Source organism: Thalassolituus sp. (genome assembly GCF_984348125.1).
The window spans coordinates 1-57,671 of record NZ_CFHJLR010000017.1; the positions used below are offsets into that span (position 1 = coordinate 1).

General features: G+C 51.3%; 57 protein-coding genes (1 of these 57 running past the window's edge). 48 read left to right on the forward strand and 9 right to left on the reverse strand.

Annotated elements, in window-relative coordinates; genetic code table 11:
• Positions 1 to 20: 20 nt before the first annotated feature.
• The gene (locus tag AC5E51_RS12190; protein WP_491778652.1) at positions 21 to 2,072 is read right to left on the reverse strand and encodes a methyltransferase domain-containing protein; all 2,052 of its coding nucleotides are present in this window, start codon (positions 2,070 to 2,072) and stop codon (positions 21 to 23) included.
• A 272-nt stretch (positions 2,073 to 2,344) separates the two neighbouring features.
• Between AC5E51_RS12190 and fliS the strand changes: the two genes are divergently transcribed.
• The 44 genes from fliS to AC5E51_RS12410 all read left to right on the forward strand — a co-directional run bounded on the left by fliS (position 2,345) and on the right by AC5E51_RS12410 (position 45,481).
• The gene (fliS, locus tag AC5E51_RS12195; protein WP_068436736.1) at positions 2,345 to 2,803 is read left to right on the forward strand and encodes a flagellar export chaperone FliS; all 459 of its coding nucleotides are present in this window, start codon (positions 2,345 to 2,347) and stop codon (positions 2,801 to 2,803) included.
• Between the two features lie 245 nt (positions 2,804 to 3,048).
• Positions 3,049 to 4,506: a sigma-54 dependent transcriptional regulator gene (locus AC5E51_RS12200; protein ID WP_297532831.1), complete on the forward strand. Its 1,458-nt coding sequence runs from the start codon at positions 3,049 to 3,051 to the stop codon at positions 4,504 to 4,506.
• A gap of 179 nt (positions 4,507 to 4,685) precedes the next feature.
• Complete coding sequence (locus AC5E51_RS12205; RefSeq protein ID WP_301378878.1) at positions 4,686 to 5,885, forward strand: sensor histidine kinase; 1,200 nt, start codon at positions 4,686 to 4,688, stop codon at positions 5,883 to 5,885.
• Between the two features lie 28 nt (positions 5,886 to 5,913).
• On the forward strand, positions 5,914 to 7,284 hold the full coding sequence (locus AC5E51_RS12210) for a sigma-54-dependent transcriptional regulator (RefSeq protein WP_297532835.1): 1,371 nt from the start codon (positions 5,914 to 5,916) through the stop codon (positions 7,282 to 7,284).
• 105 nt (positions 7,285 to 7,389) lie between these two features.
• Positions 7,390 to 7,800 carry a flagellar hook-basal body complex protein FliE gene (fliE, locus tag AC5E51_RS12215; RefSeq protein ID WP_297532837.1) on the forward strand — a complete coding sequence of 137 codons (411 nt, stop codon included), beginning with the start codon at positions 7,390 to 7,392 and terminating at the stop codon, positions 7,798 to 7,800.
• A gap of 11 nt (positions 7,801 to 7,811) precedes the next feature.
• A complete protein-coding gene (fliF, locus tag AC5E51_RS12220; RefSeq protein ID WP_301378880.1) occupies positions 7,812 to 9,548 on the forward strand; it encodes a flagellar basal-body MS-ring/collar protein FliF in 1,737 nt (578 codons plus the stop codon).
• Between the two features lie 7 nt (positions 9,549 to 9,555).
• A complete protein-coding gene (gene fliG, locus AC5E51_RS12225) occupies positions 9,556 to 10,572 on the forward strand; it encodes a flagellar motor switch protein FliG (protein WP_068436148.1) in 1,017 nt (338 codons plus the stop codon).
• A gap of 3 nt (positions 10,573 to 10,575) precedes the next feature.
• Positions 10,576 to 11,802, forward strand: coding sequence for a FliH/SctL family protein (locus tag AC5E51_RS12230; RefSeq protein ID WP_491778653.1), 1,227 nt, complete (start codon positions 10,576 to 10,578; stop codon positions 11,800 to 11,802).
• Complete coding sequence (gene fliI, locus AC5E51_RS12235; protein ID WP_301387332.1) at positions 11,777 to 13,102, forward strand: flagellar protein export ATPase FliI; 1,326 nt, start codon at positions 11,777 to 11,779, stop codon at positions 13,100 to 13,102. Before AC5E51_RS12230 ends, fliI begins: the two co-directional genes overlap by 26 nt.
• Positions 13,099 to 13,539, forward strand: coding sequence for a flagellar export protein FliJ (gene fliJ, locus AC5E51_RS12240; protein WP_068436132.1), 441 nt, complete (start codon positions 13,099 to 13,101; stop codon positions 13,537 to 13,539). The genes fliI and fliJ overlap by 4 nt, the downstream gene beginning before the upstream one ends.
• A 129-nt stretch (positions 13,540 to 13,668) precedes the next feature.
• Positions 13,669 to 13,950, forward strand: a complete 282-nt coding sequence (locus AC5E51_RS12245; protein ID WP_068436130.1) for an STAS domain-containing protein — start codon at positions 13,669 to 13,671, stop codon at positions 13,948 to 13,950.
• Between the two features lie 29 nt (positions 13,951 to 13,979).
• Positions 13,980 to 14,342: a response regulator gene (locus AC5E51_RS12250; RefSeq protein ID WP_068436128.1), complete on the forward strand. Its 363-nt coding sequence runs from the start codon at positions 13,980 to 13,982 to the stop codon at positions 14,340 to 14,342.
• A gap of 4 nt (positions 14,343 to 14,346) precedes the next feature.
• Positions 14,347 to 16,428, forward strand: a complete 2,082-nt coding sequence (locus AC5E51_RS12255; RefSeq protein WP_301378885.1) for a chemotaxis protein CheA — start codon at positions 14,347 to 14,349, stop codon at positions 16,426 to 16,428.
• An 8-nt stretch (positions 16,429 to 16,436) separates the two neighbouring features.
• Positions 16,437 to 16,958 (forward strand): chemotaxis protein CheW, encoded by a 522-nt coding sequence (locus tag AC5E51_RS12260; protein WP_301387331.1) that lies wholly within the window; start codon positions 16,437 to 16,439, stop codon positions 16,956 to 16,958.
• Positions 16,959 to 17,001: 43 nt separating this feature from the next.
• Positions 17,002 to 19,749 carry a methyl-accepting chemotaxis protein gene (locus AC5E51_RS12265; RefSeq protein WP_301378887.1) on the forward strand — a complete coding sequence of 916 codons (2,748 nt, stop codon included), beginning with the start codon at positions 17,002 to 17,004 and terminating at the stop codon, positions 19,747 to 19,749.
• Between the two features lie 6 nt (positions 19,750 to 19,755).
• Positions 19,756 to 20,604, forward strand: a complete 849-nt coding sequence (locus tag AC5E51_RS12270; RefSeq protein WP_297532856.1) for a CheR family methyltransferase — start codon at positions 19,756 to 19,758, stop codon at positions 20,602 to 20,604.
• An 11-nt stretch (positions 20,605 to 20,615) separates the two neighbouring features.
• Positions 20,616 to 21,260, forward strand: coding sequence for a chemoreceptor glutamine deamidase CheD (gene cheD, locus AC5E51_RS12275; RefSeq protein WP_491778654.1), 645 nt, complete (start codon positions 20,616 to 20,618; stop codon positions 21,258 to 21,260).
• Positions 21,261 to 21,271: 11 nt separating this feature from the next.
• Positions 21,272 to 22,318 (forward strand): protein-glutamate methylesterase/protein-glutamine glutaminase, encoded by a 1,047-nt coding sequence (locus AC5E51_RS12280; protein WP_491222762.1) that lies wholly within the window; start codon positions 21,272 to 21,274, stop codon positions 22,316 to 22,318.
• A gap of 59 nt (positions 22,319 to 22,377) precedes the next feature.
• Positions 22,378 to 22,680, forward strand: coding sequence for an STAS domain-containing protein (locus tag AC5E51_RS12285; RefSeq protein WP_068438777.1), 303 nt, complete (start codon positions 22,378 to 22,380; stop codon positions 22,678 to 22,680).
• Positions 22,681 to 22,689: 9 nt separating this feature from the next.
• Positions 22,690 to 24,396 carry an ATP-binding SpoIIE family protein phosphatase gene (locus tag AC5E51_RS12290; protein ID WP_301387330.1) on the forward strand — a complete coding sequence of 569 codons (1,707 nt, stop codon included), beginning with the start codon at positions 22,690 to 22,692 and terminating at the stop codon, positions 24,394 to 24,396.
• Complete coding sequence (locus AC5E51_RS12295) at positions 24,393 to 24,719, forward strand: Hpt domain-containing protein (RefSeq protein ID WP_068442304.1); 327 nt, start codon at positions 24,393 to 24,395, stop codon at positions 24,717 to 24,719. The genes AC5E51_RS12290 and AC5E51_RS12295 overlap by 4 nt, the downstream gene beginning before the upstream one ends.
• Positions 24,720 to 24,797: 78 nt before the next feature.
• Entirely contained in the window at positions 24,798 to 26,174 is a 1,377-nt protein-coding gene (locus AC5E51_RS12300; protein ID WP_068442308.1) for a flagellar hook-length control protein FliK, read from the forward strand.
• A gap of 242 nt (positions 26,175 to 26,416) precedes the next feature.
• A complete protein-coding gene (locus AC5E51_RS12305; RefSeq protein ID WP_297532868.1) occupies positions 26,417 to 26,947 on the forward strand; it encodes a flagellar basal body-associated FliL family protein in 531 nt (176 codons plus the stop codon).
• A 9-nt stretch (positions 26,948 to 26,956) separates the two neighbouring features.
• Positions 26,957 to 27,925, forward strand: coding sequence for a flagellar motor switch protein FliM (gene fliM, locus AC5E51_RS12310; protein WP_068442311.1), 969 nt, complete (start codon positions 26,957 to 26,959; stop codon positions 27,923 to 27,925).
• 12 nt (positions 27,926 to 27,937) lie between these two features.
• Positions 27,938 to 28,474: a flagellar motor switch protein FliN gene (gene fliN / locus AC5E51_RS12315; protein ID WP_068442312.1), complete on the forward strand. Its 537-nt coding sequence runs from the start codon at positions 27,938 to 27,940 to the stop codon at positions 28,472 to 28,474.
• Positions 28,449 to 28,856, forward strand: coding sequence for a flagellar biosynthetic protein FliO (fliO, locus tag AC5E51_RS12320; RefSeq protein ID WP_084188740.1), 408 nt, complete (start codon positions 28,449 to 28,451; stop codon positions 28,854 to 28,856). Before fliN ends, fliO begins: the two co-directional genes overlap by 26 nt.
• Complete coding sequence (gene fliP / locus AC5E51_RS12325) at positions 28,853 to 29,620, forward strand: flagellar type III secretion system pore protein FliP (RefSeq protein WP_348655064.1); 768 nt, start codon at positions 28,853 to 28,855, stop codon at positions 29,618 to 29,620. The genes fliO and fliP overlap by 4 nt, the downstream gene beginning before the upstream one ends.
• A 41-nt stretch (positions 29,621 to 29,661) precedes the next feature.
• Positions 29,662 to 29,931: a flagellar biosynthetic protein FliQ gene (locus tag AC5E51_RS12330; RefSeq protein WP_297532873.1), complete on the forward strand. Its 270-nt coding sequence runs from the start codon at positions 29,662 to 29,664 to the stop codon at positions 29,929 to 29,931.
• A gap of 3 nt (positions 29,932 to 29,934) precedes the next feature.
• Entirely contained in the window at positions 29,935 to 30,711 is a 777-nt protein-coding gene (gene fliR, locus AC5E51_RS12335) for a flagellar biosynthetic protein FliR (protein WP_068442316.1), read from the forward strand.
• Positions 30,712 to 30,719: 8 nt separating this feature from the next.
• Complete coding sequence (flhB, locus tag AC5E51_RS12340; RefSeq protein ID WP_297532876.1) at positions 30,720 to 31,865, forward strand: flagellar biosynthesis protein FlhB; 1,146 nt, start codon at positions 30,720 to 30,722, stop codon at positions 31,863 to 31,865.
• A 94-nt stretch (positions 31,866 to 31,959) separates the two neighbouring features.
• Positions 31,960 to 34,170: a flagellar biosynthesis protein FlhA gene (gene flhA / locus AC5E51_RS12345; RefSeq protein ID WP_414716539.1), complete on the forward strand. Its 2,211-nt coding sequence runs from the start codon at positions 31,960 to 31,962 to the stop codon at positions 34,168 to 34,170.
• A 12-nt stretch (positions 34,171 to 34,182) separates the two neighbouring features.
• A complete protein-coding gene (flhF, locus tag AC5E51_RS12350; RefSeq protein WP_491221874.1) occupies positions 34,183 to 35,526 on the forward strand; it encodes a flagellar biosynthesis GTPase FlhF in 1,344 nt (447 codons plus the stop codon).
• 6 nt (positions 35,527 to 35,532) lie between these two features.
• The gene (locus tag AC5E51_RS12355; RefSeq protein WP_076514917.1) at positions 35,533 to 36,351 is read left to right on the forward strand and encodes a MinD/ParA family protein; all 819 of its coding nucleotides are present in this window, start codon (positions 35,533 to 35,535) and stop codon (positions 36,349 to 36,351) included.
• A 21-nt stretch (positions 36,352 to 36,372) separates the two neighbouring features.
• On the forward strand, positions 36,373 to 37,080 hold the full coding sequence (locus tag AC5E51_RS12360) for an RNA polymerase sigma factor FliA (protein WP_491778659.1): 708 nt from the start codon (positions 36,373 to 36,375) through the stop codon (positions 37,078 to 37,080).
• Positions 37,081 to 37,249: 169 nt separating this feature from the next.
• Positions 37,250 to 37,624 (forward strand): chemotaxis response regulator CheY, encoded by a 375-nt coding sequence (gene cheY, locus AC5E51_RS12365; RefSeq protein ID WP_436286953.1) that lies wholly within the window; start codon positions 37,250 to 37,252, stop codon positions 37,622 to 37,624.
• Between the two features lie 14 nt (positions 37,625 to 37,638).
• On the forward strand, positions 37,639 to 38,415 hold the full coding sequence (locus AC5E51_RS12370) for a protein phosphatase CheZ (RefSeq protein WP_068440228.1): 777 nt from the start codon (positions 37,639 to 37,641) through the stop codon (positions 38,413 to 38,415).
• Between the two features lie 12 nt (positions 38,416 to 38,427).
• Entirely contained in the window at positions 38,428 to 40,755 is a 2,328-nt protein-coding gene (locus AC5E51_RS12375) for a chemotaxis protein CheA (protein ID WP_301378906.1), read from the forward strand.
• Positions 40,756 to 40,768: 13 nt separating this feature from the next.
• Entirely contained in the window at positions 40,769 to 41,821 is a 1,053-nt protein-coding gene (locus AC5E51_RS12380; RefSeq protein WP_491778655.1) for a protein-glutamate methylesterase/protein-glutamine glutaminase, read from the forward strand.
• A gap of 233 nt (positions 41,822 to 42,054) precedes the next feature.
• Complete coding sequence (locus tag AC5E51_RS12385; RefSeq protein ID WP_068440236.1) at positions 42,055 to 42,828, forward strand: ParA family protein; 774 nt, start codon at positions 42,055 to 42,057, stop codon at positions 42,826 to 42,828.
• 1 nt (position 42,829) lies between these two features.
• Complete coding sequence (locus tag AC5E51_RS12390) at positions 42,830 to 43,150, forward strand: hypothetical protein (protein ID WP_068440239.1); 321 nt, start codon at positions 42,830 to 42,832, stop codon at positions 43,148 to 43,150.
• A complete protein-coding gene (locus AC5E51_RS12395; protein WP_491778656.1) occupies positions 43,143 to 44,024 on the forward strand; it encodes a chemotaxis protein CheW in 882 nt (293 codons plus the stop codon). Before AC5E51_RS12390 ends, AC5E51_RS12395 begins: the two co-directional genes overlap by 8 nt.
• Before the next feature lie 175 nt (positions 44,025 to 44,199).
• Positions 44,200 to 44,679: a chemotaxis protein CheW gene (locus tag AC5E51_RS12400; RefSeq protein WP_068440243.1), complete on the forward strand. Its 480-nt coding sequence runs from the start codon at positions 44,200 to 44,202 to the stop codon at positions 44,677 to 44,679.
• Positions 44,680 to 44,688: 9 nt separating this feature from the next.
• Positions 44,689 to 45,066: a DUF2802 domain-containing protein gene (locus tag AC5E51_RS12405; protein WP_068440245.1), complete on the forward strand. Its 378-nt coding sequence runs from the start codon at positions 44,689 to 44,691 to the stop codon at positions 45,064 to 45,066.
• A gap of 166 nt (positions 45,067 to 45,232) precedes the next feature.
• Positions 45,233 to 45,481 (forward strand): hypothetical protein, encoded by a 249-nt coding sequence (locus AC5E51_RS12410; RefSeq protein WP_068438491.1) that lies wholly within the window; start codon positions 45,233 to 45,235, stop codon positions 45,479 to 45,481.
• A gap of 54 nt (positions 45,482 to 45,535) precedes the next feature.
• Here AC5E51_RS12410 and AC5E51_RS12415 read toward each other — a convergent pair whose 3' ends face one another.
• The 3 genes from AC5E51_RS12415 to AC5E51_RS12425 all read right to left on the reverse strand — a co-directional run bounded on the left by AC5E51_RS12415 (position 45,536) and on the right by AC5E51_RS12425 (position 46,918).
• Positions 45,536 to 45,910, reverse strand: coding sequence for an MAPEG family protein (locus tag AC5E51_RS12415; protein WP_068438495.1), 375 nt, complete (start codon positions 45,908 to 45,910; stop codon positions 45,536 to 45,538).
• Positions 45,911 to 45,974: 64 nt separating this feature from the next.
• A complete protein-coding gene (locus AC5E51_RS12420; RefSeq protein WP_068438334.1) occupies positions 45,975 to 46,325 on the reverse strand; it encodes a hypothetical protein in 351 nt (116 codons plus the stop codon).
• A 116-nt stretch (positions 46,326 to 46,441) separates the two neighbouring features.
• Positions 46,442 to 46,918: an Mpo1 family 2-hydroxy fatty acid dioxygenase gene (locus tag AC5E51_RS12425; protein ID WP_068438338.1), complete on the reverse strand. Its 477-nt coding sequence runs from the start codon at positions 46,916 to 46,918 to the stop codon at positions 46,442 to 46,444.
• A gap of 95 nt (positions 46,919 to 47,013) precedes the next feature.
• On the opposite strand from AC5E51_RS12425, the gene AC5E51_RS12430 reads away from it, so the two are divergent.
• A complete protein-coding gene (locus AC5E51_RS12430) occupies positions 47,014 to 48,024 on the forward strand; it encodes an AraC family transcriptional regulator (RefSeq protein ID WP_068440247.1) in 1,011 nt (336 codons plus the stop codon).
• Between the two features lie 14 nt (positions 48,025 to 48,038).
• Here the strand turns inward: AC5E51_RS12430 and bcp are convergent, their stop codons facing one another.
• The 4 genes from bcp to nrdA all read right to left on the reverse strand — a co-directional run bounded on the left by bcp (position 48,039) and on the right by nrdA (position 52,579).
• Positions 48,039 to 48,512, reverse strand: coding sequence for a thioredoxin-dependent thiol peroxidase (gene bcp / locus AC5E51_RS12435; protein WP_068440249.1), 474 nt, complete (start codon positions 48,510 to 48,512; stop codon positions 48,039 to 48,041).
• A gap of 76 nt (positions 48,513 to 48,588) precedes the next feature.
• Positions 48,589 to 49,101 carry a class I ribonucleotide reductase maintenance protein YfaE gene (yfaE, locus tag AC5E51_RS12440; RefSeq protein ID WP_297532895.1) on the reverse strand — a complete coding sequence of 171 codons (513 nt, stop codon included), beginning with the start codon at positions 49,099 to 49,101 and terminating at the stop codon, positions 48,589 to 48,591.
• Between the two features lie 11 nt (positions 49,102 to 49,112).
• Positions 49,113 to 50,243 (reverse strand): class Ia ribonucleoside-diphosphate reductase subunit beta, encoded by a 1,131-nt coding sequence (gene nrdB / locus AC5E51_RS12445; protein WP_068440251.1) that lies wholly within the window; start codon positions 50,241 to 50,243, stop codon positions 49,113 to 49,115.
• Positions 50,244 to 50,299: 56 nt separating this feature from the next.
• Positions 50,300 to 52,579: a class 1a ribonucleoside-diphosphate reductase subunit alpha gene (nrdA, locus tag AC5E51_RS12450; RefSeq protein WP_491778657.1), complete on the reverse strand. Its 2,280-nt coding sequence runs from the start codon at positions 52,577 to 52,579 to the stop codon at positions 50,300 to 50,302.
• A gap of 461 nt (positions 52,580 to 53,040) precedes the next feature.
• On the opposite strand from nrdA, the gene AC5E51_RS12455 reads away from it, so the two are divergent.
• Positions 53,041 to 53,781, forward strand: a complete 741-nt coding sequence (locus tag AC5E51_RS12455; RefSeq protein ID WP_068440255.1) for a response regulator — start codon at positions 53,041 to 53,043, stop codon at positions 53,779 to 53,781.
• 67 nt (positions 53,782 to 53,848) lie between these two features.
• Entirely contained in the window at positions 53,849 to 55,366 is a 1,518-nt protein-coding gene (locus AC5E51_RS12460; RefSeq protein WP_297532898.1) for an ATP-binding protein, read from the forward strand.
• Between the two features lie 240 nt (positions 55,367 to 55,606).
• Here the strand turns inward: AC5E51_RS12460 and AC5E51_RS12465 are convergent, their stop codons facing one another.
• The gene (locus AC5E51_RS12465; RefSeq protein WP_301378918.1) at positions 55,607 to 56,527 is read right to left on the reverse strand and encodes a LysR family transcriptional regulator; all 921 of its coding nucleotides are present in this window, start codon (positions 56,525 to 56,527) and stop codon (positions 55,607 to 55,609) included.
• Positions 56,528 to 56,669: 142 nt separating this feature from the next.
• Here AC5E51_RS12465 and glpK point away from each other — a divergent pair, with 142 nt between their 5' ends.
• Positions 56,670 to 57,671 carry the 5' portion of a glycerol kinase GlpK gene (gene glpK / locus AC5E51_RS12470; RefSeq protein ID WP_297532902.1) on the forward strand. 477 nt of this gene lie beyond the right edge of the window, so 1,002 of the gene's 1,479 nt are visible here — the first part of the coding sequence; the start codon lies at positions 56,670 to 56,672; its stop codon lies beyond the right edge, outside the window.

Here is a 57,671-nt window from a genome sequence, read left to right on the forward strand (position 1 = left end):
TGCATGTATCACTGTCGCTATTAGTCAGGCAAGCTGACTGAATAGCTCCCACAGGCAGGCTTCCTCACATAAAACTGATACATGCCGGCGAACAGCGCAGGTTCTATCTGTTCCAATGTATGCCAATCATTTAACGTCAGGTTAGCCGGTGGCAAACGCAGTATTTTTTCTGCGAGCTGCTGAGCGCCCGGTGGCGGCACAATGCCAACCCATTCGAGGTCGGCACTTTCAATCATGCGGCGTATTTCCTGCAGATCAAATGTGTGTTCCTGGGTGTGGAATAACAGGTCGCGTACGCTGCTCATGCTGTAAAAATCGGGTGATTGCAGAATCGCGCGCCAGCGTCCTTCTCCTTGATGAAGCAGAGCTTCGCGGACTGTGCGTATATCCTGCTCGCTTTTGGGAAGTTCGCCATTCAATTCAGAACGAAGCTCCGAGATGAGCGTTCTTGCCTGACGGCTGTAGAGGGCGAGCTTCATGATGCCACCGGGTTTTAGTACATCAACCAGCGCCTTCAGGCCCGCCTCAGGCGATTCCATATGATGCAGGACACCTGAGCTCTCAATGACATCAAACTGCTGTCCCAGGCGTTCTGAGACAAGAATATCGCCCAGGATGAAGTCTACCGGCAGGTGGTGATGCTCCGCCTGTACTTGTGCGTAGCCCAGGGCAGAAGCACTGAGATCCATCGCTGTCACCTGCATACGGTGAAAGTACTTAACCAGTCGTAAAGCGTGGCGGCCGGTGCCGCAGCCCGCGACGAGGACATTGATCGGCCCGGATTCTGGTTGTAGATCGTCCAGGCGACTCGGAAACAGTGCCTGAAGCGATGCGTAGTAGTCGGTCTTCTGGTTATATCCCAAACTCGTCCAGCGAGGATATGGATGTTCCTCGTATTGAGTTTTTACTTTGCGTGATGTGGCGTTGCTACTGAGCCCAAGAGAAGGAATTGCCTTAGCTGCCGCGGCAACGTGCTGAGGTTGATCGAGGCACAGACTCATCAGCTCATTCAGATGGCCAGACCATTGCAACGCTTTCGCGTTAAGAGCCGTGTAAAAAGGTGCTTTGCGCAATGGCTGGTACATCATGGTCAGTAGCATGATAGCGCTGATATCTTCGGCTTTTAATTCGGTAATCTGCAGAATTTTTGTTGCCAGTTGATTGAGCTGATTGACGAGCACTTGCTCTTGTTGGCTGATAAACCAGACTGCCTCATTAAGTTCGATTTGTCCTGACAGGGCGACTACGAAAGACATGTAGCCTGAATCAATGGCAAGATCGCGACTGCTATTCAGCAGAATGCTCTGGCGTAGGGTAATTAACAGACGCTCTATTAACGGATCACTGAAATGAAAGCGCATCATGGCTTTCAGCAGCAGCGGGTCTGATGCAATGGTTTCAGGCTCAATGGGGCAGCCAGCCTCACTCAAGTGAAGTTTGTGTTTGAGCAGAGAGGTGGTGAGGCTTCTCAGCTGGTTGTAGTCGACGTCTTTAAACTCGAACCAGCGCAGTAGCTCGCTTTCCAGTTCCTGAGAATAGAAATCTGCAACGATGTAGCTTGCAGCTTCGAATAATTTGCTGCGGATCTGAACATCATCAGAGCGGGTTTTTATCAGCTCTCGGTATAACTGAAAGGCTTCGAGGTATTCACCTTGCAGTAAGCGGATGTGGGCGAGATAAATCGGAGCTTTCGTGCTCGTTTTCGAAATGCGGGTCGCATCCGCAAAGTAATCGGCCGCGAGTGTCTGCTTTCCTTCGATCAGAGCCAGGTGACCTGCGCTGTATAAGAGGCCGGTGCTTTCAGGCTTCAGGCTTAAACCCGTTTGCAGCCAGTGATGGGCTTCTCCATTAGCACCACGGCGCATAGCGATACGGGCAAGCAGGTTAATGCCGGGGATGTAATTGTTGTCAGCCTGCCATGCCTGATAAGCAAGGTCGGCAGCCTGAGACAATAACACTGGGTTGTTTTCCCGGCTGGCCTCATTGTAACAACGGCTGGCGGCAGCGAGCAGACTTCGGTGGTCTGTCTGCCGTGCTGTATTTAATTGTGCTGTCGTTTGTACGCTGGCCATGGGAATAACCTCTTAGCATTTACAGCCCTACGATCAAATTCTGTGCCATTTTTTATATCGTTGATTTTATTGGGGTTTTTAATTTATCTGAATGAGGAGGGCGGCCGCTTGCCGCTGATTGCCGGGCAAGAGCTTGCCGCTTGTGCCGTCTGAAAATTCGCTGAAACTACAAAAAGTTACTAAAGAATTCTGCTCGCAGGCCGTCAAAGAGAGTATCACTTGATTATGCTCATCAGGTTTTTCGGTGGGCTATTTCGGCAGGAGAGTTGTGTATGTATCAATCCGGCGCGTCGCAATACCAAAAGGTAAACGTTACGTCCGAGGTCCTCGATGCGGACCCACATCGTCTGATTCAGCTTCTGATGGAAGCGGCTCTGACTCGTATGGCGCAGGCGAAAGGAGCTATTCAGCGTAAGGATATGCAGGAGAAGGCAAGTTTGCTTGGCAGGGTGAATGAAATCATCCAGACGTTGAAGTCGAGCCTGGATCACACTCAGGGAGGTGAACTGGCCGGAAATCTCGACCGTCTTTATGACTACATGATACGTCGAATTCTGGAAGCGAGCGGACAGAATAGTACAGACATGATTGATGAAGTTATGGGGCTGATGCTGGAGGTCAAGACGGGCTGGGACGGTATTCGTCAGGAATATCTTGAGTCTGTGCATGGTACTCGCCCTGAAACCGACGAATCAGCACCAGGGCGCCTGTCGAGTTCAGTATCTGCCTGAATTTTCACGACTTTTTTCACTTGTGTGAACTTCCTTGCCCTCTTTCTAGAGGGCTTTTTATTGTCCTGAGGCGCCATATTCTTAAGTATTTCAACAAATTAAGTATAGATTTGGGCTAACTGGATAAGTTTTAACGTCAGAAGTTTGACTTCGTCGCATTTTGATACTTAACTGAAAAGAGGGAAGTCAATCAGTTGGCGTTGATTACGCTGTTCCGTGTTTTATTGAGGTAAAGGGCATTTGCCATGTGGAGAGAAATCAAAATTTTACTTGTCGATGACGACGAACAACGTCGCCATGATCTAAAGGTGATTCTCGATTTCCTGGGCGAAGAAGTTATCGTGGCGGGCTCGTCAGACTGGCGCAAAGTTGCGGATGCCAGCATTGAAGAGAGCACTGAGATCAGTGCAGTAATGCTGGGCGACTGCGATGGTCAGCCATTGGAGAAGACGGTCGAGGCTATGCTCGCTTGGGACAAAGGTCTCCCGTTCCTTTTTGTTGGCAGTCAGGTTCAGGTCGATGAATTATCAGAAAATGTTCGTCGCTGTGTACTAGCCAGTCTCGCAATGCCCCCAAGTTACAACAAGATGCTGGATAGCCTTCATCGCTGTCAGGTGTTCCGCGAGCAATATACGCACAATCGTAGCCGCGGTGAGCGACGTGAAGTTCAACTTTTCCGAAGCCTTGTGGGTACCAGCCGTCAGATTCAGCACGTACGCGAGTTGATCATGCAGGTGGCTGACAAAGACGTCAGCGTTATGATCCAGGGTGAAAGCGGCACGGGTAAAGAAGTGGTTGCCCGTAATCTGCATTACCACTCCCATCGCCGTAATAAGCCCTTTGTGCCTGTGAACTGTGGTGCTATCCCAGCTGAGTTACTTGAGAGTGAGTTATTCGGTCACGAGAAAGGTGCGTTTACTGGTGCAATCAATAGTCGTCCGGGACGTTTTGAGCTGGCCGAAGGTGGTACGCTCTTCCTTGATGAGATCGGCGACATGCCCCTCAACATGCAGGTGAAAATTCTTCGTGTGTTGCAGGAGCACACGTTTGAGCGTGTTGGCAGTAATAAAACGCTTAAGGCGAATGTTCGGGTGATTGCAGCGACTCACAAGAATCTTGAGAAGATGATTGAGGACGGCTCGTTCAGGGAAGACCTGTATTACCGTCTGAACGTGTTCCCTATCGATATGCCATCGCTACGCGAGCGCGTTGAAGATTTACCCCTGCTTCTTAATGAACTTATTTCGCGTCTTGAGAATGAGAAGCGCGGCTCGATCCGCTTTAACTCGGCTGCCATTATGTCGCTCTGTCGTCACGAGTGGCATGGCAATGTTCGTGAACTTGCGAATCTCGTGGAGCGTCTGGCCATTCTGCATCCTTACGGTGTGATCGGTGTAAATGAACTACCGAAGAAATTCCGTCATGTCGATGAAGACGATGAGCAGTACACGCCACCGGTTGTGGCAGATGTTACCCAGAACGAAGGCCTGGCGGGTGTTGATAGTCCAGCGTTGCTGCCGGTGAACGGTCTGGATCTGCGGGAATATCTCTCTGACCTTGAGTGCTCGTTGATTCAGCAGGCGCTTGATGATGCCAATGGTGTTGTCGCACGCGCTGCCGAGAAACTGAGTATTCGTCGCACCACGCTGGTGGAGAAAATGCGTAAGTACAACATCAACCGCAAAGAAAAAGACATGGCCTGATCAGGCACAAAAGCGGCCTGCATTAGCGGGCCGTTGATTTCAATCCTACCTGACTTTTGTAACCTCTCTTTTTAAAATTATCCCCCCTCTAAGTTTATTCCGCTTGCTGGCACGCTAATTGCACAATACCTACTAGTGACATTTTTCCGCCGCAAATGTGGTGTTCTGGTGAGGTATTTATGGCGAGTGTGGCATTAAGTTCAGTTCCTGACGATCAGCAGCCGCTGGATCCGAGTGAGCTCAAGCGTGCATTTAACATGTTCAATGAAATGTCGCAGCAGCTGACAGACTCCTACGCCTTTCTTGAAAATAAGGTCGAGCAACTCAGTGGTGAGCTGGCGACAGTATCTGCTCAACGGATGCAGGAGCTGGGCGAAAAAGAACGCCTGGCCGATCGTCTGGAAAGCCTGCTGCAGATGTTACCTGCAGGTGTTCTGCTGCTGGATGAAAATGGCGTCATTATTCAGAGTAACCCAGCCGCCGAAGACCTTTTATTAGCGGCTTCGGGGGCTGGCACCTTGCTTGGCCAGCGCTGGCGTAATGTGATTAAGCGTTGTTTCAAACCGCGCCGTGATGATGGTCATGAAATTTCGCTGGTTGATGGTCGCCGTGTCAGTCTGCGCACCGCAGCTATGACCAATGAGCGTGGGCAGCTGATTCTGCTTACTGATCTGACAGAAACCCGTGCATTACAGTCTCAGTTGGCTCAACACGAACGCTTGTCCGCCATGGGGAAAATGGTTGCGTCTCTGGCGCATCAGATCCGGACACCGCTGGCCGCGGCGACACTCTACGCGGGCCATCTTAATTCCGAAGATCTTGCTGAAGAACATCGTATTCGCTTTGCCGGTAAGTTGCAGGAGCGACTTCATCACCTGGAAAGCCAGGTGCGCGATATGTTGATTTTTGCCCGTGGCGAGGCGCCATTAAACGATGATGTGAAAGTGACGTCCCTGCTGGATGGTATTGCCTCGGCGATGGAGGTTGCCGTCGCCCAGAGCGGTGCTGTCTGCACGCTTGAGAATGAAGTGGGGGAAGCTTCCCTTATGTGTAATCGGGACTCTTTAATCAGTGCAGTAATGAACCTGATTAATAACGCACTTGAGTCCTGTGAGCATCCTATCGAGATCAAGTTGGTCGCCCGTCGTGACGATCAGGGCAGATTATGTCTCGCCGTGATGGACAACGGCCCCGGCCTCCCGGACGAGAAGAAAAATCGCATGATGGAGCCTTTCTTTACAACGAAGAGCAACGGCACCGGACTGGGTCTGGCCGTTGTTCAGGCGGTTGTTCGTGCTCATCACGGTGATTTCAGATTAACCGACAGCCCACTGGGTGGGGTGTCTGCAGAAATGTACCTACCGCTCGCACGCGGTTAATTCAAACAGGTATCTAAGAGGAATTATTATGCGCTTACTCGTTGTTGAAGATGATCCGACTCTACGTGAAGCAGTTGTAGATACCCTGAAAATGAAAGGGTATGACGTTAAGGAAGCTCCGAACGGTATCGAAGCCGTGGCTTTGCTGAACCACCATAATTTCGACGTTGTTCTGTCGGATATTAATATGCCAGGCATGGACGGTCTTGAGTTACTTAACCATGTGAAACAGCAGCATCCATGGCTACCCGTTCTTTTGATGACTGCCTATGGTGATGTTTCTCAGGCGGTTCAGGCGATGCAGAAAGGCGCTGATGATTACCTGATGAAGCCCTTCGAGCTGCGTGAGCTTGAGGCTCTGTTGAAGCCTTATACGCAGGGTGAAGCTCAGGTATCAGATAAAGATCAACCAGTGTGTGAATCTTTTGCATCGCAGCAGTTATTTCAGATGGCCATGCGTGTCGCGGCAACAGATTCTACGGTTCTTATCAGTGGTGAGAGCGGAACAGGTAAAGAAGTTCTTGCCCGCTATATTCACCAGAATTCCCCCAGAAAAAGTGGCCCGTTCATTGCGCTGAACTGTGCTGCGATTCCGGAAAATATGCTGGAAGCCATGCTGTTCGGCTATGAAAAGGGCGCGTTTACTGGCGCCTACAGTGCGATGCCGGGCAAGTTTGAACAAGCGGATGGTGGCACCATTCTGCTTGATGAAATTACTGAAATGGACATGGGCCTTCAGGCGAAACTGCTGCGTGTATTGCAGGAGCGTCAGGTGGAGCGTCTCGGCGGCAAGAAAACCATTGATCTTGATGTGCGTATCATTGCCACAACAAACCGTGAACTGGCGGACTATGTGGCCGAGGGTAATTTTAGAGAAGATCTTTACTACCGCCTCACCGTATTTCCACTTCAGTGGCTGCCACTGCGGGAACGCCGTGATGACATTTTGCCGTTAGCACGCCGACTGTTGGCTCATCATGCTGACAAGATGAAACGTCCAGCACCATCGTTGCATGCCGATGCAGAGCGTAAGTTGGTAACGCACAGCTGGCCCGGCAACGTTCGTGAGCTGGATAACACAGTCCAGCGTGCACTGATTATGCAGACTGGAAATCAACTGAACGCTAATGACTTTATTCTGACTCCGGTGCCAAAGCATCGTCAGGTTTCAGCACCGGTTTCCGTGGATGCGGCTGATGTCGTGCAGGATGAAGGCGAGTTAGGTTCTGATTTGCGTACCCGTGAGGTTGAATTAATCGTTCGGGCATTGAAAGAAGAACCCAGTAGAAAAGAAGCCGCTGAACGGCTGGGTATCAGCCCTCGAACACTACGCTACAAGGTGGCGCGCTTAAGAGATGAGGGTGTTGATGTTGAATCTATGGTGCTGGCTGCGTCTTAAACGCGAAGCTGGCAAGGGGTTTGCAACGTCAAAGAATACATCGGAAAAATACAGAAAAAGTGTCAAAAATAAGTTGCCGATGCGTTGCAGAAGAGGGTGTAGAAAATGGTTGATCGTGTTGATGTAAGTTCAGTTCTGATGCAGATGCGACAGGTAAAAGATCAGTTGCGTTCGCAGAATGAAATGGCCAGCCAGGGAGTGCGACCAAATGCTGAAATGGACGCCGTTGCACGGATCTCTAAGCAAGCCGAGCAAGCAACCAGCATTAACGAAGTCAGTGGTGATAATACGGTCCCTGATTTCCAGTCCATGTTTAAAAATGCCATCGATAATGTGAATGAAAATCAGCAGACGGCTGCACAGCTGGCAACACGGTTTGAACAGGGCGATCCTTCCATTGATCTGCCAGAGGTCATGATTGCTCTGCAGAAATCCAGCGTTTCTTTTCAGGCGATGACACAGGTTCGTAACAAACTTGTCGAGGCCTATAAAGACATCATGAACATGCCTGTATAACGAGCTGAGCTATGGAAAACGTACCCGCACAAGCAGGCGCCGGCGCTGATGGCGCTAATGCAAACGCTCAGGAACCACAGGCAAGTAGCACGAATACTGGTGCCGAAGGCCTAAGCGAGAATAGTGCTCCGACATCCGGACATCCTCTGCTCGCTGGTTTCAGCAGCCTGCCTATGACGCGTCAGGTGATGGCGATTGGTGGTATCGCACTGGTCGTCGCCATTGGTATTGCGGTCATGATCTGGTCAGGCGAACCCACCTACAAGCCTCTGATTCACCGCATGCAGGATCACAACGCTCAGGACATTGTCGAGATCCTGAATCGTGAGGGTATTCCCTTTCAGATCGACCCGACGACCCAGGTGCTAATGGTCGAAGCAGGCGATGTGCATCAGGCAAGAATGAAACTCGCTGCGGCCAGCCTGATCGATGATAAAACCGTCGGGCTGGAAGTGCTTGAGCAGGACAGCGCGCTCGGTACCAGTCAGTTTATTGAAAATGCACGCTATCGCCGCGGTCTGGAAGGTGAACTTGCACGTACGGTTGCCAGTGTTAAATCGGTGCGCAATGCCCGTGTTCATCTGGCGATTCCCCGTCAGTCGGTGTTTGTACGTGATCAACGTAAGCCCCGTGCATCGGTATTTGTAGAGTTATATCCCGGCAGTAACCTGAGTAAAGATCAGGTAGAGGCCGTTGTGAATCTGGTCGCAACCAGTGTCAGTGAAATGGATCGGTCTGATGTGTCAGTGGTTGATCAGCACGGCAATCTGCTGTCGAAAATTGAAGATGACACGGAAGAAATGCTGGCAGCCCGCCAGCTGGAATATCGCGAGAAAGTTGAGTCGTCTATTTCTGACGCGGTGAATAATATTCTTCAGCCGGTGCTGGGCTCTGCGAACTACAAAGCGGAAGTGTCGGCAGACATCGACTTTACGATCAGAGAAGAAAGCTCTGAACTCTTTAATCCTGATTTGATTGCACTGCGCAGTGAGCAGGTCATCGACGAAGAAAACATGTCAGAGGCTGGTGGCGGCATTCCTGGTGCGCTTTCTAACCAGCCTCCGCCAGAAGCAGCTGCTCCGGAAGAAGCTATTGGCACGGGTGCCGGCGGTGCGGGTGCGGCAGGTAAGCGTCGCTCAGAAGCAACTCGCAATTACGAGGTCGATCGTACACTGAGCTATCGCCAGCATTCGGTCGGTGATATCCGTCGCCTGACCGTTGCGGTAGTAATTAACGACAAAGCGGTGCTTGATGCGGATGGGAACACCACGACGCAGCCATGGACTGTGGATGACCTGCAACGCCTGGAAACGCTGGTAAAAGATGCCGTGGGCTTTAATGCAGCCCGCGGAGACAGTGTAAACGTTATTAACTCTCCATTTATGGGCGACGACGCACTGACGCTGGGTGAACCTGATATCTGGACTCAGCCGTGGTTCTGGGAGCTGGTAAAACAGGTGCTGGCGGGATTGTTTGTTCTGATCCTTATCTTCGGTGTTATCCGTCCTACTATTAAGAGCATTACAAATAAAGGTCGGGAAGAAAGTGACTTACTGCTCGATGAGCTTGAAGATGCTGAAGCCGGTCTGGATGATGATAAGGTGACACTGGCGGGTATGGATGAATATCTCCTGCCCGGTGCGTCAGAAAGTTATGAGCGTCAGCTGGATGCCTTGAAGGGCCTGATCGCAGAAGATCCGGCCCGGGTCGCTCAGGTAGTTATTCAGTGGGTAAATGACGATGCCTGAAAATACGATGCCCGAAGCGGGTAATGCACTAGCCAACCTGAATCGCACTGAACGTGCTGCGATTCTGTTGATGTCTCTTGGTGAAAAAGACGCCGCAGAAATCCTGAAACACATGGGCCCGAAAGAAGTGCAGCGTGTGGGTTCGGCCATGGCCACTCTGACCAGTGTGAATCAGACACAGGTTGAAGGTGTGGTATCAGAGTTCCTTGATGCTGTCAGTGGTCAGACCGGTATGGGGCTCGGCGCTGATGATTACATTCGTAATATGCTGACTCAGGCTCTGGGTCAGGATAAAGCGGGCGCGCTTATTGACCGGATTCTCCTTGGCGGTAACACCACAGGTCTGGATTCATTGAAGTGGATGGAACCGCGTCAGGTAGCCGACCTGATCCGCCACGAGCACCCTCAGATTCAGGCCATTGTTGTGTCGTATCTGGACGCTGACCAGTCGGCGGAAGTGTTGTCTCTGTTTGATGAGAAAGTTGTCCTCGACATCATCATGCGTGTTGCTTCGCTTGAGGCTGTTCAGCCAGCCGCATTGCAGGAACTCAACGATATTCTCGAACGCCAGTTTTCTGGCAAAGCAGGCACGCAGACCACGACTATGGGTGGTATCAAATGTGCTGCCAGCATTGTTAACTTCGTGGACAGCACGATTGCTTCTGAGCTGCTTGAGCAGATCAAAGAAGTCGACGAAGACCTGGGTACTCAGATCGAAGATCTTATGTTTGTCTTCGATAACCTCGTTGACGTTGATGACCGGGGTATTCAGACCCTGCTGCGTGAAGTATCGACCGACCTGCTGGTACTGGCACTGAAAGGGGCAGATCCGGGCGTTCAGGAAAAGATTTTCAAGAACATGTCGAAGCGTGCTGCCGAGCTGTTGCGTGATGACCTGGATGCGAAAGGGCCGGTTAAACTCAGTGACGTTGAAGGCGCTCAGAAAGAGATTCTTACCATTGCCCGTCGTCTGGCTGATGCCGGTGAGATTATGCTGGGCGGTGGTGGTGAGGCCATGGTGTAACCCATGACCGACCTGAAGAAACGCGACGCGCCAATTCCCGCTGAAAGTGCGGAAGAGGCGCGCCCGTGGCGACTCCCTTTCTGGACTGAACCACCGGTTCACACTGTTGAGCGAGAGCCCGATCCGGACGCAGAGAAGGTGGATGCAGAATCCGCCGACGACAACTCCCCACCTGATTTCCCGACCGCCGAAGAACTGGAAGCGATTCGCCGGGAAGCCTACAACGCGGGTTTAGAGCAGGGCCTGGTTGAAGGGCGTCAGCAGGGCCATAAAGACGGCTACGATGCTGGTTTCGCCGAAGGACAGGCGGATGGTCAGGCTAAAGGCTTTGATGCTGGTAAAAAAGAAGGTTCGACTGCGGGCTTTCAGGAAGGCAAAGCACTGGGCAGTCAGGAAGTCACTGACGAGGCGCAGCGTCTGCGTCAGATTAATGCAACGCTGACCGCAGCATTAAAAGAGCGCGACGCCGAACTGCCGGACGTCATGCTGATGCTTCTTACCCGGCTCGCCGAACAGGTGCTTGAGCACGAATTGAATTCTGGGGCCGACAGTATCGCGCAGTTTGTCGACAAGGCCATTGCGGCGTTGCCATCGGGTGAGACTCTGGCAAAGGTTTACGTTTCCGAAGCCGACTCTGAATTACTGGCATCGCATTCTGTAGCGAATAAACTGCTCGTCGATAAGACGCTGAATGCGGGTGAGTGCCGTGTTGAAAGTGAAAATACTCTGGTTGAGTATTCAGTCAGTGAAAGTCTTCAGCAAACAATCGTCGCACTGGCGAGTAAGTTACTGACGGCGTCTGACGGCTATCCGGATGACGCTTCCGGTGAGTCTGCGCTGATTGATGTGACAGAGGGTACCAGCTCAGAAGATGTACCGGATGACTACGATGACACTGAAGAGCCCATTCAGGACGACGTTCAGCAGCCGGAGGCATCAACATCAGAAGTTCTGAAGTCTGAAACTCAGCAGCCCGAAACTCAGCAGTCCGAAACTCAGCAGTCCGAAACTCAGCAGCCCGAAACTCAGCAGCCCGAAACTCAGCAGCCCGAAACTCAGCAGCCCGAAACTCAGCAGTCCGAAGCTGAGCAGCCTGTCGAAGCTGAGCCCCCTGAAACTGAAAACGGCTCAGGCTCAGAACAGAGCACAGAGCAAAACACACAAACAGACACAACTCCGGATTCAACGACGGAGGAATCAGACGATGACTCTGAGCAGCCGTTGGCGTGATATAGCACCCGAGGCGGTATATCAACCGCGCACATCCGGTCGTCTTGTGCGCATGGTCGGCCTTACGCTTGAGGCTATCGGTATCGATGTTCGCACAGGCGATCGCTGCCGTGTAGAACGTCCGGGCGGCGGTGATGTTGAAGCTGAGGTTGTCGGTTTTGATGGCCAGCGTATTTTCCTGATGCCGATTGAGCAGGTCGATGGTCTGCGTCCAGGCGCGCGCGTCTGGCCGTTGCAAGGCAGTGCGGATGTGCCGGTTGGGTTCTCTCTTCTGGGGCGGGTGGTTGACGGTGCTGGTCGGCCACTGGATCTCGACGGCCCTTTGTTAAATACCGAATCAGGCAATTTACAGGGGCGCTATATCAACCCACTGCACCGCGCGCCCATTCGTGAAACGCTCGATGTTGGTATTCGCGCCATTAATTCCATGCTGACAGTAGGACGCGGACAGCGTATCGGTTTGTTTGCGGGTTCGGGTGTCGGTAAGAGTGTGCTTCTCGGTATGATGACGCGCTTCACCAACGCTGATGTCGTCGTGGTTGGTCTGATTGGTGAGCGTGGCCGTGAAGTTAAAGAATTTATCGACGAGATTCTCGGGCCAGAAGGCCTTAAGCGTGCCGTTGTGATTGCGTCACCTGCCGATGACTCGCCGTTAATGCGTCTGAGAGCCGCCATGTACACGACCTCGGTCGCTGAATTCTTTCGCGATCAGGGACTGAACGTTCTTATGTTGATGGATTCATTGACGCGCTATGCACAGGCGCAGCGTGAGATCGCTCTGGCTGTAGGTGAACCGCCAGCCACGAAAGGCTACCCGCCGTCGGTATTTAATAAGCTTCCGAAGTTGGTCGAGCGTACGGGTAATGGACAGCAGGGCGGTGGTTCTATTACGGCCTTTTATACCGTACTGAGTGAAGGTGACGACATGCAGGACCCGATTGCGGACGCCAGTCGGGCGATTCTGGATGGCCATATTGTTCTCTCAAGAAAGCTGGCAGAAGAAGGTCATTATCCGGCCATTGATGTCGAGGCGTCGGTCAGCCGTGTGATGCCACAGGTTGTTGATGAGGCCTGGCTACAGCAGGCGCAACTGTGTCGGCGTCTGATGGCACATTACCGTCAGAATCAGGATCTTGTGGCTGTGGGAGCGTATCAGGCCGGTACGGATCAGGTATTGGATGTTGCTATTGATCGTATGCCGCAGATCAAAGCAATGCTCAGACAGGGGCTGACGGAAGGCGCCGATATCGCGAACAGCCGTAAGGCGCTCAACGACCTCTTCCCCGGTACCGATAAGTGACCTATCAGCACCCTCGCTCCAAACGATTAGCCGTAGTTCTTAACCTTAAGCGAAGAGAAGAAAAAGAGGCGCTTCAGCGTTGGGGCGATATTGAGCAGCGTCTGACCGCCGAAAAAGACAAACGAACGCAGCTGGACACGTACGCTCAGGAGTACCGCCGTCAGATCACCAGCCCAGCGGACCAGAGTGTCGCTGCCGGACAAATACATAACTCTCTCGAATTTATCGGTCAGATAGAAACTGCCCTGGCGCAACAGGATACGCAACTCAAGGAACTTGAGGCTCTCAGTCAGCGTGCGCGGGATGCCTATCTTGAGGTTCATCATAAAGCCGATGCATTGGAGAGTATGATCGATAAGCTTGAAGAAGAGCATAAGCTGACTATCAGCCGCGCTGAACAGCGTGAAGCGGACGAGTGGGCCAACCGTCGTCGCTGATTATCCAAATCGCATATTTCCTGACTTTCATACCTTCATTTAGCGATCTATAAAAAAAACACCACATTGTGTGGCAGCTCACAGATTGCCTACTAATCTTAAGGTCATGTCCATGACCGGAATAAAACCATGACCGACACCAGCCCAGTTAACTGTGGTAACCGCCTTAGTATTGATCAGGCTGAAGCTCTCTTAGAGAAGCTTGAGGCTGCTGTGCAAGCAGGCGGAGATGTTGTTCTTGATGGCAGTGAAGTGCAGTACTCGGATACAGCGGGTTACCAGCTTCTGATCAGCCTCCGGAAAACGCTGGAAACCACAGGTAACAGCATTCAATGGCATGCGGTCTCTGAAAATATCCGGGAGATTACGGGCTATCTTGGCCTCAAGCAGGCGATAAACCTGCCAGATTAATTATTCGTTTACTAAGAGGGAGTACTCCTATGACGAGTATTTTAGCGGTCGATGATTCGGCATCCATGCGTCAGATGGTGAGTTTCACACTGAAAGGTGCGGGCTTTGACGTACGCGAAGCGACTGACGGTGTGGAGGCGTTAGAAATCGCTAAAACTGAGAGCTTTGACCTGGTGCTGACTGACGTAAATATGCCAAATATGAATGGCATTGAGTTGGTTAAGAACCTTCGTCAACTCGATAACTACAAGTTTACTCCAATGTTAATGCTCACCACCGAATCCGCAGGTGACATGAAAATGCAGGGTAAACAGGCTGGTGCTACCGGCTGGATTGTGAAGCCGTTTAATCCGGATCAATTGCTGAGTACGATCAAGCGCGTTCTGGGGTAAGCACATGAGTGTCGATCTGTCGCAATTCCATCAGGTGTTTTTCGAAGAAAGTTTCGAAGGCCTCGACATAATGGAAAGTGAGCTGCTGGATATGGACCCGGCAGATGTTGATGACGAAACCGTTAACAATATCTTCCGTGCCGCTCACTCCATTAAGGGTGGCGCAGGCACCTTCGGCTTTATGCCGGTGTCTGAATTTACTCACGTCCTTGAAACCTTACTGGATGAAATACGCTCCGGAAAGCGCTCTATGGAGCCTCGCTATGTCGACCTGTTTTTACAGTCGGTCGATTGCCTGCGCGGCATGTTATCCGATATGCAGGAAGGTAACGATCCAGAGACAGAGCGACCGGCAGAACTCCGTAAAGAATTTGAAGTTATTCTCGGCATGGAGCAGGAAAGCGCTCCAGAAGAGGCTGCTTCAGAGCCTGATGAAAAAGATGGCGGCTGGTTGATTGACGTTCAACCGCATACCGACCTTCTGATGACGGGTAACGAACCCTTCCGTATGTTCCGTGAATTACGCGAACTGGTCGGGGAAGACAATTTTGAGGTCACTGCCGATATAGACAGCGTCCCTGAACTGAGCAGTCTGGCACCGGAAGAGTGTGTCATGAACTGGCAGATTAAAGTCACTACTTCAGTTCCACTCGATGATATTAAAGCGATTTTTGAATGGGTAGAAGACGAGTGTGATCTGACGTACTCGCCGTTGGTGGGTACTTCCGAAGTAGAAGCAGAGAGTAGTGCTGTAGATGCTACCGGAACACCTGCTGCTGGACAATTACCTGAGGCAGCTGCAGTTGCGTCACCTGAAAAAACTGCGGTTGTGGCTGAGGCTCAGAAATCCGCGAAGCCGGCAAAAGCTCCGAAGAAGGCCGCCGAAAGCTCATCGATCCGTGTGTCTATCGATAAAGTAGACAGCCTGATCAATATGGTCGGTGAGTTGGTGATTACCCAGTCGATGCTGGGTCAGCTGGGACAGGACTTTGATCTGAGCCGCCTTGCAAAACTGCAGGAAGGCTTGTCTCAGCTGGAACAGAATACGCGCGAACTGCAGGAAAGCGTCATGAAAATACGCATGATGCCGATCAGTTTTGCCTTCAGTCGCTTCCCGCGCCTGGTGCGGGATCTGGGTGGTCAGCTCGGTAAGAAAGTGATTCTCGAAACCATCGGCGAGCAGACTGAACTAGACAAAACGGTGATGGAAAAAATCAACGATCCTCTCGTACACCTCGTTCGTAACTCAATGGATCACGGACTTGAGACAACAGAAAAGCGTATCGCTGCCGGTAAATCTGAAGAGGGTACCATCACCCTGAATGCGTACCACCAGGGCGGAAATATCGTTATTGAAGTCGCGGATGACGGCGCTGGCCTGAACGAAGACCGGATTCTGAAAAAAGCGATCGAAAAAGGTCTGGTACCAGAGAATAACAGCCTTACTCCAGAGGAAATACACAACCTTATTTTCCTGCCAGGGTTCTCAACAGCAGAAGCGGTGAGCGATATTTCTGGCCGTGGTGTTGGTATGGATGTGGTACGTAGGAATATCCAGGCGCTGAATGGCAGTATTGAAGTCAAGTCTCAGCGTAACGTGGGTTCTACCTTCATTATTCGCTTACCACTGACACTCGCCATTCTCGATGGACAACTCGTTAAGGTCTGCGAAGAAACGTATATCTTCCCGCTGGTATCGATTGTTGAATCCATCCAGATTCACAGGTCTTCACTGAATCATGTCACTGGCAGCCAGTACGTCATGCAGTTGCGTGATGAATATATTCCGATTGTAAGACTCGACCAGATCTTTGGTCTGCGTGATGACAAAGATGTTGTCGATGAAATGATGCTGGTGGTTGTTGAAGGCGATAACGAAAAAATCGGCATCGTGGTCGATGATCTTCTGGGCCAGCAGCAGGTTGTTATTAAGAGTCTTGAACAGAATTATCAGAAAGTGTCCGGTATTTCGGGCGCCACAATTCTGGGTGATGGAACCGTTGCTTTAATTATCGACATTTCCAGTATCGGTAAAAATATTGTTCCTGTTAAACGAAACCAGAACCGCTCTGAACGAGCTGCATGAGGTCCGGGATGGAAGAGCTTAAGAAAGAGATAGTTTTGCCTGAAGGTGACATCGGTGACGAGCAGCAATACCTGACGTTCATCATGTCAGGTGAAGAGTACGGTGTAGATATTCTGGCAGTACAGGAAATTCGTGGCTGGGAAGAGCCAACACTCATACCTAATGCGCCATCGTATATTCGGGGTGTGATCAATCTACGTGGAACCATCGTCCCTATCATGGATTTGCGCCTGAGATTCGGGCTGGACGAGGCAGATTATACCGCAACGACTGTGGTCATTATTCTGAAATTTGAAAGCGACAACGGTGAGCGCGTGATGGGTATTGTTGTCGATGCTGTATCCGATGTTTATACCATTGCCGACGAAGACACCCGTCGACCTCCAGAACTGACGGAGGACGACAACTCAGATTTTATTAAAGGTCTGGTGAACGTGAACGAGAAGATGGTCATTCTGCTCGATGTAGAAGAGCTACTGATGCTACGCATGGGTATGGCTGCAACTCCTTATTCTATTGATGAAGATTAACTGCCGTAAGGTATTTGCCTGAAGAAGGTACAGGAAGGTAACTATGAGCTTTTTCCGCAATATCATTTCCGGTGGCGCAGCCATCGACCCTAATAAAATCCGTGAAATGGAAGGGAAGCTGGCTGCGATTGAGAAAAGTCAGGCTTCTATCGAATTTAAGCCGGACGGAACGATTGTCACAGCAAATCAGAATTTTCTGGATGCGATGGGCTACCGTCTGGAAGAAATACAAGGCCAGCACCACAGTATTTTTGTGTCGGCTAAGTACGCTAAAACGCCAGAATACGCGGCCTTCTGGAATTCTCTGGCACGCGGAGATTTTCAGACGGCGGAGTTTGAGCGCTTTAACAAAGCAGGCGAGAGTATCTGGATTCAGGCGACGTATAACCCAATCTTTGATGAAACCGGCAAAGTGGTGAAGGTTATTAAGTACGCAACCGACATTACAGAGCAGAAACGTCGGAATATTGATTACGCGGGCAAAGTAGAAGCCATCAGTCGTGCCCAGGCCATGATTGAGTTTACGCCAGAGGGTGAGATCCTGACCGCGAACGATAATTTCCTGAATACCTTGGGTTATCAGCTTAGTGAGATTCAGGGGAAGCATCATCGCATGTTCGTAAAACCAGAGTATGCAAACAGCCCTGAATACGCAGAATTCTGGAAGAAGCTTGGCCAAGGTGAGTTCAGTGCCGATGAATTTGAGCGTGTTGCGAAAGATGGCACCTCTGTCTGGATTCAGGCGACTTATAACCCCATCCTTAATGATGATGGGGATGTTGTTAAAGTCGTGAAATTTGCCTCAGACATCACCGAGCAGAAAGCCAGGGCTGCGCTGAACGAGAAAAATGCACAGATTGCCAGCGCACTGAAGTTGTGCCAGGCAACCGTGATGATGGCAGATAATGATCTCAATATCGTTTATATGAACGATGAGATGGTTAAAATGCTTCAGAATCGCGAAGCAGATATCCAGAAGCATCTCAGTAACTTCAAAGTGTCGGAGTTAATCGGCACTAACGTCGATAGCTTTCATAAAAAGCCGTCGCATCAGCGTGGCATTCTTAAGGCTCTTGATAAGCCCATTGAAACCCAGCTTTCATTCGATGATGTTAAGTTCGATCTGACCGCATCGCCATGGTACGACGCAGATGGTAATCGCATCGGCACCGTGGTTGAGTGGGTTGATATGACCGATATTCTCAAGGCTCGGGAAGAAGAAAAGCGTATTTCAGACGAGAACCTTCGGGTACGCCAGGCTCTCGACTCTGTCAGCACGAATGCCATGATTGCGGACACTGACGGCAACATCATCTATATGAACGAAGCCGTTGAAAATATGATGAAGAATTCTGAAGCGGATCTGCGTAAAGATCTGCCTTCATTTAATGCCTCGGCCTTAATGGGCGCGAATATCGATACATTCCATAAGAACCCTGCGCATCAGCGCTCTATGCTGGCCGCCTTAACACAGACCTATAAAACTCAGATTGAAGTCGGCGGCCGTCACTATGCGTTGATCGCTAACCCAATTATTAACGACAGTAATGAGCGTTTGGGGACGGTGGTTGAGTGGACTGACCGAACTATCGAAGTCCGCGCTGAGCGTGAAATCGATGCCATTGTTGAGGCAGCCGCAGGCGGTGATCTGTCCCGTCGTATCGATACGATCGGTAAACAAGGTTTCTTCCTTGGTCTGGCAGAAGGGCTTAACCGCCTTCTTGGTATTGCCGATGACGTGGTTAATGACACCGTGCGTATCTTTGATGCACTGGCGCATGGCAATCTGACCCGCAAAATCGAAACTGATTACATGGGGTCATTTGGCAAGCTCAAGCAGGACGCCAACTCAACGGTTGAGCGCCTGACTGAAATAATGACCCGTATCCGTGAGTCTGCATCGACCGTTGCTACCGGTGCCAGTGAAATCGCTCAGGGCAATGCGGATCTGAGTAAGCGTACTGAGTCGCAGGCATCCAGCCTGGAAGAAACGGCTTCCAGTATGGAAGAAATGACTAGTGCAGTGAAGCAGACCAGTGAAAACTCGGTACATGCCAATGAGCTGGCAAGTTCTGCGAAGAACAAAGCCGAAGAAGGTGGTGAGGTTGTCGAGAAAGCCGTCACTGCGATGGATGAAATTAATCAGGCCAGTAAGAAGATCTCAGACATTATCGGTGTGATTGATGAAATCGCCTTCCAGACGAATCTGCTGGCATTGAATGCTGCTGTAGAGGCGGCGCGTGCAGGTGAGCAGGGCCGTGGATTTGCGGTTGTGGCAGGTGAAGTCCGGAATCTGGCTCAGCGCTCAGCTGGTGCTGCGAAAGAGATCAAGGATCTGATCCGCGACAGTGTGGATAAGGTTGAAGCAGGGACGTCTCTGGTGAATGCATCGGGTAAAACCCTGAATGAAATTATCGGCGCAGTTGATCGTGTATCAGCTATGATCCAGGAAATCAGTACTGCGGCTGCTGAGCAGTCTGCGGGTATTGATCAGGTGAACAGCGCGGTTGCCCAGATGGATGAAATGACGCAGCAGAACGCTGCTCTGGTTGAGCAGGCAACGGCGGCGGGTGAGGCCATGGCCGGTCAGGCTCAGGGAATGACCCAGTTAATGGAATTCTTCACAGTTGATGCATCTTTCGCCTCCGGGTCTATGTCGATGGATGCACCCGTTGCGGCAGCACCTGCTCCAGCTGCTGCTCCAAAGGTGGCACCTGCTCCATCTGCGTCAGCTGCCGACCAGGGGGGATTGTCGGTGAGTAACTTTGACGACGACTGGGAAGAGTTTTGATCAGGTATGAACGCACATGTGTCTGATAAGCCACTGTTAGCCGACAAAGAGTTTTTAATGACAGAGCGCGATTTTGACGAAATCGCCGCTCTTGCTCTTAAGCATACAGGGATTGTTCTGGGCCGTCATAAAGCAAATATGGTGTATGGACGTATCGCTCGCAGGCTGCGTCAGACGGGGTACCGGAACTTTGCTGATTATCTGGAGTACCTGAAAGACAACTTTCGGGATGAATCGACTAATTTCATCAACTTAATTACAACCAATCTGACGTCTTTTTACCGGGAGTCGCATCACTTTGATTTCTTAAGAGATACGGTCATTCCGGAATTGAAGAAAAAATCAGATAAGAAGGTGAGAATCTGGTCTTCTGGTTGTTCCATCGGACAAGAGGCGTACACCATCGCCTTCACTCTGGCTGAAGCGCATATGGCTTCAGCGTTTGACGTGAAAATCCTGGCGACTGATCTGGATTCTAACGTCGTCAGTACGGGCGCTGAGGGAGTCTACTCTGCAGACAGTCTGATGTCTGTGCCAGATGATGCTGTCGAAAAATTCTTTGAAAAGAACCGGACTGGTAACCAGGTCCGCGTGAGAAAGAGCATACGTGATCTCGTGCATTTTAAACGTCTGAACCTCCTGGAAGGTTGGCCAATGAAAGGCAAATTCGACGTTATTTTTTGCCGTAATGTCGTGATTTATTTCAATCGAGAAACTCAGAAAACCCTGTTCAATCGCTATGCTGATTATCTACCGGTAGGGGGCTATCTGATCATAGGTCACTCAGAATCACTGAACGGTCTTACAGACCGCTTCAAGTCGCTGGGTAATACCATATACCAGAAAATTTACTAAGGGATCTGCCTATGCATCAGCGCCCACCCGAACCGAAACCTCTCAGTGGTTTTGAGCATGTCGCGCGATACTGGGACGGGGTTCACAACACCTGGGCCGCCAAAATTCTTCCCGGTGAACTATACGTTTCGACACAAGGAGAGATGATTGCGACCGTTTTAGGGTCTTGTGTCTCAGCGTGTATTCGTGATCGTAAGCTGGGAATCGGCGGAATGAACCACTTTATGCTTCCGGAGCAGAGTGAGCACTCCAGTGATGTCTGGGGGTCCAACCCGGTGACTCAGAACTCACGTTACGGTACCTGGGCGATGGAATTTTTGATCAACGAAATACTCAAGCGCGGTGGGCGACGACAGAACCTTGAAGTGAAGCTATTCGGTGGCGGCCAGATGATTGCGTCTATGAGTGATATTGGTCAGCGCAATATTTTATTTGTGTATAACTATCTGCACAACGAAGGGCTCGAGATTGCCAGAGCAGATGTTGGCGATGTGTACGCCCGCAAGGTTTTGTATTTCCCCGATACAGGCTCGGTCAAGATGCGTCGTATTTCTAACGTTAAGAACGATACATTGATGAAACGTGAAACCGAATACAGCCGCAAAGTTAAGATGGAAGACATGGAGCAGGGAGACAGCGGTATTGATCTTTTTTGAGGGGAACGTGTATGAGTAAAATTAAAGTCCTGATCATTGATGATTCCGCTCTTATTCGAAAAATGCTGCGTGAAGTGTTTGATAGTACCGATGATATAGATGTCGTCGGTGTGGCCAGTGATCCATTAATAGCCCGGGATAAAATTAAGCAGTTGAATCCGGATGTCATCACGCTTGACGTAGAAATGCCGAGAATGGATGGGTTGCAGTTTCTCAGCAACCTGATGCGCCTTCGACCCATGCCGGTAGTGATGGTATCGACTCTTACCGAAAAAGGGGCGCCAGAGACGCTTGAAGCCCTGGAAATGGGCGCGGTTGATTACATCTGTAAGCCCAAAGCACAAAGCCCAGACGAGTTTTACGAATTTGCAGAAGCACTATGTGATAAAGTCCGGATTGCTTCGCAGGCGCGTGTCGTTGCCGTTGAAACGACAAGAAGCCAGAAAACGACACGAGTCGTGACACGTGAAACGAACGATAACTATCGGCGAATCGTCGCCGTTGGGTCCTCTACAGGTGGGACTGAGGCGATTTCAGAGGTTCTTTCGTCGCTACCGGTGAACTGTCCTCCTATTGTTGTCAGTCAGCATATTCCTGAGGTGTTCAGTGCCTCGCTGGCGAAACGTCTGGATAACCTCTATCCGATGGAAGTGCTTGAAGCGAGAAATGATCTTGAAGTGATTCCTGGCCGGGTGATTATTGCTCAGGGTGGGCGTCATCTGCGCTTCAGGCGGAAGGGCGATCAGCTGTTTACCATCGTGGACGATGGCCCGAAACAGAATCTCCATAAACCTTCGGTTGAGGCAATGTTTGATTCATTGCTACAGGTTGCGGGTGGTAAGCGCCTGGTGGCTGTGATGCTGACGGGTATGGGGGCTGATGGCGCAGTTGCCATGAAGCGGCTTCATGACGCTGGTGCCCTGACCATGGCGCAGGATGAGGCATCTTCTGTTGTCTGGGGAATGCCCAGAGCTGCTCACGAGCTGGGCGCCGTGGATGAACTGATTCCTTTGACAGGAATTGCGTCAGAAATGATTAAAAAAGCGCGTTTGTTATGACCACTTTCTGTGGCTTGTGCTAAACCTAATGTACGGGATTTTTTTCAGGAGATAGTCGCATGTCAGTACGTGCATCATTGGCAGGTAACGGCCAGGAACTGGTTATTCAGGTAGACGGACGGTTTGATTTCAGTGCTCATCAGGAATTCCGTGATGCGTATGAAAGTGCTTCGCAGGTGCGGAAATATATTGTCGACCTGGGCGGTGCTACTTACCTCGACAGCTCAGCTTTGGGTATGCTGCTTCTGCTGCGCGATCATGCGGGAGGCGATCACTCTGAAATTTCAATTACGAACTGCAACGACGATGTTCGTAAGATATTAGCGATTTCTAACTTCGAGCAACTTTTCACTATTCAGTAACAGGTAATCATGACCGCTTATAAGGTCCTGATCGCGGACGATAACAGCGTTGACCGCAAGGTGTTATCGCGAGTAGTCCGCAACCAGGGAAACGAAGTAATAGAAGCAACAAATGGATTTGAAGCGGTAGATATCTTCACGGAGCATCGCCCTGATATTGTTTTGATGGACGTAATGATGCCCGGCCTCAACGGAAAAGAGGCCACCCGCCAGATCAAATCCATAGCCGAAGAAGATTTCGTTCCGGTGATTTTCCTGACGTCGCTGTCGGATGCCCAGAGTCTTGCCGACTGTCTCGAATCAGGTGGCGATGACTTTCTCACTAAACCATACAACCATGTTGTGCTTCAGGCGAAAATCGATTCGTATCACCGCATGTCCGAAATGCATAGAACATTGCTTAATCAGCGTGATGAAATCGCGCGGGTTAACCGGCACATGCTGCAGGAACAGCGGGTCGCTAAAGCGGTATACGATAACGTAGCGCACGCAGGTTGCCTGACATCCCCGAATATCCGTTATGAGCTTTCTCCGTTAGCTGTGTTTAATGGTGACGTACTACTTGCAGCGCGTAAGCCGGGTGGCGGCATGCATGTGTTACTCGGAGATTTCACCGGGCACGGACTTCCTGCTGCGATTGGCGCTATGCCCATGGCTGATATTTTTTACGGTATGACCGCAAAAGGTTTTGGTCTGCGTGAGGTACTCCGAGAGATTAATCAGAAGCTTAAAAGCATTCTTCCGGTGGGGTTCTTCTGCTGTGCCGCTGCCGTTGATCTGGCACCTGATCGGCAGGCAGCCAGCGTCTGGATGGGAGGCGTTCCGGACTGCTACCTGCTGCGCAACGATGGTGAGATGATCGAGACACTGTCTTCGCGTCATCTGCCTCTTGGTGTGATGTCTGCTGACAAGTTCAATGATCAGATGACTGAATTCCCAATGGCGAACGGTGATCGTTTGTTTCTCTGGTCGGACGGAATTATTGAAGCGCGTAATTCCGAGGGCGAAATGTTTGGGCAGGAAAGGCTGATAAATGTTGTACGCGATTCGGCTCATGCCAGCGATGTCTATGATGATATTCAGCGCGCAGTAGATGAGTTTGTTGACGGTTCGGAGCAGGATGATGACACTACACTGATCGAAGTGGTCATGGATGATGCACTTCGCGAAGATAAGGAAAGCGCGGTCACAAAAGCCGGGATATCCCAGGGGCCGCGTGACTGGAGTATGGAATACCGCCTTGAAGCTTCGACCCTGAAGTCGTTTAATCCAGTACCGTTGATGAATCACATTATGATGGAGGTTCCGGGGTTACGGGCGATTGGCGGGCAGTTGTACACTGTTGTTGCTGAGCTATTCTCTAACGCCTTTGAGCACGGCGTATTAGGGCTACACTCTTCAATGAAGCAATCTCCAGATGGGTTTATGGAATATTACCGTCAGAGAGAGAAGCGTGTGGCTGAGCTTGAGGAAGGTTTCGTCCGTATTAATATGCATCATACCGGAGTGGGTGATAGCGGTACTCTGACACTGACCCTGGAAGATAGCGGTGATGGTTTTGATTACAAGGGCCATAACAGAGTGGAAGGTAGCGGGAATAATTACTCGGGAAGGGGTATCCCGCTTATTGAAAGCATCTGCGATTCGATTGAGTATCGCGGAAAAGGTAACGAAGTATCTGTAGTCATTCATTGGCCACTGGAGCAGGCGACATGATTGATCTTGAGTCGCTGAACATGCTTAAGGACATCATGGAGGAGGAGTTTCAGCCTCTTATTGAACTGTATATCCGTGATAGTGACAGACGCTTCCCTGCGATGCGTAAGGCACTGAGTGAGGGGGATTGTGAAAGCCTCCGCATGACTGTGCATAGTCTTAAAGGCGCTAGCAGCAATGTTTGCGCGGTTGATTTCGCAGAGCAGGCATATACTGTAGAAAAAATGGCGATTGATGGTGCTCTGGACCAACTCCCTGGTGCGATAGATGCGCTGGAGCAGTCTTACCAGCAGGTGCGTCAACAATTGAGCGCTCTTGTTTGATTTCCTGAAGTCTATTCAATCATAAAACTGGCCCATCTTTTGCGATATCCCCGGTAACCCAGATAACAGGAGACCGGGATGAACCCTTCTCTTCCAAACAGCCCGATGGCGTCACTACTGATGTCGCTTGGCGGAAATATCGACTTTCAGGACCTGAAACTCAGTGGTGACGGGGCCTCTGGCCTGAGTGACTTTTCAAGTTTGCTTGATGAGATGCAGCTTCAACCGCTGGATACAGAAAAAACTGGCGGCATACCTTCGGCCCTGGCGGCAATCTCAGAGGGGCAAAATCTGCCGCTGGACTTGCCGCTCGGTTTATCAGGCGACAAGGACACCGCATTGTCGGGGGAAAGCCTCTCGCTTCTCTCTACTGGTGAGCCTGTTGATACATCAGGCCAGGAGCTGATGGGCGACACCCTGATGGCTCAGATTCAGAAAGGAAAAGACATTTCAGTGCGTTACGCCGATACAGAAGTGGCGTCAGGCGGTCATATAGCTGAAGACTTTGACGGTGCTGATCTTGATGCATCGGCTAATGTTACACTAGCCACGCCTTCGGATCGTGTGACAGATACTGCTTCACCGCTTGCGGCCGCGACTGTCTCGCCGATGGCGAATGCGATACGCAGCCAGAACTCTGGCGAGATGCGCCAGCAGAGTGATCAGAGAATCTCAGGTAAGCCGCAACTTGCCGCCGCGACTGCTAATGGCGCTGAACCCGTTCCAGAAGAAGCCGAGAGTGAACTGGTCAGTGACGTATTTAAACCAGTCACTGCCGATGATACGCGCCTGGAAACGTCCGGTTTTAGAGAGAGTATGCTGAACAGTCAGGGAGGGTCATCGACGGCACAAGCCTCTGTAACGCCTGCAACGGTTCAGTCTCAGCCAGCCGCAGCGACGACCGCTGCCGCCGCTAATGCAGACATGATTAATGCAGAGAGCCCAACCGAAGAACTCGTCTCAGAAGACTACAGTTTTGAGGAAGGTTTTGAGCAGAAGCTCCAGCGCCAGTTCCGGGAGAAACTGGAATTTGGGCAGGACCGTAGGGAGTGGACGCCAGCGTTAGGTGCTCGCTTGGTGACTATGGTCGCGAACGATGTTCAGCAGGCGCGTATTCAGCTTGACCCTCCTGAGTTGGGCAGCCTCGAAATCCGTATGCAGGTACAGAATGATCAAGCCAGTGTCCAGGTGTCTGCACAGAGTCACCAGGTGAAAGATGTACTCGACAACAGCGCCCAGCGGCTGCGGGATGCACTTGCTGCTGAGGGTATTGAGTTGAGTGAGTTCAGTGTTTCTGCCGACAGTGGTGGTCAAGGAAGGGACGGTGCTTCTGATAACTCTGACGGCTCAAATGCGGGTTTTGCTGGCGGATCTGGCGCTGAAGGGGAGGAGGTAGTCGGTATAAATCAGGCGCATACACCGGCCCCTGATTCTTTACTGGATACATTCGCTTAACCAGATTGGTCAGGCCTGCAGTGTTTGCGTCAGGCCTGACATTCCCATTCTCTCTATAGCTAACTGAGACTCCGGCCCATCGGCCTCTTCGCGTCCTCTGTTTGATTGGCCAATTCCATCGGCCGCCACAGCAATTTACTTCTACACTGAAGTCAGACTTATCGTGGGGTTTGATGTCATTTTTTTGGCGAAAAAACGTGGCACAAGCTTTGCAGATTTGACTTCATACAGGAGATTTCCGAATGGCAAAAGAACAGGACCTTAAGCTGGAAGGTCAGGAAGGCGAAGAAGAGCAGTCGGGTGGTGGTAAGAAAAAGCTCATTATCATCATCGCCATCGTCCTGATCGTTTTACTGGCGGGGGGCGGTGCAGCAGCCTTCTTCTTACTCGGTGGCGAAGAGGAAGAGGTCACTGACGAAGAAGTGGTCGAAGAGGTCGTTGAAGAGCCTGAACTTGCTGCGGTGTACGTCAAGCTGAAACCAGAATTCGTCATCAGCTTTCAGGTCGGTACGCGTCAGAGATACGTACAGGCAAGCATCGAAATTATGACGCGTCAGCAGTCCATCGTAGATGCTCTTGAGTTGCACGAGCCCATGGTGAGAAACGAGGTGATCAATATTGTCAGCCGCCAGGAGTTTGCGAAATTACGAACAGCCGAAGGACGGGTTGCTCTGCAAAATGCGTTGAAAAGCGCGATCACGGAAATGATGGAACGGGAAGCAGGCTCTGACGGTGTCGAAGCTGTGCTGTTTACCAACTTTGTAATGCAGTAGGAATTAAGTGTGCAGGATTTACTGTCGCAAGATGAAATTGATGCCTTATTGCATGGTGTAGACGACGGCGACATTGGCCCCGAAGAAGAGGTCGATGCGGCCGGAATCAAATCCTACGATCTTACCAGCAACGACCGTATCGTCCGCGGACGTATGCCAACGCTGGAAATGATCAATGAGCGATTTGCACGTTACACCCGCATCAGCATGTTTAATTTTCTGCGTCGCAGCGCTGATGTCGCTTCTGGCGGTGTACAGATTATGAAATTTGGTGAGTACATACACACCTTGTATGTACCAACCAGTCTGAATCTTGTGAAAATGCGCCCATTGCGCGGCACCGCATTATTTATTTTGGACGCCAAACTCGTTTTTAAACTGGTGGATAACTTTTTTGGCGGCGATGGGCGTCATGCAAAGATTGAAGGGCGTGAATTTACGCCGACAGAGGTTCGGGTTGTTCAGTTGATTCTGACGCAGGTATTCAACGACATGATGGAAGCCTGGTCGCCGGTGATTCCTGTGGAATTTGAATACGTGGGTTCGGAAGTAAATCCAGCCATGGCCAATATCGTCAGTCCAAGCGAAGTCGTAGTTGTCAGTACCTTCCATATTGAGCTTGATGGCGGTGGTGGTGACCTCCACCTGACTATCCCTTATTCGATGATTGAACCGATGCGCGAGGTTCTGGACGCTGGTTTCCAGAGTGACGTGGACGACGTTGATGAACGTTGGCAGCAGTCGCTGCGTGAGGACATCCTCGAGGCTCCCGTCGAAATACACGGAACACTGGCGCAGCGCGACATTACACTACGAGAAGTTGCCGCATTAAAAACCGGCGATGTCATACCGATTGAAATCCCCGAAGACTTTGTGTTGGAAGCGAATGGCATTCCAATCTTTACCGGGAAAATGGGCATATCCAATGAGAATCTGGCTGTCAAAATTAAAGAACAGATTTCTCACAGAAAACGCTGACAGGAGCAGGTTATGAGTGACGAAAAAGATCAGGATCAGTCACCCGAAGAAGAATTAGATCCTCAGAAACTTGCTGATGAAGTAGCGGGTGGTATTGAAGAGGCCAGCGGCGAGGAAAGTGCAGCGGAAGGTGAAGAAGATGATCAGGCGCTGGCCGATGAGTGGGCCGCTGCCATGGAAGAAGCGGGAGAAACAGATGAAGAAGAACCTGAACCAGAGCCTGACCCTGTAAAGCAGATTGAGCTTGATGAACTGCAGGATGAAGGTCGCCCTGGTGGCAATGGTGATAATCCGGAGCTGGAGGTCATCCTCGACATCCCGGTTCGTATTTCAATGGAAGTAGGTGCGACCAAAATACCTATCCGGAATCTGCTGCAGTTAAATCAGGGCTCTGTTGTAGAGCTTGATCGCCTTGCTGGTGAGCCATTGGATGTACTGGTGAACGGAACCCTGATTGCGCACGGTGAAGTTGTCATGGTTAACGATAAATTTGGTATCCGCCTGACGGATGTGGTGAGTCAGAGTGAACGTATACACCGCCTGCGCTAAATTTTTACTCTTGCTGCCCGGCATGGCGTTCGCTGAAGAACAGGTGACGCCTATGCTGCAAGCGACACCGATGGCCAGTGCTGGAAAGGTCGTGCTTTTCCTGATCCTCATACTTGGCCTTATTGTGGGTCTGGCCTGGCTGGTGAATAAAACCCGCGTTGGTCAGTGGACAGGCGGTGCTCAACACCTGAAAACACTTGCGGTACTACCCTTAGGGCAGCGCGAAAAAGTGGCCATTATTCAGGCCGGTGAACAACAGCTTGTGATTGGTATTACACCGCACGGCATTAACACGCTGGCAACGCTGGACCAACCGATTGATGTTGCAGAAAATAAGCCCGCTGATTTTGCCGATATTCTGAAGAAGGCTGTACGCAAATGAAGACTCTGATGCGTTGGCTGCCTCTGTTTCTTATGATGCCGGCGTTCGCCTTCGGCGCGGACCCTGCGGCCCCGGTAACTGGCCCTGGCGGTATTCCTGCCGTTGTTTATACCGCTAATGACAACGGTGGTCAGTACTCAGTTACTATCCAGATCCTTGTATTAATGACGCTACTGACGGTATTACCGTCGCTGCTCATTATGATGACGTCATTTACCCGAATTATTGTTGTATTAGCGATTCTCCGACAGGCCATTGGCCTGCAGCAGACACCGTCGAATCAGGTACTTCTTGGCCTCTCGTTATTTCTGACGCTGTTTATCATGATGCCGGTGTTCCGCATCGTAAATGCGGACGCGATTCAGCCATATCTTGCCGAGGAAATTGCACCGCTTGAAGCGTTAGAGCGAGCCGCAGTCCCGATGCATGAGTTTATGCTGGCGCAAACACGTGAGACAGATCTTGATTTGTTCGTACGTATCAGTGGTCGTACTGATATTGCAGGTCCGGCAGAAACACCAATTCATATCCTGATTCCGGCGTTTATTACCAGTGAGCTGAAAACGGCGTTTCAGATTGGCTTTCTGATATTTATTCCGTTTCTGATCATCGACCTTGTCGTCGCCAGTATTCTGATGGCCATGGGTATGATGATGCTGTCGCCCATCATTATTTCGTTGCCATTTAAAATTATGTTATTCGTGTTGATTGATGGCTGGGCATTGATCATGGGTACTTTGGCGAATAGTTTCGGAACGATATAGGCAGGGTCTTATGAAAACGTCACCAGCGACAGGAGGCGAGAATGTCTGAAGCGATTATCGGCGATATTTTTACCAATGCACTCTACATCGTGCTGGCCATTGTTGTTGTCATTATTGTTCCCAGTCTGATCATTGGTCTGATGGTAAGTACTTTTCAGGCGGCCACCCAGATTAACGAGCAGACTTTGAGTTTCCTGCCGCGTTTAGTGGTTACCTTGCTGGCGATGATTATGTTTGGCCCCTGGGCTGTCAGCGCGGTGCTCGACTTTACGCGTGAAATTTATCTCAATATTCCCTTCCTGATCGGCTGACCCGTGATAGAGTTTGAGGCACTCGATATCAGCCATTGGATTACCCGATACGTGTATCCCTTTGCGCGGATATCCGGTCTCTTGATGGTGATGCCCCTGATCGGTACCCGCATGGTATCAATGCGGGTACGTCTGCTTCTTGCCGTTGCTGTCACTTTGGTTGTCGTGCCTCTGTTACCGCCGATTCCTAAGGTCGAAGCTATCTCCCTTGCGTCTGTCATTATTATTTTGCAGCAACTGCTTATTGGCGTTTTGCTCGGATTTGTAACCGAGCTGCTGATGCAGGTGTTTGTGATTGCAGGGCAATTGATCGCGATGCAGACCGGCCTGGGTATCGCCACCACGGTAGACCCCAGTCAGGGCGCATCGGTGGTCGTTATCTCGCAGTGGTTTCTGTTTATGGTCAGTCTGGTATTTCTGTCATTGAACGGGCACCTGGTGCTTATTGAAATACTGGTCGACAGTTTTCGCTCAATCCCGATTGGTATGGCCAGTTTTTCTGCTGAGCAGTTCGGACTACTGGTCAATTGGAGTGGCTGGATGATTGCTGCCGCAGTGGTGATTTCTCTACCTGCCATGACTGCTTTGCTGATTGTGAACCTCGCGTTTGGTGTCATGACGCGGGCGGCCCCACAGCTGAATATTTTTGCACTCGGTTTTCCTGTAACCATGATTGTCGGGCTGTTAATTATGTGGCTGAACATTGATGAGATGGCATCCAGCTTTCATGGCTACATGGATGTTCTCTTCGAGTTCCTGAAGAAGCTGATCACTCTCTAGAGGTTGTTATGGCAGAGCAGGATAGTAGTCAGGAAAAAACAGAAGAACCCACCCCCCGGCGCCTTCAAAAAGCGCGGGATGAAGGTCAGGTTCCCCGATCTAAAGAACTCGGCACCACCATGGTACTGGTCATGGGGGCTGCTGGCTTACTGATGTTTGGCCCATTCATGTCAGAGCGTATCGCTGCGATGGCCAAACATTCTTTTTCTTTCGATCGTGATACCGCGTTTGATACCGGTATGATGACGTCGTATCTCGATGCATCAGCACTAGAAGCGGCGATTGCTCTCGCACCTTGGCTGGTAGTGGTATTGATCGCCGCGTTCGCGGGCCCGCTTCTAGTCGGAGGGTGGTTATTTTCGGGCAAAGCCATCACGCCCAAACTCGACCGCTTAAATCCGCTCAGTGGCCTGAAGCGGATGTTCTCTGCCAACTCTCTGGTTGAACTGTTTAAGGCATGGGCGAAAGTGCTGGTCGTCGGTACCGTCGCCTGGTTGACGCTTCTGTTCTTTTTTCAGGATGCGATGCGCATTCAATACGAGAGTACCGAATCAGCGATTGATCACGCTATTACGATTATCATCTGGAGTGTACTGGCACTGTGTGCCTCGACGGCACTGATCGCGATTGTTGATGTGCCCTGGCAGATATACAGCTTCACGAAAAAGATGCGTATGTCGATGCAGGAAATTAAAGACGAATATAAAGAAACCGAGGGTAAGCCCGAGGTTAAGAGCAAAGTTCGTCAGTTACAGCGTGAAGTTGCGCAGCGCCGGATGATGGCCGATGTGCCAGAGGCAGACGTTGTAATTACTAACCCAACTCACTACTCGGTTGCGCTACGCTACGACGCGGGCGCCAGTGCTGCGCCTGTGTTGCTGGCGAAAGGTTCAGATCGGGTTGCTTTAAAAATCCGTGAAATCGCCAAAGAAAATAACGTACCTCAGATGCAGGCACCGCCATTGGCTCGTGCCCTGTACACCCACACCAAAGTCGGCGATGAAATACCAGAGGGGCTGTATGTCGCCGTGGCGCAGGTACTGGCGTATATCTATCAGATGGATCAGTTCGCTAAGGGGAAAGGGCCGAAGCCTGAACGTAAGCCTGACATGCCAATTCCTCGTGATCTGAGAGTCGACCCAGATCCTTCATAACTTAAAAAGTTCGATAAAAATGACTGTCTGAATTAAAACGGGAACACTTCTTGCGATACCCAGTTGGTAGAACATTTTTTTGACGGGTATCTAAATGGCAGCGGCCTCCGGAAGCAATGTAGTCGGACAACTGAAGAGCGGAGCCTCAATCCTTATGCAGGGCAACCTCGGCATTCCAGTCATGCTGCTGGTGTTGCTGGGCATGATGACGTTGCCTCTGCCGCCGTTTCTGCTGGATACCTTTTTCACCTTTAATATTGCTTTATCTATAGTCGTATTACTGGTCAGTGTTTATTCAAAACGCCCATTAGATTTCGCCATTTTCCCGACCATTCTCCTGATCGCGACATTGTTGCGTCTGGCACTCAACGTCGCCTCAACCCGTGTTGTGCTCCTGTATGGCCATGAAGGTGGTGATGCCGCGGGTAAGGTGATTGAGGCGTTTGGTGAAGTGCTGATCGGCGGTAACTATGCCGTGGGTCTGGTGGTCTTTATGATTCTGATGATCATCAATTTTGTGGTGGTGACCAAAGGTGCTGGCCGTGTTTCAGAAGTGAGCGCGCGCTTCACATTGGATGCTATGCCCGGTAAGCAGATGGCCATTGACGCTGACTTGAATGCTGGCCTGATTGAGGCCGAAGAGGCGAAAAAACGTCGTTCAGATATTGCCGCAGAAGCGGACTTCTACGGTGCTATGGACGGTGCCAGTAAATTCGTAAAAGGTGATGCGATCGCTGGCATTCTGATTCTGATCATTAACGTGGTGGGTGGCTTTGCCATCGGTATGGCTCAGCACAACCTGACGTTTGGTGATGCAGTATCTGCGTATACGCTGCTGGCGATTGGTGATGGTCTGGTTGCCCAGATTCCATCACTGCTGCTGTCGACTGCAACCGCCATTATGGTCACTCGTAATGGTGGCGATGAAGACATGGGACAGCAGGTCTTTGGCCAGATGTTTGGTTCTTCCCGCGCGCTGGCTGTGTCTGCCGGTCTACTTCTGTTAATGGGGGTTGTTCCGGGAATGCCACACACGGTATTTATCAGCGCCGCTCTGGTGGCTGGCCTGGCTGCCTATGTTATTCGCTGGAATAAAGAAGGCGGTGAGCTGGGCGATGCAGTCGTGCGACGATTGGGTGGAAAGCCGAAAGATACACCGGCGCTTGAAGGAGCTGGCGCTGGCGCAGGTAATGCCTTAGCAGCGCCGCAGGAAAAAGCTGCCGAGGCAATGAAGCAGCTGGAAGTTAAAGAATTGGGCTGGGACGACGTGGAGCCCGTAGATCGCGTTGGGCTTGAAGTGGGTTATCGCCTGATTCCGCTGGTGGATAAAAACCAGGGCGGGCAACTACTCAGCCGCATTAAAGGCGTTCGTCGCAAACTGTCGCAGGAACTTGGCTTTCTCATTCCGTCGGTACATATTCGCGACAACCTTGATCTGTTGCCCAATCAGTACCGAATCACCCTGATGGGTGTCACGCTGGCGGAAGCAGAAATTCATCCTGAGCGTGAGCTGGCGATTAACCCAGGCCAGGTATACGGCAAAATCGAAGGTATGGCGACGACCGACCCAGCCTTCGGTATGGAAGCTTACTGGATCACGCCAGATCTGAAAGACCGGGCACAAACGCTTGGCTATACCGTCGTCGATGCCAGTACCGTGGTCGCAACGCATATGAATCAGAAGTTGCAGACTCATGCTCATGAATTGATTGGTCATGAGGATGCTCAGCACCTGGTAGATATGCTGGCGAAGACATCTCCGAAACTGGCCGAAGAATTGGTGCCCAACAAAGTCAGCATCAGTCAGCTTCTCGCGGTCCTGCAAAACCTGCTGCGTGAGCAGGTGCCTATCCGAGATCTGCGTTCTATCGCCGAGTCTTTGGCGAACTCTCCAGCTCAGAGTCAAGATATTGCCGCTCTCGTTTCTGCCGCTCGTTTGGCTCTGGCCCGCATGATTACTCAGAATATCTTTGGAAACACCGATGAACTGCCTGTGATGACGCTGGATCCGGGGCTGGAACAATTATTGCTGAAAAGCTTACAGCAGAGTGCTCAGCAGGGCAGCCAACAGGGGCTGGTTCTTGAACCAGGTATGGCAGACACCTTGCAACGCTCACTGAATGAATCGGTGCAGACACAAGAAGCGGCAGGCCGCCCAGCGGTGCTTCTGGTGACTTCGCAATTACGTCCGGCGATGTCGCAGTTCGTCAGGAACAGTATTCCGCAATTGCACGTACTGGCTTACCAGGAAGTGCCGGACAACAAGAGCATTACGATCGTTGCTGCCGTTGGTGGCAAGTCGTAACGAGGCTGAATTATGAAGGTAAAACGTTTCGTCGCAGACAACATGCAGCTGGCATTGAAAATGGTGTCGGCTGAGCTGGGCCCGGATGCGGTCATCGTATCCAGCCGACGCCTGGATAACGGCATGGAAGTTGTGGCCAGCAGCGAGATGCTGGGAGAGATCGATACGGCAAAGCAGAGCGAACTGGATCGTCAGCTGCGCCTTCAGCGTGAGCTGGAAGCGGCGAAGCAGGCAGCACGCGCGAGTGCCGCCCAGCGTCAGGAATATGCAGCTGACACTGCAGCGCATTATGCACCACAGCAAAGAGACTCTCAGCAAGCGTCAGCTCAGGTGAGTCGTACCGAAGCGGATGTGGCAGCCGCTACCCGACTGGCGGAGCAGGCTGTTGAAGAGCGTAAAAAATCAGAAGAAACCTACCAGACCCGCCTGCAGGAAATGCAGGGTGAATTGCGTGAGCTGAAAGACTGGCTGGTCAGCCATCAGGGCAGCGCATGGGATACCCGCCGTCCATTAACCTGGCAGCAGTCTCAGCTGTGGCAGCGTTGCCAGGACATTGGTCTCGAGCCCGCGTGGGCTGACAGGGTCGTTAGTATGAGCGATCAGAGTGGAGACCTTGAGCAGGCCTGGAAGTCCGCCTTGGGCGTTATCCAGAGCGATCTGCCGTTACTGCCTCAGGGCGTACTCGAAAAGGGCGGAACCATCGCCCTTGTCGGTCCGACCGGTGCAGGCAAGACAACTACTTTGGGCAAAATTGCTGCGCGATTTGTTCAGCGCCATGGGCCAGACTCGGTCGCCTTCGTGACGCTTGATAATTATCGCATGGCAGCGCATGACCAGTTGCAGGCGTTCGCCCGGATTCTGGGTGTCGAGATGAAAGTGGTGTTGCAGAATGGTGATCTGGTGAAAACGCTCAGCACGCTGCGCAAGAAGAAACTGGTATTGATCGATAGTGCCGGACTTGCCAGTCAGGACCCACATTTTTCGTCACAGTTGTCTATGCTTAAACAGACTGGTCGTGATGTTCGTAAGTTTCTGGTGCTGCCTCTGACAAGTCAGGCGCGTTGCCTTCAGGAGAACTACGAGCACTTCAAGCCAGCGGGGCTGGATGGTTGTATTTTCACCAAACTGGATGAGTGTTTCAGCCTGGGGGCTGGCCTCAGTGTTGCCGCTCTGACCCGCTTGCCACTGACCCTGATTACCGACGGCCCTCACATCCCGGATGATCTGCATTACCCGGATGCATCGAGATTGGTCAATCTGGCTGAGCAGATGGCTCGAATGGCGCGTACGCGCTGGCAGGCGGCAGAAGCAATGAATATGGCAACACAACAGCAAAGCTTTCAACACGGAGTTTAATTGAAGATGGCGAGTCATCCTGTACAGGTCATAGCAGTCACCGGCGGTAAAGGCGGTGTTGGCAAAAGCAATGTCTCCGTAAATCTTGGTATTGCCCTGTCTGAAATGGGCCGGCGTGTCGTTATTCTTGACGCCGACCTCGGTCTGGCAAATATCGATATTCTTCTCGGTATCAGCTCGAACAAGACAATTGAAAATGTGCTGCAGGGCGAGTGTGACCTGAGAGAAGTTCTGGTCAAAGGCCCCGGTGGTATCAGAATTGTGCCTGCCTCTTCGGGGACCCAGAAACTGTCGCAGTTGAATCCAATGGAACATGCCGGGCTGATTCAGGCGTTCAGTGATATCGGCGACGATATTGATGTACTGATCATCGATACGGCAGCGGGGATTTCAGATACTGTCCTGAGTTTTGTCCGCGCGTCACAGGAAGTTCTTGTGGTTGTGACTGATGAGCCGACTTCAATTACGGATGCGTACGCGCAGATTAAACTACTGAATCGCGATTACGGTCTGTTCCGTTTCCGTGTTGTTGCCAACATGGTGAAGTCACCACAGGACGGTATGGCTTTGTTTGCCAAGCTGACCAAAGTGACTGACCGTTTTCTTGATGTTGCTATGCAATACGTTGGCGCAGTCCCTTCGGACGATGCCGTTAAGCGTGCGGTACAGCGCCAGAAGGCGGTAATTGAAGCCTATCCACGGTCAAAAGCAGCGACGTCTTTCAGGGCGTTAGCTAAGAAGGTAGACAGCTGGCCGCTGCCATCAACGCCACGCGGGCATCTTGAGTTCTTCGTGGACCGGCTGGTTGATCAGGTAGGAGCATGACGGGTGTCGACGGGAAGTTGTCTGGTGTACTCCGACGTTCAGAATACTAATTTCGACGATCTGGTCCGGGAACACGCGGGTCTGGTGAAGCGGATTGCTCATCATCTGATGGGACGCTTACCGGACAGTGTGCAGGTAGATGACCTGATCCAGTCGGGCATGATAGGTTTGCTTGAAGCTGCGCGTAAATACGATGGCGGCAAAGGCGCGAGCTTCGAAACCTACGCCGGTATCCGGATTCGTGGGGCCATGCTCGACGAAATACGCAAAGGTGACTGGGCACCCCGTTCAGTGCATCGCAATGCCCGCCGTATCCAGGATGCGATTAAACAGGTTGAAGCAGTCAAAGGTCGTGATGCCGACGACAGTGAGGTTGCGGCTGTCCTTGGTATAAGCCAGGACGAGTACCACCAGATACTGAAGGATAGTGCGGGTTGTCGTCTGTTCAGTTATGAAGAGTTACTGGAAAACGACAGTTCTCCCGATCTGATGGATGACTCGACTCCGGGGCCAGGAAAAGGCATGGAGAGGGACGCATTTCGTCGCCAGTTGGGGGAAGCCATTTCAGGCCTGCCAGAGCGCGAGCAGCTCGTTCTTGCTCTTTACTATGACGAAGAGCTGAACCTCAAAGAAATTGGCGCTGTATTAGGCGTCAGCGAGTCTCGCGTGAGTCAGCTGCACTCTCAAGCCACACACCGTTTACGCGCGCGTCTGAGTGATTGGGCCTGATTTTTCCCTACCGGCGCATCCAGCGCTTTCAGACCATATCAGACGCCGTCATTATTCTTTTCTATTCTTTCTCTCTCTTTCTGGATAAACCGCTAACTGGGTCTAAACTTAATTCAGGACCGGCTTGGTTTGTAAAAGTCGTATATTGGAGGTCGTTTTGGACAAGAACATGAAAATTCTCATTGTGGATGATTTTTCAACAATGAGACGTATCGTCAAAAACCTGCTGCGTGATCTTGGTTTCACCAACACTCAGGAGGCAGACGATGGCACAACAGCGTTGCCGATGCTGCAGAATGGCGACTTCGATTTTCTGGTCACCGACTGGAACATGCCAGGGATGACAGGCCTGGATCTTCTCAAGCATGTGCGGGAAGACGAGCGCCTTAAAACTCTGCCAGTTCTGATGGTGACTGCGGAAGCCAAGCGCGATCAGATCGTTGCAGCGGCACAGGCAGGCGTGAACGGATACGTCGTTAAGCCCTTCACCGCGGCAGTACTTAAAGAAAAAATCGATAAGATTTTTGAACGCGTCGAAGGCTGATTAAAGGTAGCGCCATGGTGGATGTAAACCTGGACAATAAGGACAACCAGGTCGGCTCGGAGATACGCTCGCTTGCGGAGAATATGCTCGAACAGCTCGAGCAGGGAGATCTCGGTAAAGCAGTTGCTCTGGTAAACGACCTCAATCAGTTGCGTGATCGCACACTGTATAACGAGATCGGACGACTGACCCGTGCCTTGCATGAGTCGATCAAGAATCTGAATGTCGATACGGTTGGCGCCGCTTCTGATATTACCGAGACAACCGATAAGCTGACGTACGTTCTTGAAATGACGGATAAGTCAGCCAATCGCACGATGGATATCGCCGATGCCGGCGGCCCTTTGGCGGGCGCTATGGGCGATCGGGCAGCGGAACTTTCTGCTCGCTGGAAACGATTTATGAAACGCGAAATGAATACCTCCGAATTTCGCGAACTCAGTCGTGATATTGATGAATATCTTTCCAGCAGCGTTAAAGATTCGTCGGAAATAAAGAAACAGTTTTCTGAAATTGTCCTGGCTCAGGACTTTCAGGATTTGACCGGGCAGGTCATTCATAAAGTGATCAATCTGATTCGCGATGTGGAAGGACGCCTGGTCACACTGGTCTCGATGGCAGGGCAGGTTGATCAGATCACTGGCATCAACCATGAGTTTGAACAAAGCACGCCGGCGCCTGATAAAGGCCCGGATATTAACCCTGAAGGTCCACAGACCGATAGCAAAGCCGATGGTGTAGTGAGTAGCCAGGATGATGTCGATGATCTGTTGTCGAGCTTAGGGTTCTAGAGGAGCGGTTGAATGAGTTTCGATGCTGATGAAGAGATTCTCCAGGACTTTCTCGTAGAGGCGGGAGAAATCCTGGAACTGCTGTCAGAGCAGCTGGTGGATCTGGAGAACAGTCCAGACGATAAGGATCTCCTGAACGCAATCTTCCGTGGATTCCATACGGTAAAAGGCGGTGCTGGCTTTTTGCAGTTGAACCCTCTGGTGGATTGCTGCCATGCGGCCGAGAACGTGTTCGATACGCTTCGTAATGGCAAACGATCGGTGAATGCAGACCTGATGGATGTGGTTCTCAGTGCTCTGGATACCGTTAATGAAATGTTTGACTGTGTGCGTTCTGGTGAAATGCCAGAGCCCGCAGAGCAGAGCTTGCTGGATAATTTGCATCATCTGGCATTGCCTGAGGACGAAGCCCCAGCAGTTGAAGCTGCTGCAGTGGAAGAATCAGTAGTCGAAGAAGCTGAAGCGCCTTCTGCAGAAGGCACTTCAGCGGATGCGGACAACGGCGACATCACCGATGATGAATTTGAGCAATTGCTTGATGCGTTAGATGAAAAATCTGATGCTGCATCTGCTGCTACGGAGGCCCCTGCTGCCGCACAGAATACTGGTGATGATGACAACCTTTTTGGTGGGGATGATCTGTTCGACACCGACAGTGGACCTGTTGCATCAGCGTCTGACGATGAAATCACAGAAGATGAATTTGAAGCTCTGCTGGATCAGATTCATGGAAAAGGTAAGCCCGGCGATTCGTCGGCATCGAATAAGCCAGAAGCTCCGGCACCTGATGAACCAGAAAAAACAGCTACTCCAGAGTCGCCTGCTGCGTCAGTGCCATCGGCGGGGGGCGGTGACAGCGATCTGATTACTGATTCTGAATTTGAAGAATTGCTTGACCGCTTACACGGAAAAGGTAAGCCCGGTGCAACAGACATAACGGCATCACAGGGCTCATCTGCGGCAGTAGCTAACCCTCCTGCTGCGAAAGCGCCAGAAGAAACCGGCGCTAAAAAGCCTGAAGCAGCAACGCCGAAGCCAGCAGATACACCGGCCGCTAAGCCTGAGGCAGCAAAACCTGCGGCTAAATCTGCCGCTCCTGCTGCGTCCTCTGCACCCAAAGCGAAGCCGGACGCTCGCAAGAACGAAAAAGAGGCCATGGCCGAGGCGACTGTCCGTGTTGATACTAAGCGTCTCGATGACATTATGAACATGGTGGGTGAGCTCGTACTGGTGCGTAACCGCCTGGTTCGTCTGGGACTCAAGAGCAGCGATGAGTCGATGGCGAAAGCGGTCGCCAATCTGGATGTGGTCACAGGTGATCTTCAGTCGTCCGTGATGAAGACGCGGATGCAACCGATCAAGAAAGTCTTTGGGCGTTTTCCCCGTGTTGTTCGGGATCTTGCGCGACAGCTTAAGAAAGAAATTAACCTCGAATTGCGTGGTGAAGAAACGGATCTGGATAAAAACCTGGTGGAAGCACTCGCAGATCCACTGGTTCACCTTGTACGTAACTCGGTAGACCACGGCGTTGAGCAACCAGATGTGCGCGAAGCCAGTGGCAAAAGTCGCGTGGGTACGGTCATTCTCTCAGCAGAGCAGGAAGGCGATCATATTCTGCTACGGATTCAGGATGACGGTGCCGGTATGGACGCTGATGTCCTGAGACGCAAGGCGGTAGAAAAAGGTGTTATGGATCAGGATGCCGCAGACCGCCTGACAGACAATGAATGTTTTAATCTTATTTTCGCGCCGGGCTTTTCCACTAAAGAACAGATATCCGATGTTTCTGGCCGTGGCGTGGGAATGGATGTTGTTAAGACAAAAATCACACAGCTTAACGGTACGATATCGATTGATTCGTTCAAAGGTGAAGGTACAACGATCAGTATTAAAGTGCCTTTAACGCTCGCGATTATGCCGACGCTGATGGTGATGCTGAAAGATCAGGCCTTTGCCTTTCCGCTTGTGAACGTAAATGAGATTTTCCACCTGGATCTTACTCAAACCAATGTCGTCGATGGGCAGGAAGTTGTGGTTGTGCGTGAGCGTGCAATTCCACTGTTTCATCTCAAGCGTTGGTTAGTGAAAGGCGAGCAGTTTGCGAAAGCAGACGAGTCCGCTCATGTGGTAGTGGTCTCGGTAGGTACAAACAAAGTTGGTTTTGTCGTAGATCAGTTAATTGGTCAGGAAGAAGTGGTTATTAAGCCACTCGGAAAAATGCTCCACGGTACCGCTGGGATGGCTGGAGCAACCATTACGGGTGATGGCCGCATTGCTTTGATCCTTGATATTCCAAGCATGCTGACGCGTTATGCAACGCGACAATCGAGCGCGGCCTGACACAGGAAGTATTATGGCTTTAAAAGTTCTGGTGGTGGATGATTCAGGTTTTTTCCGCCGCCGGGTGACAGATATTATCAATGCCGATCCTCGTCTTGAGGTGATTGGCGTAGCTGAAAACGGGCTTCAGGCCATTGAGCTGAATGACAAACTGAAACCTGACGTAATCACCATGGATTACGAGATGCCTGTCATGGATGGCATCACTGCAGTACGAAAAATAATGGCATCGACCCCGGTGCCAGTTCTGATGTTTTCATCATTGACCTTTGAAGGTGCCCGGGTAACGCTGGATGCCCTGGACGCTGGGGCCGTCGATTTTTTGCCGAAGAATTTCGATGCTATTGCCCGCAACGCAGCCTCTATCCGTAAGTTACTTGCCGAAAAAATTATTGCCGTAGCGAGGGGGCAGCTGAAGGGTACCGCGCAGGTTTCAACCTCCCCATCTCAACCTTCACAAAAAAAGACGCCCACTGCGGCAGGGGCGAACGAGCCGGTGCCGCGTCATCTTGAACTGGTGGTCATTGGTACGTCCACCGGTGGCCCTGCTGCTCTGCAGAATATTTTCAAGAGTTTGCCCGCAGGATTTAACAAGCCCATTATTATCGTGCAGCACATGCCTGCTTCGTTCACCGCAGCGTTTGCTGAGCGGCTGAATAATCTCAGTGCGTTAAGTGTCAAAGAGGCAGAAGAGGGTGATATTTTAAAACCGGGTCACGTTTATGTTGCACCTGGGGGCAAGCAGCTGATCGTTGATAAACGCCACGGTGGATCGATTCATATTCTGGAAAGTGACGAGCGGGTAAGCTATCGGCCGAGTGTCGATATTGCTCTTGCTTCTGCAGCAAAACATTACGGTAGTATGGCGTTAGGCATCGTCTTGACGGGGATGGGAGCAGATGGACGTGAAGGAGCCCGGTTACTCAAACAGTCGGGTGGTCACTTGTGGGCTCAGGATGAACAGAGCTGTGTTATTTATGGAATGCCGATGGCTGTGATCAATGCAGGGTTAGCTGATCGTGTCCTTCCACTTAATGATGTTAGTAAGTTCATGAGTCAGCTCTGACTCTGTCTGGACCTCCACTCAAACGGCAGGCTTTTGCCGCTTCTTTCTGTGCTATGCATAATCTGGGTTGTGCTCATTAGCTCATTGCCTGACAACCCACCGTTGCAGGTGAACTTCTGACCGTAAATACCAGTTTATTTTAAAACTGACATGATATTTGCTTAGTTTCTGGTAGGGCATTGAGATTCATGCGATAAGCAGACGTTCTGCTTTGAGCGGAGAGGAATACTATTGTGAAAATCTGGTCGATATCCAATCAGAAAGGTGGGGTGGGTAAAACGACATCGGTAGTTTCTCTGGGTGGGCTGTTGGCTGACCAGGGGCACCGTGTGCTTCTGGTAGACCTCGACCCCCATGGTTCTCTGACCAGTTACTTTGGCCAGGACCCGGACGGTCTTGAAAGAAGTCTGTATCACTTATTCTTTGAGCAACGCTGGCGCAATGTGGATTACATCCGCGATACATTGAAGGCAACCAGCTTGCCGAATGTTTCTATGCTTCCTGCGACAACCTCCCTTGCCACTCTTGAGCGGCAGGTAAGTGGTCAGGACGGTATGGGGCTGGTACTCGCGAGGAGCCTGGCGCAGCTCTGGGATGATTATGACTATGCATTGCTGGATACTCCGCCTATTCTGGGAGTCCTGTTAGTCAACGCCCTTGCTGCCTGTCAGCAGCTGGTTATCCCAACACAGACTGAACACCTGGCGCTCAAAGGTCTGGAGCGAATGGTGCATACCCTTAAAATGGTCATGAAGTCACAAAAGCGTGAGCTGCCATATACAATCGTTCCGACGCTGTTCGATCGGCGTACATCCGCTTCATTAACCAGCCTTAAAGAAATGCGACGTACCTATCAGGGAGCGTTATGGGACGAAGCAATTCCAGTGGATACCCGGTTGCGTGATGCCAGTCATGAGGGAATATTTCCCCACCAGTTAGATCCGAATACTCGTGGCGTCCGGGCGTATCGCCATCTGCTTGCCCAATTAAGTGGAGAGAAACGCTGAAATGTCGGGGAATACGGATGTCTTGATGGGGTACTTTGACAGTCTGTTGACGACAGTCGATGAGGACCCGAGAAAAGCCATCGTCAGCGACCTGCTCGCTGGCGCTGCGGCACAGGCGCCTGAGGAAGAGTACAAACCGGTCGCGACCGATACCATTGCTTTGGGAATGCGGGTTATTGCATTAAAGCCACCGCTGAAAATGAATGCAGTAGCGATCAACCGCATTACCGCTTTGCGGTTGCTGCATGTCGTTCAGACGATTCCCCCCAGCCGGCTGAAACTTCACGTCCTGTCGTGTTGCGCAGGTGTCCTCGATGTCTGAAAGCCAGCTGACGGACGACAAAGTCACTGCGCAGCAAGCCAGTACTCTTACTAAAGAGAATCAGGTTGATGGTGTTCTCCAGAACTATCTCGACCAACTTCTGATTGTCGCTACAGAAGTATCAGTGGTGACTGAGACCCCAGTTGTGACTGAAACGGCAGCTGCACCAGAGCCTGTGGTGGTGAACGATGTCGATACATCGGAGATTACCGGGACGCTGATGGAAGAAGCGTCACTTTCGCTTCAGCCGGAGGTAGTCACAGATGAAATTCAGGACTGGGACCCTTACGCCCTTGATCCAGAAGTTAAGGTTGAAGAGGCATCCCCAGAGGCAAATATTGTTTCGCAGGAGCTACAGACCAGCGTCACCGTAGAAGACGAGATCGCCACCGTTACGAAAGATAAAAAGAAGTTGCTGTGGGATTCGAGTCAGGGTGTCGAGTGTCTGTTGTTCAGTGTTGCTGGTTTAAAGCTCGCGATTCCTCTTTCCCAGTTGGGGGGCGTGTACCCAGCTGAAAACATGAAAGTAACGCCACTGTTTGGTCAATCCGACTGGTCTCTGGGGGTATGGCAGAGCGATACCGACAAATTGACGATCGTCGACAGCGCCAGATTGATTATGCCAGAGCGCGGCATATCTTTACGTGAATCTGGATACGAATACCTCATTCAGCTGGATCGTACGCCTTGGGCGCTCGCTTGCGAAGGTATTTGCGACACTATTACACTGGTTTCTGAGTCAATTAAATGGCGCGGAGACGCAAGCAAACGCCCTTGGCTGGCGGGCACTGTCATTTCAGAGATGTGTGCTTTGCTGGATGTACCCAGCCTGGTCGATCTTCTTGAGTCTCACTTGAAGTCGAGGCAAGGCTGAACCCCTGAAAAGCCGCTGTAAACCAGCGCTTTACCCGGCTTTGGGCTCTCTTTTTTTAAGTTACAAATTTTCCTTCATTTCGGCTGGTACACTTTGTGCTCTGATCTATAGTTAAGAAAGGTTTGTAGTGTTTTTGACACTGTCAGGCATCGGCCTTTCTTAGCGAGGATGTTTTATGTCAGCAATTGCCGCTAAAAGTGCGGAAGATCCGGTACTCCAATGGGTAACCTTCCGGCTTGAAAACGAGAGTTACGGTATTAACGTGATGCAGGTTCAGGAAGTACTGCGTTATACCGAAATAGCACCAGTACCCGGGGCGCCACCTTATGTACTGGGCATCATTAACCTGCGGGGTAATGTCGTCACTGTGATCGACACCCGACAGCGTTTTGGCTTGCCGACATCGGACACCACAGACCAGACTCGTATCGTCATTATCGAGGCAGAGAATCAGGTCGTGGGCATTCTCGTGGATGCGGTGGCTGAGGTGGTTTATCTACGTCAGTCAGAAATCGAAACCACTCCGAATGTCGGCAATGAAGAAAGCGCCAAGTTTATTCAGGGTGTCTGCCATAAGAACGATGAACTTCTTATTCTGGTGGATCTTGAAAAACTGATGACAGATGAGGAGTGGACAGAACTTCACGGTCTATAGGGGTCTGTCATGCTAACACTGACGCTGGTTCATTGGTTACTCATCGGAAATTTCACTGTTTTGCTGGCAGCGGCAGGATTTATCGTCGCGCTGCGTAAACAGCAAAGCAGGGAGACACAGCAGCTGGAGGACAAAATCCTCCAGCTGCAGCAGGGGCAGGAGGCCATCAGCAAAAGTGCAATTGGTCTCGGCCGTCGGATGAAGCAGGTGGAGGCGAAAGCGGCAGCGGCAGACAAGCGTCCCGCAGCAGCCCCAGATGCACGTTTTGAACAGGCCTCCCGTCTTGCCGGTATGGGCGCGTCAGCGGATGATCTTATCGACTCCCTCGGAGTGGCGAGAGCAGAAGCCGAATTGCTTGTATCTATGCGGCAGAGTGCAAGCGCCTGATGGTTGAGACCTCGCTAACACTTCAGCGGATTTTCACATTTAATATGTGAACCGGTTACGAATCTCAACGTGAAAGGCCACGCCGCCTCAGAAAGCTCTTCTATACTTACTGATACTGCCTTTTTGATGAACAGAAAGGTGTTAGCGTCAGCGAGGAGGGGTATCGATGAAATACCTGCTATCGACGATCATGGCTGTGGCACTTGTAGCTGTGACGGATCAACCTGCTGTACACGAGTATGACAGATCGGTTCAATGGCACGCACAGGTCCTGAAGAACACGATGTTTTCTGAGCACACTCCGGGATTCAATGACCTGTATATGATTGAGACGCCTGACAAGGGCCGTCAGATCGTCATCTACTGCAACCCATCGTATTGCTACAAACTCCGGGGTCACCACCTGACTGCATAACTGTCGACTGCTTGCTTATCAGTCTCTGAACAGTCAGGTACTGCCCCCTTGCTCTTATGCGCCCGCTGCGAACAGAGCGATCACGCAGGCCAGACCAGCGGCCCACACGAGTGTGCGTAATGCAGCCAGATTTGCCAGATACATTGCACCGTACACGATACGGATACCAATAAACGCAATCGCCAGAGTATTGATGTAATCTTGTTCTGCACCGGTCAGGTGAGCAATGATCACGGCAGCAGCGAACATCGGGAACGCTTCGAAGCTATTCAGCTGAGCCCAGTGGGCACGTTTGCGGAAACCTTCCTGTTTTTCAAGAAACTCGCGCGGCGAGTAGTTGTTGTAACGTCCACCGCTGAATTTAGCGATACCTGTAAAAAGGAATGGCATCAGTGCGGCTGCCAGCACGCACCAGTAGGCGAGAGTCATAGTATTTCCTTGTTCTGATAAAAATTGGCTCTCAACGGGCGTGCTCTCTATGTATTAGCAAGCCTTAGTCTGAAGCCGCGACAGGGCAATCCTGAAGACTGTCTTCAGGCGCTTCCGGGTCAAAACAGTAGCCACCGAGTGGAGAAGCGACAAGGTCATTTGCGGCAGAGAAGCCGTGTCGCACCGATTCCCGTCGAGGTTTGGCGTTTATGCCCTGTATCTCCTCGTAGGCTGTCCAGATTTCCTGATGAACAGATTCAGCAGACGCAGCATAGCGGGTGACTTCTCTATCAGCCTGATCAAGGATGTCGGGGAAATAGTGAAGAGCAGTACCTGTGAGTACACCGCTGATTATAATACCGGCAGTGGTCTGCAAGGTTGAAAAGCCTGCAGAGGCACGGAGTGAAAAGTGCACGATGGCTGTCCCTGATGTGAAGTGGTTATGATTCCAGTTCACCGACCTTAACGGATCTCTCTCAGGTGGCCAATGGCACATGCAGGCCGGCAGGCCCACATGTCGTATTAGTCAGTTTAGCGATAGCTGATACCCAGGCGGTCATAGAGAAAGCCGACCACCCAGGCAGGGCCTATCAACAAAAACTGAATGTCTTTGAAAAACGACGGTTTTTTACCCTCTATGTGGTGCCCGACGAACTGCATAATCCAGAGAATCACAAAGGCAATAACACTGGTCAGCCAGAGCGGTGTGTCTGTCATTTGTTCATAGACGACCGGAAACAGAAGGCAAAGCAGGGTAAATACTCCAAGTCCTTTTGCCAGTGGTTTAGACAGTCTTACATAGAAAGTCATAGTGACCACTGCGCCCAGGACTGCCCAGTTAACCAGTGGTATAGCTGCCAGCCAGTCAGGCTGCGGAATTTCCCATAACAGGGCAAAAATCACCAGATAGATCAGGGGTACACAGAACCAGTGGATCAGTTTGTTCAGTGGGTTCTGATGGCTTTCACCATACTCAGCGAACCATTGGTCAACAGTTTTACGGCTCATCGCAGTCTCCGTTTGTTGTTATTATGCTCAGTCTACGTCAGCCCTCGGGTTTTATCTTGTCATTGCAGGTCAGAGGTTTGTTCTAAGCAATCATTATGACGACAGAAAGGAAATCATCGCAGTTACGTGTGTCGGCGCACTGGCTGACCGTTCTACTTCAGGGCTTTCGCTCTCTGGGCATTTCTGCGGATAGCGTATTGCAGGAAGCGCGTATTATGCCGGGCGAATTGTCAGAGCCTGACGCGCGTATTGATCTGGAGCGCACTCTGTTGTTCTGGAAAGCCGCCGCAGCAGCGACAGATCAGCCGTTAGGCCTGCGGTTAGGCGAGTACCTTACGCCACTGCATTTTCCTCTATTGGCGATGAACCTGATGCATAGCCGGAGTTTGCTGGAGGCATTAGGCATGGCAGAGCGTTATTCGTCGGTCATCAGTGAAGGCGGACGTTTTTCTCTCAATCAGGATAACGGCCAGATGCATGTGATCTATCTGCCGGGCGACAGGTCGTTCAGTCGTGATCAGATAGACACCGTACTCCTGTTACTCAAGAAGTTCGGCGAGTGGCTTTACTGCCGCCCGGTACCGCCGGTCAAAGTGCTGCTGGGTTTTACCGTCGACGAGGCGGAGGTTGAAGAATACGAACGTGCTTACGGTTGTATTCCGGAATTCGGAGCAGATAAACATGCCCTGGTCTACGACGTTGCATGGTTTCAGAAGCCACTGCCTGGTGGTGAACCAGCACTCGCCGGTATGCATCAGCAATTGCTGGATGCCCAGTTAAAGCGAATTCAGCAACCTGAAGTGAGAATCCGAGTGGAGCGTTGCCTACAGGAGGCTGTGCATCTTGCCACTGACCGTGAGGAAGTTGCCTCACGCTTATATATGAGCGTCAGTACGCTACAGCGTCGCCTCGTTGAAGCCGGAACCAATTTTCAACAGTTACTGGATGCCGAACGTGAGCGTCGGGCGACGCAGTTGCTTAGGGGAACAGACGTACCGATTGCCGACATCAGTGCTCTGCTGGGCTTTGCCGACGGCAGCGCCTTCAGCAAAGCGTTTAAACGCTGGCAGGGGATGACTCCCCTGCAGTATCGTCGTAGTGACTGACTTCTGTTTTGAAATTACAGAGCATCCAACGCTGCGATCAGGTCGTCGTGATGGGTTTTAGTTTTGACTTTTTCCATGATGTGGACGAGCTTGCCGTCTTCATCAATGATGAAGGTAATACGATGAACGCCCATAAACTCGCGCCCCATAAACTTTTTCATGGCCCACACGCCGTACTTCTCAGCGATGGCGTGATCTTCATCTGAAAGCAGGTCGAAATTCAGCTCATCGCGATCAATGAACTTCTGCAGGCGCTTCGGAGCGTCCGGGCTAAGACCCAGAACAACCACATTACGGTCGTCCAGCTCTTTCTGGGTATCGCGCAGACCACAAGCCTGAACGGTACAGCCTGGTGTCATAGCTTTCGGGTAAAAATAGAGTACGACTTTTTTACCTTTAAGGTCGCTGAGGGCAACCTCTTCTTCGCGTTGATTCAGGGTGGTGAAGTCTGGAGCTGGTTGACCCAGTTCTGGGAAGTCGAGTGCCATAGTGTCCTCTGTATAAAAATTGTATAAGAATTTATAAAGGCTACCGGAAGGCGGCGATTGAATGCAAGACTCTGAACTATTGAAGTTTCAGGGCCGACTTCGGTATACAGCAGCAGGGCAGAATTTCATCATCATCAATCCATGCCATAGGCTCTTCAATATAGTGAACATCGCCTTCAACTAAGCGCACCCGGCAACTGCCACAGTAGCCTTCGCGGCATTGATATTCGATATGAATATCCTGAGCTTCGAGAGATTCCAGCAAGGTGTTTGCGTGCTGGAAACGTGCGTTACGACCGTCCGCGAATGCCACTTCAAAGATAGGTTTTTCCATGCCTTCAAAGATGGTCTGCGGCGTTGGCTCAGGAGATTCTGCGAGCAGATCAAACAGGTCACCCTGCTCGAGTACGGTATCTTCTTTGGGGAGCGATCTGGTAGTGGCGGGAAGGGGCAGTTCGCCCAGATCCATTTCCAGCTGAGTGGTGCTGCCACCGGTCAGTTCCATTTCGGTCTGGGCGTCAGAATAAAATGTTCTCGAACTGGCCCAGCGACGGCGGCCGATACGGGCCGCCCTGCGTGCGTTGGTCATGGAATCAGGGATTACAGGTCAAAGTCACCGAAGTCTGCAGTATCAACTTCACTGTCAATCGCACCTACCAGGTAAGAGCTGATTTCAGCTTCCTGTGGTGCCACCTGAACGTTATCACTGTTCAGCCAGGCGTTGATCCACGGGAGTGGGTTGTTACGCACTTCAAAGATCGGGTCGAAGCCGAGAGCGCCGATACGCTGGTTGGTAATGTATTCAACGTACTGGCTCAGGATGTCTTTGTTCAGACCGATCATTGAACCGTCTTTAAACAGGTAGTCGGCCCATTCCTTTTCCTGCTCGGCTGCTTCGTGGAAGATGCCAATGACGTCATCGCGGCACTCTTCAGCGATTTGTGCGAACTCGGCATCGTCTTTACCGCGCGCCATGATTTGCAGCATGTGCTGAGTACCGGTCAGGTGCAGGGCCTCATCACGTGCGATCAATTTAATGATTTTCGCGTTGCCTTCCATTTTCGCACGTTCGGCAAACGCGAATGAGCAGGCAAAGCTGACATAGAAACGAATCGCTTCGAGTACGTTCACCGAAACCATTGTCAGGTACAAACGGCGCTTCAGCTCGTGCAGGTTCACATCAATGGTTTCACCATTCACTGTGTGCTTGCCTTCGCCGAGCTGCTGATAGTAGTTACTCAGTTCGATAAAGTCGTCGTAGTACTTGGTTACCGAAATTGCACGGCGGACGATGTATTCGTTTTTGGTGATGTCATCGAAGACAACAGCCGGATTCGGGACAATATTCCGCACGATGTGCGTGTAAGATCGGCTGTGGATAGTCTCACTGAAAGACCAGGTTTCAATCCAGGTTTCGAGTTCTGGCAGAGAGACCACAGGCAGTAAAGCGACGTTTGGAGAACGGCCCTGAACGGAATCCAGCAGTGTCTGATACTTCAGATTAGAGACGAAGATATGCTTCTCGTGCTCCGGAAGATCCATAAAATCTTTGCGATCGTTGGTCAGGTCGACTTCTTCCGGGCGCCAGAAAAAGGACAGCTGCTTTTCGATCAGGTTTTCAAAGATCTTATGCTTCTGCTGGTCGTAACGTGCAACGTTGACGGGCTCGCCGAAAAACATCGGCTGCTCAAAAGTATCAAACTCGTTACGGTTAAAAGTTGTGTAAGCCATTCGCTGTTTTAGTCTCGTGCTATGGGCGCAGCCCCATAGCCGCGCCCCTTAATAAATCAGATTTTACACGCACCACCGGCGCAATCGTCGTCTTCCTGTACAGCTTCTTTCTGCGGGTCTTCCATACCGTCACGGGTGTTGTGGTAGTACAGTGTTTTCACACCGTTACGGTATGCGGTCAGCAGGTCTTTCAGCAGTTGCTGCATCGGTACTTTGTTGCCTGGGAAGCGGGACGGGTCATAGTTTGTATTCGCCGAGATCGCCTGGTCGACAAACTTCTGCATGATACCGACCAGCTGCAGATAACCCTGGTTGTCCGGGATCTGCCACAGGAGTTCGTAGTTTTTCTTCAGGTTCTCATAATCAGGCACAACCTGCTTGAGGATACCGTCTTTGCTCTGCTTAACGCTGATGTAACCACGTGGCGGCTCAATACCGTTGGTCGCGTTACTGATCTGCGATGATGTTTCGGATGGCATCAGGGCTGTCAGTGTTGAGTTACGCAGGCCGGTATCGACGATGTCTTTGCGCAGTGTTTCCCAGTCGTACTGAAGAGGTTCTTCACAGAACTTGTCGACATCTTTCTTGTAAGAGTCGATTGGGAGAATCCCCTGAGCATAAGTCGTGTCGCTGAACGCTTCACACGCGCCTTGCTCTTTCGCCAGCTGGTTCGATGCGCGCAGCAACCAGTATTGAATCGCTTCAAAGGCGCGATGAGTCAGGCCGTTGGCTGAACCGTCTGAGTACTTAACACCATTCTTCGCTAAGAAGTAGGCGAAGTTAATCACGCCAACACCCAGAGTGCGGCGTGCAAGGCTGGCGCGCTGAGCTGCAGGTACTGGATAGTCCTGATAGCTGAGCAGGCTGTCGAGCGCACGCACGATAAGATCAGAAAGATCTTCAAGTTCGTTCAGGTCGTCGATCTTGCCCAGGTTAAACGCGGCGAGAGTACACAGGGCGATTTCGCCACTCTCGTCGTTAATGTCGTTCAGCGGCTTGGTTGGCAGTGCAATCTCGAGACAGAGATTTGACTGACGCACTGGCGCTTTCTTCGGATTGAACGGGCTGTGGGTATTACAGTGGTCCACATTCTGAATGTAGATACGGCCGGTACTTGCACGTTCCTGCATCATCATTGAGAAAAGGTCGACCGCCTTGATGGTCTTTTTGCGGATGCTGTCATCAGCTTCGTACTTGGTGTAGAGCTGCTCAAACAGTTCCTGGTCCCCAAAGAAGGCGTCGTAAAGCCCAGGAACATCACTCGGTGAAAACAGGGTGATGTTGCCATTCTTGATCATGCGTTCGTACATCAGCTTGTTCAGTTGAACGCCGTAATCGAGGTGACGCACGCGGTTTTCTTCAACGCCGCGGTTATTCTTCAGAACCAGCAGGTTCTCAACCTCGTAATGCCAGATCGGGTAGAACAGAGTCGCTGCTCCGCCACGCACACCACCTTGAGAACAAGACTTAACTGCCGTCTGGAAGTGCTTGTAGAACGGAATACAACCGGTGTGAAATGCTTCGCCGCCACGGATCGGGCTGCCAAGTGCACGGATGCGCCCGCCATTGATGCCAATACCCGCACGTTGTGAAACGTACTTAACGATGGCACCGGCTGTTGCGTTGATGGAATCCAGACTGTCGCCGGCTTCGATCAGTACACACGAGCTGAACTGACGGGTCGGGGTGCGCACACCGGCCATGATAGGTGTCGGCAAAGAAAGCTTGAACGTAGAGACGGCATCGTAAAAACGCTTGATGTAGTCGAGACGGCGCTCTTTATCGTACGACGAGAACAGACATGCAGCGATCAGGACATACAGGAACTGAGCACTTTCGTAGACTTTGCCCGTTACACGGTTCTGGACAAGGTATTTCCCTTCAAGCTGCTTTACTGCGGCGTAGCTGAAGTTCATGTCGCGTGAATGATCGATGAATGCGTCCATCGCCGCGAATTCTTCTTCGGTGTAGTCCTCAAGCAAATGCTTGTCGTAACGCTCGCCTTCAACCATCGCTTTCACATGATCAAGGAGCGCTGGTGGCTCAAAGCGGCCGTAGGATTTCTTACGCAGGTGGAAAATGTTCAGGCGAGCGGCCAGATACTGGTAATCAGGGGCTTCTTCTGAAATCAGGTCGGCCGCGGCTTTGATCAGGGTTTCATGAATTTCTGAGGTCTGGATGCCATCGAAAAACTGAAGATGAGCACGCAGCTCAACTTCTGACACAGATACCTTCTCCAGCCCTTCTGCAGCCCAGGTGACAACTTTGTGGATCTTATCGAGATCAATCGGTTCCTGACTGCCGTCGCGTTTGGTGACTCTGAGGGTAGCGTTCATGTTTTCTGTGCCTGTATTCAAGGGGAATCTACTCCATCTTTCCCTGACGGCGCCGGTGTCTTAATGCTTGACATTCCGGTTGTTTTAACTGCGGAAGCGCGCTAAGTCTCTGACGTCATGTAGGTTTTTTACTTCGCCACAAGATAATGCGCCCAGTGGGTGAATTCAACCCCATATCTTGTGTTGTTTCGGCACTATTGGACAGCTCGTATTGTGGATAAGTTGTGCGTATGTGGTGGACATGAAGGGGGTAACCGACGCCAGCCCAGTCACCGCCTGATGGGCGACTTTTCTGAGTGCTAAAACGGCCGTTCTGATATAAATGTCGACTGTTACTGTGCAACAAAGCGTAACAGCGTCTAAAGTTATCTATAGTTAAGATAGTGGCGTTGCTGTGGCTGTTTCAGCTGAGCACAGGTTCCCAGAGTGGAACATTCGATTGTTAGGAATGGTAGGTCTTCATGTTAAAGCACGAAAATACACAGAGCCCCGAGGAAAACTGGCGAATCCTGATCGTTGAGGACGATGAGCGACTCGCTGCCCTGACCAAGGATTACCTGGAAAGCAATGGCCTGATTGTGACAGTAGAGGGCGATGGTAGCCGTGCTATTGACCGTATCAAGTCGGAGCAGCCTGATCTGGTCGTGCTGGATCTGATGTTGCCAGGCGAAGACGGCCTGGCAGTGTGTCGTATTGTTCGCCCGCATTATAAAGGGCCGATTCTGATGTTAACGGCACGGACTGAAGACCTTGACCAGGTTCTGGGTCTTGAAATGGGTGCTGACGATTACGTCGCTAAGCCTGTCCGCCCACGTGTTCTTCTGGCCCGTATTCGCGCGCTGTTGCGCCGCGTTGGCGACGGCGTAGAGGAAGTGGAAGAAGAAGGCAGCTCATCATCGCGTCTGACGTTCGGTAACCTGGTTGTCGACAGTTCGATGCGTGAAGCCTGGCTGGAAGGTGAGAGTATCGACCTGACCAGTGCCGAATTTGATCTGTTGTGGCTGCTCAGTAGTAACGCCGGACGGGTTCTGACCCGTGAAGAAATTTTTAACCAGTTACGTGGCATTGAATATGACGGCCAGGATCGTTCCATCGATGTGCGTGTCTCGCGGATTCGTCCGAAGGTGGGTGATGATCCAATGAACCCTAAGCGTATTAAGACGGTACGTAGCAAAGGCTATCTGTTCGTCAAAGAGCTCTGACCCGTTACAGGAGTAAACGGCTATTTTTATTCGGGTATATTTCGGGCTCCTTGGTGCTCTTCTGGCGGTGGCAGTACTGTGCTCAGCCGCCTTGCAGCTCGTTAACCTAGTGCGTTCTGCACAGTTCTACGAAGAAGTCTCCCGCGGCAGTCTGTATCTGATCGGTGAGCGCCTCGCATCGGATGAGGGGGCGTTGCCGCGTCTTGAAGCGGCGTTTGATGCGTCTATTGCGATTCGTCCTGAAGATGATGGGCCAGAGGATGAGTATGAGCGCTCGCGCTTACTGCGTGGCCAGGTCATCGTTACTGTTTCGCCGGATGGCAAAACAGCCTCTATGCGCAGCATGATGCCTGATGGACAGTGGTTGTATGTCGACTTTAATAAGCTTTCTGAGCTTCAGGTCAGGGCCACCGCTCGCCTGTTAGTCGAACTATGGCAACGCAGCGGAGAGGCAATCGATAGCTTCCTGGCGGATGTGCAGAGCCACTTCGGTTACCCTCTGTCCGTGGTGAATATCGCCGATCTGGAAATATCGGCAACCGATCTTGCACGTATGCAGTATGGTGATGTATTGGTGCAGCTTGCCGTCGATGGTGCCGGTGCGGATGCTTACATACAAATCCCTGGGGCTGAGCAGGTGGTCCGTCTCGGTCCGGTTGAAAAATTCAATCCATATTCTTTCAGAGCTGTTTTCGTTATTGGCACTATCGGTGTTTTACTGATTGGCCTTGGCGTTTATTGGGTGGTTAACACCTTTGAAACGCGTCTGCGAAAACTTGAACAGGCGACCAGTCGTCTGTCTCAGGGACACCTGAATGCGCGAGTGAGCACTTCTGGTGAAGATGCTGTTGGTCGCCTTGGTCATTCCTTCAATAAGATGGCTGAACATATTCAGCGTCTGATCTCAATTCAGCGTGAAATGGTACGCGCTGTGTCGCATGAACTTCGCACACCTGTTGCCCGTATTCGTTTCGGGGCTCAGATTATCGAAGATTCGGTAATGGATGACCCTTTTGTATCAAAGCAGCTCGCTGGTATGGATGCCGATATTCAGGAGCTGGATGAGCTGATTGATGAAATTCTGACCTATGCACGTCTTGAAGAGGGCGGCCCGATTCTTGATTTTCAGAAGATCAACGTTGCCGAGGTCGCTAAGCAGGTGGTCGGCGAAGCCCGGCCACCCGAGCATGTTGCTGTTTCGTTTGAGGGCAGTGGTCCAGAGGGTTTCCCGTTCTCTGAGGTTGAACCGAGGTACGTGCACCGGGCTATTCAGAACCTGGTCGGTAATGCAGGGCGTTATGCTAAAGGGCGCGTCAAAGTGCGATGCAGCGTAGCGGACGATATCTGTCGTGTAGATGTCGAAGATGATGGCCCTGGAATTCCGGAGGAGGACTGGGATCGTGTTTTCAGCGCGTTCGCTCGCCTGGATGACAGCCGGACCCGCGCTTCTGGTGGTTATGGCCTAGGATTATCGATTGTGCGCCGGATTATGTACTGGCATGGCGGGCGCGCGATGGTGGGGCGCAGCGATGAGCTTGGTGGCGCGCGTTTCAGTTTAATCTGGCCGCGCGTTCACACAGACTGACAATGTTATTGGCCACGACTTGCAATGCAGGACAAAATAGAGCCGTGAGTCGGTACGTTTCCAGACACTTGTAACATAACGTTACAAATAGTCACCTTCCAGCTATAGATTACTTGCTTCATACAGGTCACTATAAGCGCACGTATCCTTTGGAGACGTGGTGAGAATGTTGCGACACACTGTGTCGTTTTGTTGGGCCTCCTTTGTCGAGGCCCTTTTTTTTGGGCCGGTTTTGTTACATCAGCTTTCCGGTTGAACTATTCCTTTCAATGTCGCAAATGAGCTTTCTGCAGCGGTCTCGATGAAGTCCTTGAGATACTGAGTTCCGGATTGCTCTTTTCGGATGGCTGCATATAGCACAGGCCAGACTCCAGCTTTACCTAACGGCCGTACGGATATCAAACCTGCATCAAGGTAGGTCTGAAGCGCCCAGTTCGGCAGGCAGGCGACGCCACGGCCGCTGGCGACGAGCTGAATCATCATCAGCGTTAATTCGGTTTCCCGAGTTGCTGAAGGCTCAATGCCATGGGGTTCAAGAAAACGTTCAAAAATATCCAGGCGCCGGCGGTCAACGGGATAGTGGATCAGGGTTTCCTCGCTCAGGTGCTCCGGACTGATCCACTCGTATTGGGCCAGGGGGTGTTGGTTAGCGATTGCAAGAACCGACTGGTATCTGAACAGCGGGATGTGCGTGACCACGGGATCGTCTGCGGGGTCTGACGTAATCACCAGATCAATGTCGCCTCGCCTGAGTGCTTCAAGTGGCTGAAAATGGAAACTGGTTGTGAGATCAATCTCGACGTCGGGCCAGTGATCGCGGAACTGATTGATGGCTGGCATTAACCACTCAAAACAACTGTGACATTCGATCGCCATGTGGAGTCGTCCATCATGCCCCGCTTCAATCTTCTTCAGCGTTTGTTCTGTGCGTTGAATCATAGGTAAGACGTTATCAGCGAGTTGCAGTACCTCAAGGCCCGCCCGTGTGAAACGGATTGGGCGTGATTTCCGTTCGAACAAACGGGTATTAAGACGCGACTCAAGATCTTTGAGTTGATGCGACAGGGCCGACTGAGTGAGATGCAGGCGCCGGGCAGCATCGACGAGACTCCCGCTGTCTCTCAGAGCAATGAGCGTTTTCAGATGGCGTATATCAAGCATAGAGATCATTCTTGAGAATATTTCATGACAGTTTAGCGCTATCTATTAATTTATTCATATATGCCGCATTTTTACTGACATATCTGGAAGCGATTTCGTGGAGCAGTTAGTCTGGAGTTTTAGTCAGATTGGATCTCACTGTATGTCGAAGTATCTGCTTAGCTTTGATCAGGGCACAACCAGTAGTCGCGCCATATTATTTGGGCTGTCGGGTGAAGTGATTGCGCAGTCACAGGAAGAATTTGAACAGCATTTTCCGAACCCAGGTTGGGTCGAGCATGCGCCTTCAGATCTTTGGCAAACCTCTCTGAAGTGCGCGCGCGATGTTCTTAAGCAAGTGGGTGCTAAAGCCTCTGATATTGTTTCGATTGGTATTACTAATCAACGGGAGACAACGCTGATCTGGGACAGGCAGACTGGCGAACCTGTGTATCCTGCTATTGTCTGGCAAGACAGACGAACCGCGGATCTTTGTCGTCAGTGGGAAGGCCAGAAAAATGAGATATCAGCGCGCACCGGACTTTTGCTGGATCCTTATTTTTCGGCCACCAAAATCCGCTGGATACTGGACAACGTTGAGGGGGCCAGAGCGCGCGCTGAAGCGGGTGAGCTGGCGTTTGGCACGGTCGATACCTGGTTGATCTGGCAGCTGACAGGCGGGCGCTCTCACTTAACGGACGCAACCAATGCCTGTCGCACCATGCTCTATAACATCCATGAAGAGTGCTGGGATGCCGATCTGCTGTCCTTGTTTGATATCCCAGCGCCACTGCTTCCTGAGGTTCAGGACAGCGCATCAGACTTTGGCAAAACTCTGAGCGGCTGGTTAGGTGGAGCGGTTCAGATTGGCGGCGTGGCCGGTGATCAGCAGGCTGCTTTGATCGGTCAGGGTTGCTTTTCTGAGGGGATGATCAAGAGCACCTACGGGACTGGCTGCTTTATGGTGCTGAATACTGGGCGTGAGGCGGTGACATCCAAGCATCGCCTGCTGACGACAATCGCCTATAGGATCAACGGCGAAACGACCTATGCTCTCGAGGGGTCGATCTTTATGGCAGGTGCGACGATTCAGTGGATCCGGGATGGCTTGCAGCTGATTAAGGACGCCAGGGAGAGTCAGTCTCTGGCAGAGAAAACGGGTTAC

Excerpts from the sequence above, each read along its gene's own strand:
- AC5E51_RS12380 (WP_491778655.1), top strand. The coding sequence starts at position 40,769 with ATGGCTTTAAAAGTTCTGGTGGTGGATGATTCAGGTTTTTTCCGCCGC.
- yfaE (WP_297532895.1), bottom strand. The coding sequence starts at position 49,101 with ATGACCAACGCACGCAGGGCGGCCCGTATCGGCCGCCGTCGCTGGGCC.
- fliI (WP_301387332.1), top strand. The coding sequence starts at position 11,777 with ATGACTCTGAGCAGCCGTTGGCGTGATATAGCACCCGAGGCGGTATAT.
- AC5E51_RS12330 (WP_297532873.1), top strand. The coding sequence starts at position 29,662 with ATGTCTGAAGCGATTATCGGCGATATTTTTACCAATGCACTCTACATC.
- fliN (WP_068442312.1), top strand. The coding sequence starts at position 27,938 with ATGAGTGACGAAAAAGATCAGGATCAGTCACCCGAAGAAGAATTAGAT.
- fliP (WP_348655064.1), top strand. The coding sequence starts at position 28,853 with ATGAAGACTCTGATGCGTTGGCTGCCTCTGTTTCTTATGATGCCGGCG.
- AC5E51_RS12410 (WP_068438491.1), top strand. The coding sequence starts at position 45,233 with ATGAAATACCTGCTATCGACGATCATGGCTGTGGCACTTGTAGCTGTG.
- AC5E51_RS12300 (WP_068442308.1), top strand. The coding sequence starts at position 24,798 with ATGAACCCTTCTCTTCCAAACAGCCCGATGGCGTCACTACTGATGTCG.
- AC5E51_RS12425 (WP_068438338.1), bottom strand. The coding sequence starts at position 46,918 with ATGAGCCGTAAAACTGTTGACCAATGGTTCGCTGAGTATGGTGAAAGC.
- AC5E51_RS12250 (WP_068436128.1), top strand. The coding sequence starts at position 13,980 with ATGACGAGTATTTTAGCGGTCGATGATTCGGCATCCATGCGTCAGATG.
- nrdB (WP_068440251.1), bottom strand. The coding sequence starts at position 50,243 with ATGGCTTACACAACTTTTAACCGTAACGAGTTTGATACTTTTGAGCAG.
- cheD (WP_491778654.1), top strand. The coding sequence starts at position 20,616 with ATGCATCAGCGCCCACCCGAACCGAAACCTCTCAGTGGTTTTGAGCAT.
- AC5E51_RS12395 (WP_491778656.1), top strand. The coding sequence starts at position 43,143 with ATGTCTGAAAGCCAGCTGACGGACGACAAAGTCACTGCGCAGCAAGCC.
- AC5E51_RS12270 (WP_297532856.1), top strand. The coding sequence starts at position 19,756 with ATGAACGCACATGTGTCTGATAAGCCACTGTTAGCCGACAAAGAGTTT.
- flhF (WP_491221874.1), top strand. The coding sequence starts at position 34,183 with ATGAAGGTAAAACGTTTCGTCGCAGACAACATGCAGCTGGCATTGAAA.
- cheY (WP_436286953.1), top strand. The coding sequence starts at position 37,250 with ATGAAAATTCTCATTGTGGATGATTTTTCAACAATGAGACGTATCGTC.
- AC5E51_RS12465 (WP_301378918.1), bottom strand. The coding sequence starts at position 56,527 with ATGCTTGATATACGCCATCTGAAAACGCTCATTGCTCTGAGAGACAGC.
- fliS (WP_068436736.1), top strand. The coding sequence starts at position 2,345 with ATGTATCAATCCGGCGCGTCGCAATACCAAAAGGTAAACGTTACGTCC.
- AC5E51_RS12205 (WP_301378878.1), top strand. The coding sequence starts at position 4,686 with ATGGCGAGTGTGGCATTAAGTTCAGTTCCTGACGATCAGCAGCCGCTG.
- AC5E51_RS12245 (WP_068436130.1), top strand. The coding sequence starts at position 13,669 with ATGACCGACACCAGCCCAGTTAACTGTGGTAACCGCCTTAGTATTGAT.
- AC5E51_RS12230 (WP_491778653.1), top strand. The coding sequence starts at position 10,576 with ATGACCGACCTGAAGAAACGCGACGCGCCAATTCCCGCTGAAAGTGCG.
- AC5E51_RS12190 (WP_491778652.1), bottom strand. The coding sequence starts at position 2,072 with ATGGCCAGCGTACAAACGACAGCACAATTAAATACAGCACGGCAGACA.
- fliG (WP_068436148.1), top strand. The coding sequence starts at position 9,556 with ATGCCCGAAGCGGGTAATGCACTAGCCAACCTGAATCGCACTGAACGT.
- flhB (WP_297532876.1), top strand. The coding sequence starts at position 30,720 with ATGGCAGAGCAGGATAGTAGTCAGGAAAAAACAGAAGAACCCACCCCC.
- AC5E51_RS12255 (WP_301378885.1), top strand. The coding sequence starts at position 14,347 with ATGAGTGTCGATCTGTCGCAATTCCATCAGGTGTTTTTCGAAGAAAGT.
- AC5E51_RS12370 (WP_068440228.1), top strand. The coding sequence starts at position 37,639 with ATGGTGGATGTAAACCTGGACAATAAGGACAACCAGGTCGGCTCGGAG.
- AC5E51_RS12355 (WP_076514917.1), top strand. The coding sequence starts at position 35,533 with ATGGCGAGTCATCCTGTACAGGTCATAGCAGTCACCGGCGGTAAAGGC.
- AC5E51_RS12430 (WP_068440247.1), top strand. The coding sequence starts at position 47,014 with ATGACGACAGAAAGGAAATCATCGCAGTTACGTGTGTCGGCGCACTGG.
- AC5E51_RS12405 (WP_068440245.1), top strand. The coding sequence starts at position 44,689 with ATGCTAACACTGACGCTGGTTCATTGGTTACTCATCGGAAATTTCACT.
- nrdA (WP_491778657.1), bottom strand. The coding sequence starts at position 52,579 with ATGAACGCTACCCTCAGAGTCACCAAACGCGACGGCAGTCAGGAACCG.
- flhA (WP_414716539.1), top strand. The coding sequence starts at position 31,960 with ATGGCAGCGGCCTCCGGAAGCAATGTAGTCGGACAACTGAAGAGCGGA.
- AC5E51_RS12265 (WP_301378887.1), top strand. The coding sequence starts at position 17,002 with ATGAGCTTTTTCCGCAATATCATTTCCGGTGGCGCAGCCATCGACCCT.
- bcp (WP_068440249.1), bottom strand. The coding sequence starts at position 48,512 with ATGGCACTCGACTTCCCAGAACTGGGTCAACCAGCTCCAGACTTCACC.
- AC5E51_RS12415 (WP_068438495.1), bottom strand. The coding sequence starts at position 45,910 with ATGACTCTCGCCTACTGGTGCGTGCTGGCAGCCGCACTGATGCCATTC.
- AC5E51_RS12305 (WP_297532868.1), top strand. The coding sequence starts at position 26,417 with ATGGCAAAAGAACAGGACCTTAAGCTGGAAGGTCAGGAAGGCGAAGAA.
- AC5E51_RS12260 (WP_301387331.1), top strand. The coding sequence starts at position 16,437 with ATGGAAGAGCTTAAGAAAGAGATAGTTTTGCCTGAAGGTGACATCGGT.
- AC5E51_RS12200 (WP_297532831.1), top strand. The coding sequence starts at position 3,049 with ATGTGGAGAGAAATCAAAATTTTACTTGTCGATGACGACGAACAACGT.
- AC5E51_RS12210 (WP_297532835.1), top strand. The coding sequence starts at position 5,914 with ATGCGCTTACTCGTTGTTGAAGATGATCCGACTCTACGTGAAGCAGTT.
- AC5E51_RS12280 (WP_491222762.1), top strand. The coding sequence starts at position 21,272 with ATGAGTAAAATTAAAGTCCTGATCATTGATGATTCCGCTCTTATTCGA.
- fliF (WP_301378880.1), top strand. The coding sequence starts at position 7,812 with ATGGAAAACGTACCCGCACAAGCAGGCGCCGGCGCTGATGGCGCTAAT.
- AC5E51_RS12390 (WP_068440239.1), top strand. The coding sequence starts at position 42,830 with ATGTCGGGGAATACGGATGTCTTGATGGGGTACTTTGACAGTCTGTTG.
- AC5E51_RS12400 (WP_068440243.1), top strand. The coding sequence starts at position 44,200 with ATGTCAGCAATTGCCGCTAAAAGTGCGGAAGATCCGGTACTCCAATGG.
- AC5E51_RS12295 (WP_068442304.1), top strand. The coding sequence starts at position 24,393 with ATGATTGATCTTGAGTCGCTGAACATGCTTAAGGACATCATGGAGGAG.
- AC5E51_RS12455 (WP_068440255.1), top strand. The coding sequence starts at position 53,041 with ATGTTAAAGCACGAAAATACACAGAGCCCCGAGGAAAACTGGCGAATC.
- AC5E51_RS12285 (WP_068438777.1), top strand. The coding sequence starts at position 22,378 with ATGTCAGTACGTGCATCATTGGCAGGTAACGGCCAGGAACTGGTTATT.
- AC5E51_RS12290 (WP_301387330.1), top strand. The coding sequence starts at position 22,690 with ATGACCGCTTATAAGGTCCTGATCGCGGACGATAACAGCGTTGACCGC.
- fliE (WP_297532837.1), top strand. The coding sequence starts at position 7,390 with ATGGTTGATCGTGTTGATGTAAGTTCAGTTCTGATGCAGATGCGACAG.
- AC5E51_RS12375 (WP_301378906.1), top strand. The coding sequence starts at position 38,428 with ATGAGTTTCGATGCTGATGAAGAGATTCTCCAGGACTTTCTCGTAGAG.